The 46141-nt window shown below is 42.3% G+C and carries 40 protein-coding genes and 1 tRNA gene (1 of these 41 running past the window's edge); 19 read left to right on the top strand and 22 right to left on the bottom strand.

What is annotated here, in order from left to right; genetic code table 11:
• Positions 1-289: 289 nt before the first annotated feature.
• The 3 genes from rhlP to AN394_RS08125 all read left to right on the top strand — a co-directional run bounded on the left by rhlP (position 290) and on the right by AN394_RS08125 (position 4535).
• Positions 290-1102: a rhombotarget lipoprotein gene (rhlP, locus tag AN394_RS08135; protein ID WP_055021206.1), complete on the top strand. Its 813-nt coding sequence runs from the start codon at positions 290-292 to the stop codon at positions 1100-1102.
• An 88-nt stretch (positions 1103-1190) separates the two neighbouring features.
• Complete coding sequence (locus AN394_RS08130; RefSeq protein ID WP_055021205.1) at positions 1191-3248, top strand: TonB-dependent receptor; 2058 nt, start codon at positions 1191-1193, stop codon at positions 3246-3248.
• A gap of 96 nt (positions 3249-3344) precedes the next feature.
• Complete coding sequence (locus AN394_RS08125; protein WP_055021204.1) at positions 3345-4535, top strand: MFS transporter; 1191 nt, start codon at positions 3345-3347, stop codon at positions 4533-4535.
• Positions 4536-4543: 8 nt separating this feature from the next.
• Here AN394_RS08125 and AN394_RS08120 read toward each other — a convergent pair whose 3' ends face one another.
• From AN394_RS08120 to AN394_RS08100, 5 genes are all read right to left on the bottom strand, one after another.
• A complete protein-coding gene (locus AN394_RS08120; protein ID WP_055021203.1) occupies positions 4544-4954 on the bottom strand; it encodes a GFA family protein in 411 nt (136 codons plus the stop codon).
• A 1-nt stretch (position 4955) separates the two neighbouring features.
• Positions 4956-5969: a fatty acid desaturase gene (locus AN394_RS08115; RefSeq protein WP_055021202.1), complete on the bottom strand. Its 1014-nt coding sequence runs from the start codon at positions 5967-5969 to the stop codon at positions 4956-4958.
• A 46-nt stretch (positions 5970-6015) separates the two neighbouring features.
• Positions 6016-8187, bottom strand: coding sequence for a bifunctional diguanylate cyclase/phosphodiesterase (locus AN394_RS08110; protein WP_055021201.1), 2172 nt, complete (start codon positions 8185-8187; stop codon positions 6016-6018).
• An 836-nt stretch (positions 8188-9023) separates the two neighbouring features.
• Positions 9024-9108 (bottom strand) — tRNA-Leu (locus AN394_RS08105).
• A 176-nt stretch (positions 9109-9284) separates the two neighbouring features.
• On the bottom strand, positions 9285-10937 hold the full coding sequence (locus AN394_RS08100; protein ID WP_054562712.1) for an acyl-CoA dehydrogenase family protein: 1653 nt from the start codon (positions 10935-10937) through the stop codon (positions 9285-9287).
• Positions 10938-11078: 141 nt separating this feature from the next.
• Here AN394_RS08100 and AN394_RS08095 point away from each other — a divergent pair, with 141 nt between their 5' ends.
• Positions 11079-11579, top strand: coding sequence for an RDD family protein (locus AN394_RS08095; protein WP_054562713.1), 501 nt, complete (start codon positions 11079-11081; stop codon positions 11577-11579).
• A 73-nt stretch (positions 11580-11652) separates the two neighbouring features.
• Here AN394_RS08095 and lptG read toward each other — a convergent pair whose 3' ends face one another.
• The gene (lptG, locus tag AN394_RS08090) at positions 11653-12720 is read right to left on the bottom strand and encodes an LPS export ABC transporter permease LptG (protein ID WP_054562714.1); all 1068 of its coding nucleotides are present in this window, start codon (positions 12718-12720) and stop codon (positions 11653-11655) included.
• Positions 12717-13829 (bottom strand): LPS export ABC transporter permease LptF, encoded by a 1113-nt coding sequence (gene lptF / locus AN394_RS08085; protein WP_054562715.1) that lies wholly within the window; start codon positions 13827-13829, stop codon positions 12717-12719. The genes lptG and lptF overlap by 4 nt, the downstream gene beginning before the upstream one ends.
• Before the next feature lie 322 nt (positions 13830-14151).
• On the opposite strand from lptF, the gene pepA reads away from it, so the two are divergent.
• The 3 genes from pepA (at position 14152) to AN394_RS08070 (ending at position 19118) form a co-directional block, all read left to right on the top strand.
• Positions 14152-15666, top strand: coding sequence for a leucyl aminopeptidase (gene pepA, locus AN394_RS08080; protein WP_054552638.1), 1515 nt, complete (start codon positions 14152-14154; stop codon positions 15664-15666).
• A gap of 126 nt (positions 15667-15792) precedes the next feature.
• Positions 15793-16239, top strand: a complete 447-nt coding sequence (locus tag AN394_RS08075; RefSeq protein ID WP_054562716.1) for a DNA polymerase III subunit chi — start codon at positions 15793-15795, stop codon at positions 16237-16239.
• A gap of 23 nt (positions 16240-16262) precedes the next feature.
• Positions 16263-19118, top strand: a complete 2856-nt coding sequence (locus AN394_RS08070) for a valine--tRNA ligase (RefSeq protein ID WP_054562717.1) — start codon at positions 16263-16265, stop codon at positions 19116-19118.
• A gap of 110 nt (positions 19119-19228) precedes the next feature.
• On the opposite strand, the gene AN394_RS08065 is transcribed toward AN394_RS08070, so the two are convergent.
• Entirely contained in the window at positions 19229-20506 is a 1278-nt protein-coding gene (locus tag AN394_RS08065; protein WP_055021200.1) for an outer membrane protein transport protein, read from the bottom strand.
• Between the two features lie 336 nt (positions 20507-20842).
• On the opposite strand from AN394_RS08065, the gene AN394_RS08060 reads away from it, so the two are divergent.
• The gene (locus tag AN394_RS08060) at positions 20843-21166 is read left to right on the top strand and encodes a hypothetical protein (RefSeq protein WP_054562719.1); all 324 of its coding nucleotides are present in this window, start codon (positions 20843-20845) and stop codon (positions 21164-21166) included.
• Here the strand turns inward: AN394_RS08060 and AN394_RS08055 are convergent.
• The 10 genes from AN394_RS08055 to AN394_RS08010 all read right to left on the bottom strand — a co-directional run bounded on the left by AN394_RS08055 (position 21126) and on the right by AN394_RS08010 (position 31596).
• On the bottom strand, positions 21126-22343 hold the full coding sequence (locus AN394_RS08055; protein WP_055021199.1) for an HD-GYP domain-containing protein: 1218 nt from the start codon (positions 22341-22343) through the stop codon (positions 21126-21128). The genes AN394_RS08060 and AN394_RS08055 overlap by 41 nt on opposite strands.
• A gap of 265 nt (positions 22344-22608) precedes the next feature.
• Positions 22609-22944 (bottom strand): ribonuclease E inhibitor RraB, encoded by a 336-nt coding sequence (rraB, locus tag AN394_RS08050; RefSeq protein WP_054562721.1) that lies wholly within the window; start codon positions 22942-22944, stop codon positions 22609-22611.
• On the bottom strand, positions 22944-23630 hold the full coding sequence (locus AN394_RS08045; RefSeq protein ID WP_082422959.1) for a 1-acylglycerol-3-phosphate O-acyltransferase: 687 nt from the start codon (positions 23628-23630) through the stop codon (positions 22944-22946). Before AN394_RS08045 ends, rraB begins: the two co-directional genes overlap by 1 nt.
• 167 nt (positions 23631-23797) lie before the next feature.
• A complete protein-coding gene (parC, locus tag AN394_RS08040; RefSeq protein ID WP_055021197.1) occupies positions 23798-26095 on the bottom strand; it encodes a DNA topoisomerase IV subunit A in 2298 nt (765 codons plus the stop codon).
• Between the two features lie 10 nt (positions 26096-26105).
• Positions 26106-27206 carry a sorbosone dehydrogenase family protein gene (locus AN394_RS08035; RefSeq protein ID WP_054562724.1) on the bottom strand — a complete coding sequence of 367 codons (1101 nt, stop codon included), beginning with the start codon at positions 27204-27206 and terminating at the stop codon, positions 26106-26108.
• A 52-nt stretch (positions 27207-27258) separates the two neighbouring features.
• Entirely contained in the window at positions 27259-29148 is a 1890-nt protein-coding gene (parE, locus tag AN394_RS08030) for a DNA topoisomerase IV subunit B (RefSeq protein WP_054552648.1), read from the bottom strand.
• Positions 29149-29181: 33 nt separating this feature from the next.
• On the bottom strand, positions 29182-29742 hold the full coding sequence (locus tag AN394_RS08025) for a YqiA/YcfP family alpha/beta fold hydrolase (protein WP_055021196.1): 561 nt from the start codon (positions 29740-29742) through the stop codon (positions 29182-29184).
• Positions 29727-30509 carry a metallophosphoesterase gene (locus AN394_RS08020; RefSeq protein WP_055021195.1) on the bottom strand — a complete coding sequence of 261 codons (783 nt, stop codon included), beginning with the start codon at positions 30507-30509 and terminating at the stop codon, positions 29727-29729. Before AN394_RS08020 ends, AN394_RS08025 begins: the two co-directional genes overlap by 16 nt.
• Entirely contained in the window at positions 30496-30954 is a 459-nt protein-coding gene (locus AN394_RS08015) for a DUF1249 domain-containing protein (protein WP_055021209.1), read from the bottom strand. The genes AN394_RS08020 and AN394_RS08015 overlap by 14 nt, the downstream gene beginning before the upstream one ends.
• Before the next feature lie 9 nt (positions 30955-30963).
• A complete protein-coding gene (locus tag AN394_RS08010; protein ID WP_054562728.1) occupies positions 30964-31596 on the bottom strand; it encodes an NUDIX domain-containing protein in 633 nt (210 codons plus the stop codon).
• Positions 31597-31746: 150 nt separating this feature from the next.
• Between AN394_RS08010 and tolC the strand changes: the two genes are divergently transcribed.
• From tolC to AN394_RS07995, 3 genes are all read left to right on the top strand, one after another.
• A complete protein-coding gene (gene tolC / locus AN394_RS08005) occupies positions 31747-33087 on the top strand; it encodes an outer membrane channel protein TolC (protein WP_055021194.1) in 1341 nt (446 codons plus the stop codon).
• Between the two features lie 107 nt (positions 33088-33194).
• Positions 33195-34121, top strand: coding sequence for an LpxL/LpxP family Kdo(2)-lipid IV(A) lauroyl/palmitoleoyl acyltransferase (gene lpxL / locus AN394_RS08000; RefSeq protein WP_054562730.1), 927 nt, complete (start codon positions 33195-33197; stop codon positions 34119-34121).
• Positions 34122-34180: 59 nt separating this feature from the next.
• Positions 34181-34756, top strand: coding sequence for a TcpQ domain-containing protein (locus tag AN394_RS07995; protein ID WP_054562731.1), 576 nt, complete (start codon positions 34181-34183; stop codon positions 34754-34756).
• Here the strand turns inward: AN394_RS07995 and glnE are convergent.
• Positions 34753-37539 (bottom strand): bifunctional [glutamate--ammonia ligase]-adenylyl-L-tyrosine phosphorylase/[glutamate--ammonia-ligase] adenylyltransferase, encoded by a 2787-nt coding sequence (gene glnE / locus AN394_RS07990; protein ID WP_055021193.1) that lies wholly within the window; start codon positions 37537-37539, stop codon positions 34753-34755. The genes AN394_RS07995 and glnE overlap by 4 nt on opposite strands.
• Before the next feature lie 72 nt (positions 37540-37611).
• Between glnE and AN394_RS07985 the strand changes: the two genes are divergently transcribed.
• From AN394_RS07985 to ruvX, 6 genes are all read left to right on the top strand, one after another.
• On the top strand, positions 37612-38505 hold the full coding sequence (locus AN394_RS07985) for a hypothetical protein (RefSeq protein WP_054562733.1): 894 nt from the start codon (positions 37612-37614) through the stop codon (positions 38503-38505).
• 28 nt (positions 38506-38533) lie between these two features.
• A complete protein-coding gene (locus AN394_RS07980; protein ID WP_054562734.1) occupies positions 38534-38995 on the top strand; it encodes a hypothetical protein in 462 nt (153 codons plus the stop codon).
• 69 nt (positions 38996-39064) lie between these two features.
• Positions 39065-39799 carry a 16S rRNA (uracil(1498)-N(3))-methyltransferase gene (rsmE, locus tag AN394_RS07975; protein WP_055021192.1) on the top strand — a complete coding sequence of 245 codons (735 nt, stop codon included), beginning with the start codon at positions 39065-39067 and terminating at the stop codon, positions 39797-39799.
• Positions 39800-39867: 68 nt separating this feature from the next.
• Complete coding sequence (gene gshB / locus AN394_RS07970) at positions 39868-40821, top strand: glutathione synthase (protein ID WP_054562736.1); 954 nt, start codon at positions 39868-39870, stop codon at positions 40819-40821.
• Between the two features lie 24 nt (positions 40822-40845).
• On the top strand, positions 40846-41403 hold the full coding sequence (locus AN394_RS07965; RefSeq protein WP_054562737.1) for a YqgE/AlgH family protein: 558 nt from the start codon (positions 40846-40848) through the stop codon (positions 41401-41403).
• Between the two features lie 20 nt (positions 41404-41423).
• Entirely contained in the window at positions 41424-41873 is a 450-nt protein-coding gene (ruvX, locus tag AN394_RS07960) for a Holliday junction resolvase RuvX (RefSeq protein ID WP_054562738.1), read from the top strand.
• Here the strand turns inward: ruvX and AN394_RS07955 are convergent.
• Genes AN394_RS07955 through AN394_RS07945 form a run of 3 tightly spaced genes read right to left on the bottom strand, consistent with a single transcriptional unit; the run spans position 41870 to position 44931 of the window.
• Positions 41870-42742, bottom strand: coding sequence for a hypothetical protein (locus AN394_RS07955; RefSeq protein WP_235575490.1), 873 nt, complete (start codon positions 42740-42742; stop codon positions 41870-41872). The two genes, ruvX and AN394_RS07955, sit on opposite strands and share 4 nt — an antisense overlap.
• Positions 42743-43876: a PilT/PilU family type 4a pilus ATPase gene (locus AN394_RS07950; RefSeq protein WP_055021191.1), complete on the bottom strand. Its 1134-nt coding sequence runs from the start codon at positions 43874-43876 to the stop codon at positions 42743-42745.
• A 14-nt stretch (positions 43877-43890) separates the two neighbouring features.
• Complete coding sequence (locus tag AN394_RS07945; protein WP_054562740.1) at positions 43891-44931, bottom strand: type IV pilus twitching motility protein PilT; 1041 nt, start codon at positions 44929-44931, stop codon at positions 43891-43893.
• Positions 44932-44933: 2 nt separating this feature from the next.
• Between AN394_RS07945 and AN394_RS07940 the strand changes: the two genes are divergently transcribed.
• On the top strand, positions 44934-45647 hold the full coding sequence (locus AN394_RS07940) for a YggS family pyridoxal phosphate-dependent enzyme (protein ID WP_055021190.1): 714 nt from the start codon (positions 44934-44936) through the stop codon (positions 45645-45647).
• A 17-nt stretch (positions 45648-45664) separates the two neighbouring features.
• Positions 45665-46141 carry the 5' portion of a pyrroline-5-carboxylate reductase gene (gene proC, locus AN394_RS07935; RefSeq protein ID WP_055021189.1) on the top strand. Its footprint extends 345 nt past the window's final position, so only the first 477 of its 822 coding nucleotides appear in the window; its start codon is at positions 45665-45667; its stop codon lies beyond the right edge, outside the window.

Below are 46141 nucleotides of genomic sequence, written 5' to 3'. Positions count from 1 at the left end.
CTTTGGGCGCTTCACAGGCACTTACTCTCATCGTTGTTACTTCTTAAAAGGGGATGCCATTCTTGCAAAGTAACGCCTTGATATTAAGCACCTGTGAAACGCTGAATTCTGCATCTTGAGGTGGCTTGGGTATATATCAACACATTAGAAAGCTAACCTTTACATTTCTTTAAACTACTTTGGCACTATTTACGAAAAATCGAGTCTGAGTTACATTTCCGTTTGGGGCGTCTGTCGTTATATTTGCTACATAAACAAACGCTTCCTCACTACATAATAAGGATAATTTATGAATCTACTAAAATGGTGTTTGGTCATTAGCATTACTGCACTAACGGGCTGTAGTGCCATGATGAGCCAATATGGCAATCAAAAAACGCAATCAAGTTCATTGGTTGAGTACCTTTACCCAGACCAGCAAGACAGAGCGGCACACCAAGCAACGATCCCAACTTTAAACTTACCTGCTACTGTTGGGATTGCCTTTATTCCTAACAAGTACAATGATGGCTTACACCACGGTGACGAAGTGGCACTGCTGAACAAAGTTAAAAAGCAGTTTATGCAATATGACTATATTGACCGCATTGAAGTGATCCCAAGTACTTATTTAAAAGGCGGCGAAGGATTTACCGCATTAGAGCAAGTATCACGATTATATGATGTGGATATTATGGCCCTTGTTTCGTACGACCAAGTGTCGCAAAGCTTAGAAAATAACGCCGCTTTTTTATATCTAACGATTGTTGGTTTATATGTGATTCCGGGCAATGAAAACTCAGTACAAACCTTTGTAGATACCGCCGTATTTGATGTAAAAAGCCGAAAAATGCTGTTTCGCGCTCCAGGTATACATAAAGCAGAGCAACGCAGCACAGCGATTGGCATCGATGAAGTCGCTAAAGAGCAATCGCTGGCAAGCTTTAATGGCGCTGTTGATGACATGATCACAAATCTAGATACTGAATTGGCGCAATTTAAAACCCGCGTTAAAGAAGAAAAAGTAGCTAATGTCACGCACAGAAACGGCAGTAGCGGCAGTAGCTTGTTCTGGTTAGTTGCAGCACTGGCTGGTTTTGCCGTACATCGCCGTAGCGCATAACAGACAAAGTTATTAATCGCGAAAGCTTTTACCCATCCTCAAAAGCAGTTACCCTTTGGTTTTTGTTGTACCTAACCAAAGGGTTTTCATGAAGTTGTCGATACTCTCAGTGCTTGTGAGCACCTCATTGTTTAACCATCAAGCTTTCGCTAATAATGAGCTAGAACATATTACAACGACCGCCTCGCGCAGCGAAGTGTTGGCAGATCCTTTGCCTGTTGTGGTCAGCAGTATTTCACAAAAGCAACTGGCGCTTATCGCTCCTACCCATATTGAACAAGCCCTTAAGCAAGTGGCCGGTGCTAATCTTCAACACGGTAATGGCCAAGAGTATTTACCCGCTTTACGTTCACCTGTACTTTCTGGCGCAGGTGCATGCGGAGGCTTACTTACTGCTGAAGATGGTATTCCACTTCGCGCAGCTGGTTTTTGCAACATCAATGAGTTATTCGAAGCCCACACTGAAATGGCTGAACGTATCGAAGTACTGAAAGGCCCGGGCTCTGCCCTTTATGGTTCAAATGCAGTGCATGGTGTAGTCAACGTGATCACGCCAGATACAAACTATGACCACAACCAACTTGGTTTTGATTACGGCTCGTTTGGCTACACTCGCTACAAACTTGGTACGGGCAGTGACTTTGGCCAGCAAGGTTTAGGCATTAATGCCACGATCACCCGAGATACGGGTTATCGTGATGACGAAAGTGTTGATCAAGAAAAGCTATCACTGCGTCACCGTTTTGATGGCGAAAAACTAAGTGTAAATACAGGCCTGACTTACACCCATTTAGATCAACAAACGGCTGGTTACATCGAAGGCTTTGAAAGCTATAAGGATGAGCAAATAGCTCAGTCTAATTTTGATCCTGATGCATTTCGTAAAGCTCGCTCTTTGCGTGTTTGGTCCAAGCTAAATTGGACACAAGATGAGGCTAACAGCTTTACCCTAACGCCTTATATCCGCGATCAAAACATGACCTTCTTTAAGCATTTTTTACCGGGTACTCCCCTTGAAGAAAATGCTCAGCAAGGTGTTGGCCTTCAATCAAGCTGGCAGCATAAGTTAACAGGCTCTAGCCTCTTAACAGTTGGCTTTGATGGTGAGCTTACGGATGCTGATTTTTTACAATATCAGTATAGCCCAACTCAAGGCTCAGCGTTTTTAGTTGCCACCGTGCCTCAAGGAAAACATTACGACTATCAAGTAACTAGCACCCTATTAGCACCATTTGTGAATCTTGATTGGCAACTTGATGAGTTACTCATCAGCCTTGGTGGTCGATACGAGCGTATGCGTTATGACTACGACAACCATATGTTGGCTGGTCGCACAAAAGAAGATGGTACAGCATGCGCAATGGGCGGATGCCGCTATTCTCGACCAGAAAGCGGCGAAAATCGCTTTACTAACTTTTCACCTAAGCTTGGTTTAAGCTATCAATATGCTGATAACCAGTTTATCTACGCCAATGCTTCAGAAGGTTATCGAGCACCGCAAGCGGCAGAGCTTTATCAGTTACAACGCGAACAAAATGTCGCAGATCTGAAATCTGAAACAGCTAAAAACCTCGAGCTAGGTTTAAAAGGTCAACAAGCACAACTGCATTATGTAGTTAGCATTTATGCAATGAATAAAAAGAACACGATTTTCCGCGACAGTGATTTTTATTACGTCAATGATGGCCAAACCCAGCATCGTGGTATTGAGCTTGAGTTAGCCTATGCCATTACGCCAAGCTTATCGATGCAGTTAGCCGCGAGCCACGCCAAGCATACATACAGTTATGACCAATTACTCAGCGGGGTTAATATCAATGGTAATCTCATTGATACTGCACCGCGTAACATCGCTAACTTACAACTACTTTGGCAAGCAAACGACATCACGCGTGTTGGGCTTGAGCTACATACCACCAGCAGCTACTTTACTGATCCTGAAAACCAGCATAGCTACGAAGGTCACTCATTAGTAAACTTAAGAGCGGCGTGGCAGCTATCAGCTAACTTTACTGTGACTGCACGTATAAACAATTTAACCGACGAACGTTATGCAGAGCGCGCTGACTACACAACATTTAGTGGCGATCGCTACTTTCCGGGTAGACCGCGCAACGCCATGTTATCAGCAAGTTATCAGTTTTAAATAACCGCATTATTTGGTGAGCTATCTCATAGTTCACCCACGCTGTTTAGTGTTTTGGTATGATAAATGTACCTATTACTATAGTTCCTAAACAGCGTGTCATCTTCTCAAAATCTAATTCGTAACCTTCTTTTAGTGCTGGGCATTTTTCTTATTGCAGCCAGTTTGCGAGCCCCTATCACTGGTATTGCTCCAGTACTTGAACAGATCATTGATCAATTTAAGTTAAATGCATCACAAGCAGGCATGTTGACGACTTTACCTTTAATTGCATTTGCTATTGCTTCACCTATGGCAGCAAGCCTTGCTAAAAAATGTGGCCTTGAAGTATCACTTTTCATTGCCCTTGTATTAATAGGCATAGGGGTTGTCTCTCGTGTTATTGATTCTGCCACCGTATTATTTATTGGCACTGCAGTGATTGGTGTCGGTATCGCGATTGGTAATGTGTTATTGCCAAGCCTGATAAAACGAGACTTTCCACACAAAGTGGCAGTAATGACGTCTAGTTATGTTTTGGCAATGGGCATATTTGGTGGCAGCTATTCAGCACTCATCATTCCGCTGGCTGAGTATAAAGAACTTGGTTGGCAATTGGCGCTTGCCAGTTATGCCTTATTGGTTGTGCTAGCTATTGTGGTGTGGTTACCACAACTTAAGCAACATACCATGCCAAAACAGGCATCCGTTTCAAACAGTACACAAAGCAAAATTTGGCACTCTGCACTTGCTTGGCAAATTACGTTATTGCTCGGCTTTAACTCATTTTTCACTTATATCATGCTAGGTTGGCTACCTAGCATTTTAATAGAAGGCGGCCACAGTGCGCAGCACGCGGGTGCTTTGCAAGGCGCCTTTCAAGTAGCCTCAGCGCTACCAGGTATTGTGCTTATTCCACTACTTGCCAAATTAAAAGATCAACGCATCTTAACCCTAAGCTTGGCATTACTTGGCGCGCTTTGTTCTGTTGGATTATTAGTTGCGCCTAGCTTTGCGATGCTTTGGTCAGTCACCTTAGGTTTTTGCTCAGGTGCCTGTTTTATATTGGGCTTATCATTTGTAAGCCTGCGCACTCATGACTCAATGCAAGCTGCAGCGTTATCGGGTATGGCACAATGTATCGGGTATTTATTGGCTGCAACAGGCCCTATTATTGCGGGCGCCTTACATAGTTATTTTAATAACTGGGCAGGAGCACTTTGGCTGTGTATTGCATCTAGCCTGTTGTGTGCTTTATTTGGTTACTTAAGCGGCCGAAATATCACTATTGACCAACAAGAGAAATAAAACCGCAGCTACTTAGGTGCGGTTTCAAAGGCACTCATATTACTTAGGTTATCTAGCCAAGGTTTATATGAGCGATACCAAATATGCGCTTTTGGAATAAGCTCATCAGCTTGCTCTACGGCGCCAATACGTAAGCCATAAATACGCTCGCCAGCTCCTACAGAAGTCGCGTACAAGGCTGTACCACAGTTACCACAAAACCCTTGCGCACGCTGATTACCACTCTCGGCAATTTTTATATATTCTTTTGGCTCAGCACCTGTAAAAGTAACCCCATCAGGCACAGACACAACAACAGTACGAAATGGCGCACCCGAGATAATTTGACAGTCAGTGCAATGACAGTTAATCACTTTATTTTCATCCACTTCTGCGTGATAAGTTACCTCACCACAATGACAACGACCAGTGACCTTCATATTAAACTCCTTGTTGAGATGATTGCCCTTTTACAGGGTAATGATTAGCCTGTTTTAAGCTTTGTAAGTCATTAAAACGTACCCCGTTCTGGGCCATAATAGGACGTATTTTTTTGCTGATCAATTGTCTAATGTAAAAGGGCTGATTCGGCACAAAATGATGGATTGTATGGGTTCGGCCAAAATCAAAACAAAATAGCTGAAACGGTAAAAACCAGCGGCTGGTGATCACATGTGTTTGCTCAAGCAAATTATTTACACCGCCATAGTAATGCATTGAAGATGTCACTAAGTTAAGAGAACTAGAACGAATAATATTAGGCACGATAAGTACCACCATTAAAAACTCTGCCATCGCCAATAACTCAGCTCCCCAATCTGGCAATGTAAATGGCTGCAAAAACTGCACAGCGTAATAAGCAATTACCCCATAAAGAATCGCAAAATATGCGGTTGCAATCGGAAAGCCCGCATTAAATACCCGTAAAAACTTAAAACCGCTAATTTCTTTACTAAATCGCTTGGTATTAACTAGCAAACCTAGCAAGCCATCAGTGATGACCAAGGCTCTCAAAAATGGCGATTTAATGCCATTGCCCACCAAACGCTCTTCTAAGTCTTGCGACGTGCCAGATACTTTATGGTGATGTAAATGAATCTTTCTGCGATACCAAGGATTAACCGTATTTGGCCGCATAAGCCACACGGTTAACATCATAAAGTTATGTATAAAAGGACGATTACTAAAGTACTGCTTGTGGATAAGGTCATGCTCAAGCTCATGCGATACCGAGGTAATAAAGGCAACCAGAATGATACACAGCCACGAGGGAATAACCGCTAAGTAATAAAGTGTTGCAACACCGATTAGTGAGCACAACGACACCAGCAGAATAAACATCGCAAGTGTATTTTGCTGGTTGAGTATAGGGAAACGCGCTCTAAGCGACTGCTCTTCGGCCTTAATGGCTGTAACAATCGCCTTTATGTTTTGCTTTGCGGTTGATTCTGACATCACAAGCTTTGCTAACTGTTTGATGTCAAAATCATACAGTAATTACCTACTGCTCTCGAGAAAATTGCGTTAAAAATGGAATTACATCATTTGCTGGCAATGGTTTAGAAAAGTAATAGCCTTGTATATAGTCACAACCGGCTTCGGTTAGCACAGCCAATTGCTCGCGCTCTTCAACCCCTTCAGCAACGACTTTAATACCCAAAACACGACTCATTTGGATAATCGATTTAACCAGCGCTTCGTCGCCTAAATCAACATGTACTTCATCAATAAATGACTTATCAAGTTTAAGTACATCAACCGGAAAACGACGCAAGTAGCTAAGAGACGAATAACCCGTACCAAAATCATCTAGCGAAATTAAACACCCAGCTTGCTTCAACTGCGTAAGCACGTCTAGGTGGTTGGTATTTTCTGGCGCTAAAACACTCTCGGTTAATTCAAATGAAATTTGCGATGGCTTAACCCCTTGGCTTTTAATGGTTTCAAGCCATGCATTACGCTCTGGATTAAACTCAGTAAACTCAAATAAAGAACGGTTTACGTTAAAAACAAAATTTTCATATCCATGTGCTTCTAACGCTTTTATTTGCTGACAGGTTTTAATCAACACAAGCTCACCGAGAGGAATAATCACCCGCGAATCTTCTGCAAGCGGAATAAACTCAGCAGGTGATACCCATTGTCCTTGGTTGTTCCAACGCACTAAACTTTCGAATTTAGCGACCGTGTTATTTTCAATATCAATAATAGGTTGAAAATACACTTCAATATCGTTGTTCTTCACGGCTTGTGTAAGCTGCTCAACCAGTAAGTTGTGCTTTTTAACCTTGTTATCCATCTCTTTGCAGAAAAACAGATATTCATCGCCTGTTTGTTTTGCATTTAAGGTGGCAAGCTCAGCTTGGCGAACTAAGCGACGGGCTATTTTTTCGATTTTTTCTTGTGAAGTCGTCGTTCCAGCTTGCTCAAATTGACTAATGCCCAGCGTAACTGAAACCTGCTGACTAATGCCGCCTATAGAAACAGGCTCAACAAGTAACGCGGTAATTTGCTTGCAAACATGCTCAAGTTCACTGACATGCTGATAAGTTTGTAAGATAGCAAAACTATCACCATCGATACGCGAAAAAGCAGATTCTTTGAAGCTACCGTCGAGGCGTTCTGCAAGCTCACATAAAACCTTATCACCAAAGGTTAAGCCATAAACGGTATTGATATCTTGAAACTTATCAACATCAAAGTAGATCACGGCTAGGTTAGTATTTGCATCGTCTTGGTACGACAAAGACGATATTAGCTTGCACAAATACTCTTTAAAGTAAAAACGGTTAGTTAAGCCGGTAAGTTGGTCGTGGTTTGCGTGAAAATAAATTTTCTCCTCGGCTTCTTTTTTCTCGGTGATATCCAAAATAAACGCCACATAGCAATCTTCACCATTATTTTGCATTTTGGTTATCGATAAAAACTGCGTGTACAACTTACCTTGTTTTGTTTTATTGGTGATTTCACCAGACCACTTTCCCTCAGTATTAATTTGGTGCCACATTGCTTTATAAAAATGCGGGTCATACTTGTTTGAGCTTAAAATTTTTGGATTTTGCCCTAAGACTTCATCCAACGAATAACCCGTCATTTTAGTAAATGCGGTATTCGCGTAGGTAATATGTACATTGTGGTCGCAAATAAAAATCGCTTCGTGACTTTGCTCAATCAGTTGGTTTGAGAAATCTAATTTAGCAATAAAACGGTCTTTTTCGATTTCACGCTGGATAAGGCCAGTAAAGAGCGAAAAGAACGATTCAATCTGTAGTGCATCGCCTATTTCATGCTGAAATAGCGCGACAAGGATAGTATCGGTTTTGCCCGAAATACTTTGTAGTGGAACACCCACATAGGCTTCGATGCCCATATCGACAAGTAGCTGATCATCTGGGAATAGCTGCTGAACACCCGAGCTGTAACTTGAAATACAGCCACAACTAACATCATTACATGGCGTACTACGAATATCGTAGCTGATATTTTCAATGATTTCGTCATGCGCAGCCAAAGCGATGGTCGTCGCATGTTGAGTTAACTCATCAACTTGAGCTAAAAAAACATGAGAAGCACCAAGCACTTCTGATAAAGACAGGCATATTGCATTATAAAAGTTCTCACTTTTAAGATTTGAAATGCTTTCAACAATACGCTTTAAGTCGTATGTACCCACGCTAAGCTACCTTACCCGATAATGTGCACTAAGTGATTGACTTCACTTATTCTTAAGGCCACAAATTGTATTATAAGATGTATTCAAACACCATCGTACTCTAGTCTTAAACGATTAATTTTCAAACAAATAAGCACACATTTTTCGTGGTTATTTGTAGATTAAGCATAGTTTGAACTTGACCGCTTAGAAATAGAACAAAAGTTGCTTTAATAGAGCCTGAATTGGTACTTAGATTTGAGTTATAGGTGTTAGGCTCTGGGTGCTAGGTGCCAGGCAAAATGTACCCGTAGGAATGGCTTTAGCCATGAATTATGTTTTTCAGCATTGCTGGTTCGGCAGTAAACGACCTCCTACAATGCTTTTACGAATTGAATTGCTGAGGGTGGTTTCAAAACCCAGCAACCGCACCGCTCGGCTAAAAACTGATAGCTGATGGCTGAACTTTTAATTAACTCTGAATATAGAATTGAGTTGTAGGCTCTAGGCTCTAGGCTCTAGGCAAAATGTACCCGTAGGAATGGCTTTAGCCATGAATTATGTTTTTCAGCATTGCTGGTTCGGCAGTAAACTACCTCCTACAATGCTTTTACGAATTGAATTGCTGAGGATGGTTTCAAAAAACAATAACCGCACCGTTCGGCTAAAAGCTGATGGCTGATGGCTGGGGTTTTTCAGGCATAAAAAAAACCCAGCAAATCTGCTGGGGTCATAAAAGTGGTACCAGTAGGCGGACTTTTACTTATTCCAGTGCCACGCCCTGCGTGGCGCTCAAGTCCGCTAACTACTTTTTTCAGGCATAAAAAAACCCTAACCAATTGGCTAGGGTTAAAAAGTGGTACCAGTAGGCGGACTTGAACCGCCACGCCCGAAGGCAACGGATTTTGAATCCGTCATGTCTACCAATTCCATCATACTGGCTTCATTTTTCTTTAACCTTCTAAACACGAGAAGATAAAGAAAAACCACTTTAGAGCAAGAGCTTTTTTAATTGCTTTTGTCTCTATGCCAAGCATTATACAAAGAATGGGTAAGGCGGCAAGCGTTTTGTGCGGCGCCAGTGCTCAACCGCACAATAATTAAACAAGTTGTTAACTTTAGAGTTTTGGCATCATTCGCGAAACAATCGCCTGACAATCGATATCATGACTCAGGCAGCCGTACTGACTAAACCCTGCACCACTTAAACGACTTTTTACAAACGCATCGGCAATAAGTGACTCGCCAAATTGTAATAGTGTTGCTGCTTGCCAAAGTAGCGCGAGCTTCTCAATTATGCGCCGAGCATGCATTTCGAGGTTTGCAGTATCTGTGAGCACCTCTTTTAGTTCATCGAGTTTTATCGCAAAATCAGGGTGCAAACTGCGCGCTTTTTCAAGCTCATTAATAAGCACCTCAAGTGATTCTGGTTCACGGCTAAACACGCGTAAAAGATCAAGGCATTGCACATTACCAGAGCCTTCCCAGATAGAGTTTACCGGTGCTTCTTTATAAAGTCGGCTGGTAATGTTGTCTTGAACATAACCCACACCACCAATACATTCCATAGCCTCATAAGTGTGCTGCACTGCCCGCTTACAGATCCAATACTTACCGATTGCTGTGGCACTGCGTATTAATGCCACCTCATTACTATTATCTTGTTTATCAAGGGCATGGGCAATACGCATTGAAATGGCGAGTGCAGCTTCGGCCTCGATAGCTAAATCAGCCAATACATTGAGCATGAGCGGCTGTTGATGCAAGTTTTTACCAAATACACTGCGCCCAGATGTATGCCAAATTGCTTCTTTTATTGCTTGTAACATCAGCGAGCTTGAACCCAACATGCAGTCATAACGGGTTAAAGCAACCATTTGAATAATAGTGGCAATGCCTCGCCCCGGCTCACCGAGTAACCAACCATGTGCACCTCTAAATTCAATTTCAGAACTCGCATTTGATTGATTCCCCAATTTACTTTTTAAGCGCTGAATATACATGGCATTTTTCTCGCCAGATTCGAGCCAGCGCGGCACTAAAAAGCAAGATAACTGCTTGTCATCGGTATTAGCGAGTACCAAAAAGGCGTCGCTCATAGGCGCTGAGCAAAACCATTTGTGGCCGGTTAAAGCATATAATTGCCCTGCACCACTTTCATTGATGGCGTCTGCTTTGGTGGTGTTCGCCCGAACATCAGAGCCGCCTTGTTTTTCGGTCATCGCCATACCTATGGTGACACCTTTTTTCTCGGTCCAAGGCTTATTATCTGAATCGTAATGATTTGCCAGTATTTTAGGTAGCCACATAGCCGCTACATTTTCTTGACTCGCAATGGCAGGCACACTGGCAAAGGTCATGGTTAATGGGCAGCCGGAGCCCGGATCAGCATGATTGTGCAGCACCGCCATAACGGCTCTTACAACATGGCTACCGGCTTTTTGTTGCTGCCAAGGCAATGCGCAGTGCCCTTGCTCTATAGCGTGCTGCATTAGCTGATGGTAACTTGGGTGATAATCAACTTGGTCTATGCGTTCGCCAAATCGGCTGTGAGTGGTTAATTCGGGTAAGTGTTTGTTTGCTAAGAACCCAGCTTGCAGTAATACTCCTCCCACTTGCTCCCCAAACGCCGTTAAATGCGTAGTTCCCCATTGCCCTGCAAAACGATTTTGCCAATATTGAAGTACCGTGTCGGCCTCATAGGCATTGTAGTTTTCAAGTGGTTTGGGTTGATTAAATACCTGATGAGTTTCGCTTTGAGAAACGGCCATAACTGTGTGCTCATTTTTTATTATTTTCTCAACTATAGCAGGTCAGACCTGTTTGTCGACTTGCTAAACAGCCGTTAAGTATTTCTTGTTTGCGAAGGACTTTGCTAAACTACTGCGCAATTTAATTGGACGAGATTGTTTATGTCAGCTGAGTTTCCACGTGCCGGTTTCTGGCGCCGCTTTGCCTCTTTAATCTACGATACCTTGGTTATCATTGCCTTTGCGATGCTGACAACCGTACTGTATTTGTTAGCTGTTCAAGGGCTAATTTCTTTAGACTTACTAAGTATTGGTGACGCTGAAGATGTATCTGCTTTCATTCAAAATTCACCATTATTGTATGGCATTCGTAGTGTGTTATTGGTGATAGTGAGTGTTAGTTTCTTTAGCTATTTTTGGGCTAAGAGCGGCCAAACTATTGGTATGCGTGCATGGCGTTTAAAGGTGCAAACTCTCGATGGTCATTTAATTAGCTGGCATCAAGGCGCTCTTAGAGCCATTACTGCACTATTAGGTTTAGGTAACTTAGTGGTGTTGGTCGATTTTAAAAATAAGCGTGCCTTGCAAGATTACATCGCAAAAACTGAAGTGATCACCCTCACCAAAGAAGAAAATAAACGTATTTATCGCTCACTTGATTAAGTGATTAAGCAACACATCAAGCACAAAAAAGCGTGGCTCAACCCACGCTTTTTTTATGCTTTTTAAACGAGCATTACACTCGTTTATTCAATAGATAAGTCGCAAAACCAATAAACAGTAGGCTTGGTAATACGGCACCAACCACAGCTGGAATTTGGTAAACCATCACCACAGGACCAAATATCTCATTGGTTAAGTGGAAAGTAATACCGGTTATAACACCCATGATGATACGTGCGCCCATGGTTACTGTGCGAAGCGGGCCGAATATAAACGATAAAGCAACTAACAACATAACGGCGATAGATACAGGCTGCATGATCTTACGCCATAGCGCTAGCTCATAAGTGCTGGTGTCTTGCTCATTTTGCTGCAAATAACCTAAATATGACCAAAGCCCAGTAAATGACAGCGCTTCGGGCTTAACCGACACCACTCCTAATTTTTCGGCGGTCAGTTGCGAGTCGTAAAACTCTTCTTTATGCTGCTCAGTACTGATCTGCTCAGGCGTGATCATTACTTTATTTACATCACGAAGTAACCAACCATCTTTACGGTTTATTGCCTCTTCTGCCTTGGTAATTTGAGTAAGTTGTAACGATTTATCAAAGTGATACATGTGCACGCCACGTAAAGTGCCTTGCTGATCGACATCTTCAATATTAATAAAGTTGCTACCATCTTTCGCCCACACACCTTGCTTAGCATTAAATACATCACCACCATAAATCGCTTGATTACGTATTTCTTTTGCTTTGAGCTGTGCTTCTGGGGCACCCCATTCACCTAGCGCCATCATACAAATCGCCATAAACATCGCGGTTTTCATGACTGATGCAATAATTTGCAGGCGTGACATACCCGCCGCTTGCATAACGACCAGCTCACTGTTTGATGCCAATGCACCTAAACCTGTTAAGCCACCAATCAAGGCTGCCATTGGGAAAAAGATAACTAAATCACCCGGCATGCTATACAGGGTGTAAATCAGCGCAGTTGCAATATCATAGCTACCACGGCCAACTGATTTTAACTGCTCAATAAACTTAATGAGGGTACTAATACCTACCAGCACCATTAATGCAAAACCGGTGGTTTGAATTATGCTGCGACCTAAATACCAGTCGAGTGTTTTCATCATGCGTTTAACTCCCGCTTAGTCACAACTGCCTTTAACCATGCGCCGAGCGGACGACCTTTAATAATCAAGAAACCACCAATAAACAAGGCTGATAAATGGATCCACCATAAGCCAATTGAAGGCGGAATTTTACCATCTTCAACAGCAAACTTAGCTGCATTCAATAAAATGAAGTACCCTAAATACAAGCTGATTGCAGGCACTAATTTAGCGAATTTACCTTGGCGCGGATTCACCACACTCAGAGGTACTGCAAGTAAAGTTAATAATGGAATTGAAAGCGGAATAGCTAAACGCCACTGCCACTGCGCAATAGCTTCAGAGGTTTTCATTTTGAATAAATCAAACGTTGGTATAGCTTCTAATTTACGACGCTGGTGCTCAATTTCTTGATCTTGAATTTGTACACTGTAACCATCGAACTCTGTTAGGTTTAACGCAGCAGACTCGCCATCTGTTTCGTAGCGCTTACCATCGTTAAGAACAAGTTGCTGCTCACCGTTATCTTGCTCAATCACCACACCACGCTCTGCATACACTAAACGGGCTAAGTCACCTTTTTCACGATCTGGTAGCTGTGCAACAAATACCTTGTGTAGCTCTTTTCCGCTATTTTCAATATTGTGAATAAAAACAACCGCTTTTTCGTTACCCGTTTGCTGAAAACGCCCTGCACGTAGTGCCGATAAGCCGGCATCAGCTTTGGCTTGCTCTTTTAATTGATATTCTTGCTCACTGGCCCATGGCGCAACATAAAGAGTAAGCGCACCGGCTAAAATAGCCATCGCAGTACTTGAGATAAGCGTGACACGAACCACATACCACTCACTGACACCACAGGCTTTGAAAACTGTCATTTCGCTGTCTGCATAAATGCGACTGTAGGCCAAAATAATCCCTAAGAAAATACTCAAAGGTAAGATAAGTGAAGCAAGTTGAGGAAGTTTTAGTGCAATCATCGAAAGCACAAGTTTAGCTGGAAGACCCCCTTCTGAGGCGTCTCCTAAAATAACAACAAACTTTTGAGACACAAAAATAGTCATCAAAGTTAAAAATACGGCGACCTGCGACTTGAAGACTTCAGTGGTCAAATAACGAAAAATTAGCAATGCTCGCCCCTGTTAAACATCGAGTTTCACTGGAATAGTAAGGAATTTTGAGTAAACTAGTTATTTTACTCACTTTATTATATGCCATCAAAGTTAAATATCATACCTAGCAAGAACATATAATCTTGCATAAATGGTGCAGATGGCGTCTATTATGTGATATTGATATTCACATTAAGATAAAGTTCAAAAACACATAAATAGAGTCATAGTTTATGTACTAAGATTAGTGCTATTAAACTAAAAAATGTAAGAAAGGACTCGAAAAAGAATTTCTTACCCTTATAAACTAAGGTTATACGACTCAATATCAGGAGTAACAATGGAATTTAGCGTAAAAAGTGGTAGTCCAGAAAAGCAACGTAGCGCATGTATTGTAGTAGGCGTTTATGAGCCACGTCGTTTATCCCCCATTGGTGAACAATTAGATAAAATCAGTGACGGTTATATCTCAAACTTACTACGCCGTGGTGACCTTGAAGGTAAACCTGGCCAAGTATTGCTATTGCATCATGTACCTAATGTACTGAGCGAGCGTGTACTACTAGTAGGTTGTGGTAAAGAGCGTGAGCTTGATGACAAACAATATAAACAAATCATCTCAAAAACGATTAACACGCTAAACGAAACAGGTTCGATGGAAGCGGTATGCTTTTTAACTGAGCAACACGTTAAAAGCCGTGACACTTATTGGAAAGTACGCCAAGCAGTTGAAACAACTCAAGACTGCTTGTACACCTTCAATCAACTGAAAAGCAAAAAGAGCGACCCACGTCGCCCACTACGTAAAATTGTTTTCAACGTACCAACGCGTCGCGAGTTAACCATTGGCGAAAGTGCAATTGAGCATGGCTTAGCCATCGCTGCAGGTAGCAAGTTATGTAAAGATGTTGCCAACATGCCGCCAAATATCTGTAACCCTGCTTATTTAGGTGAGCAAGCACAAGAAATTGCTGATAACTTCGATAATGTAAGCGTTGATATTATCGGCGAAGAAAAAATGGCAGAACTGGGCATGAATTCATACCTAGCAGTTGGCCGTGGTAGTGCTAATGAATCGGTTATGTCAGTGATCAACTATCAAGGTGGCGACAAAGACCAAGCGCCAATCGTGTTAGTGGGTAAAGGCTTAACCTTTGACTCAGGTGGTATTTCAATCAAACCAGGCGAGGCCATGGATGAAATGAAATACGACATGGGTGGTGCAGCAGGTGTTATTGGTACTATGCGCGCTTTAGTGCAAATGCAATTACCAATTAACGTTGTCGGTGTTTTAGCGGGTTGTGAAAACATGCCAGGCTCAAATGCTTATCGCCCGGGTGATATCTTAACAACTATGTCGGGGCAAACAGTTGAAGTGTTAAATACCGACGCTGAAGGCCGTTTAGTACTGTGTGATGCACTCACTTATGTTGAGCGCTTTGAACCTGATACCGTTGTCGACGTAGCAACACTGACAGGTGCGTGTATTATCGCGCTGGGTTCACATGCCACAGGTTTACTATCAAACCACAACCCACTGGCCCATGACCTACTAAAAGCGTCTGAGCAAAGTGGCGACCGCGCATGGCAGTTACCTTTATGGGATGACTATCAAGAGCAACTTGAAAGCCCATTCGCTGATTTCACCAACTTAGGTGGCCGTGCCGCAGGCACCATTACAGCGGCATGCTTCTTATCTAAATTCACCAAAAAATATAACTGGGCGCATTTAGATATCGCAGGTACGGCATGGCGCAGCGGCGGTAAAAACAAAGGTGCAACCGGTCGTCCGGTACCTATGTTGACTCAGTATTTACTAAACCGCGCAGGCGTGAGTGAAGCAAGTCACGATTAAGCCTTATCGCAAGCTTAAAACTATCCCTAAATAAGGCGCCAAATGGCGCCTTATTAATTGAAGCAATTCGCGTTCTATGTCAAAATCCCTGCTTTGATCTGTGTATCTGTGGGGACGAAAGTCACTATGAATATGAACGCACAATTTTACGTTCTAAAACAAGATGATAGTGCCCACCAAACGGCTGGCGCTGTTTTCGATCTGGCAGCTAAAATTGCTGCGGATCAGTATCGTCTAGGTCATCGCGTATTTATTTACGCTGATAACACCGACACGGCCCACACAATCGACGACATCATTTGGTCATTTGAACCAGATAGTTTTGTACCTCACAACTTACAAGGTGAAGGCCCTAAAGGTGGCGCTCCGGTTGAAATTGGTATGACTCCACCTGTCGGCAACAGAAAAATATTAATCAACTTAGCTGAACACCTACCGGATTTTATTCGCCGTTTTCAGCAGGTTTATGATTTCGTACCCGTTGAGCCAAATGCTAAGCAAGCCGCCCGAGAGCGGTTTAAAAAGCTTCGCCAACTGGGCGCCCATATTGCAACGCAAGAAATTGACATTTAAGCATTTATTTAAGGTTCTGTGTAATGGATAAAACCTATAATCCGCAAGATATTGAACAGTCTTTATACCAAGGCTGGGAAGAAAATGGCTACTTTAAACCGTCTGGCCAAGGTGACGCATACTCAATTATGATCCCGCCACCAAACGTCACGGGTAGCTTACACATGGGCCACGCGTTCCAAGATACCATCATGGATACGCTAACGCGTTTAAAGCGTATGCAAGGCAACAACACTTTATGGCAAGTAGGTACTGACCACGCGGGTATCGCAACGCAAATGCTTGTTGAGCGTAAGCTTGCTGCTGAAGAAGGTAAAACACGTCACGACCTAGGCCGTGAAGCATTTATCGATAAAATCTGGGAGTGGAAAAACCACTCTGGTGGCACGATCACTAAACAATTACGTCGTTTAGGCGCTTCTGTAGATTGGGACCGTGAGCGTTTCACTATGGACGAAGGCCTTTCTGAAGCGGTTAAAGAAGTATTCGTACGTCTTCACAAAGAAGATTTAATCTACCGTGGTAAGCGCCTAGTTAACTGGGATCCTAAGCTACACACTGCGATTTCTGATCTTGAAGTTGAAAACAAAGACAAACAAGGTCACATGTGGAACCTACGTTACCCACTTGCTGATGGCGTAAAAACCAAAGATGGTAAAGACTACATCATTGTTGCGACAACACGTCCTGAAACAATGCTAGGTGATTCAGGTGTTGCTGTTAACCCTGATGATGAGCGTTACCAAGATCTGATCGGTAAAGAAATTTTACTGCCTATCGTAAACCGCCGTATTCCAATTGTTGCCGATGAGCATGCAGACATGGAAAAAGGCACAGGTTGTGTGAAAATCACGCCTGCCCACGACTTTAACGATAACGAAGTAGGTAAACGTCACCAACTACCAATGATCAACATCTTCAATAAAGATGCTGCGGTATTAAGCGAAGGTGAAAGCTACACATTCGACGGTAAAGAGCTTGAATTAGATGCGCCAATTCCTGAGCGCCTACATGGCCTTGACCGCTTTGATGCACGAAAAGCGATTGTGAGCGAATTTGAAGAACTTGGTCTATTAGAAAAAATTGAAGATCATAGCCTAACGGTACCTTACGGTGACCGTTCTGGCGTAGTGATTGAGCCACTTCTTACTGATCAGTGGTACGTGCGCGTAGCACCACTTGCTGAGCCTGCAAAAGAAGCCGTTAAAAATGGCGACATTAAGTTCGTGCCTCAACAATACGAGAACATGTACTTCTCGTGGATGAACGACGTACAAGACTGGTGTATTTCACGTCAGCTTTGGTGGGGTCACCGCATCCCAGCTTGGTACGATAACGAAGGCAACGTTTACGTTGGTCGTGACGAAGCTGAAGTACGCCGCGATAACAACCTTGCTGATGATGTTGCACTTAAGCAAGACGAAGACGTTTTAGATACCTGGTTCTCATCTGCGCTTTGGACTTTCTCAACGCAAGGTTGGCCGGCAAACACTGATGATTTAAAAACGTTCCACCCGTCTGACGTATTGGTAACAGGTTTCGATATCATCTTCTTCTGGGTTGCTCGTATGATCATGATGACCATGCACTTCATCAAAGATGAAGACGGCAAGCCACAAGTACCATTTAAAACCGTTTACGTAACTGGCCTTATCCGCGATGAAAACGGCGATAAGATGTCTAAATCGAAAGGTAACGTACTTGATCCTATCGACATGATTGACGGTATCGATCTTGAAAGCCTAGTTGAAAAGCGCACTGGTAACATGATGCAGCCACAACTAGCGAAGAAGATTGAGAAGAACACTCGTAAAACATTCGAAAACGGTATCGAAGCACACGGTACAGACGCACTGCGTTTCACCCTTGCAGCAATGGCTTCAACGGGTCGTGATATCAACTGGGATATGAACCGTCTTGAAGGTTACCGTAACTTCTGTAACAAACTATGGAACGCAAGTCGTTACGTATTAATGAATACAGAAGAGCAAGACTGTGGTTTCGCTACAGATGCTGAGAAACAGTATTCACTCGCTGATCGTTGGATTTTAGGCCAGTTTGAAGCAACTGTTAAAACCTATACTGAGCATCTAGAAAACTACCGTTTTGACCTAGCCGCAAACACTATTTATGAGTTCACTTGGAACCAATTCTGTGACTGGTACCTAGAGCTTACTAAACCAGTATTGTTTAAAGGCAACGAAGCACAGCAACGTGGCACTCGTCATACCTTAATCACGGTATTAGAAAGCCTACTTCGCTTAATGCACCCGTTAATGCCATACATCACAGAAACGATTTGGCAACGTGTTGCACCACTTGCAGGTATCGAAACTGCGGGCACTAGCATCATGGTTCAAGGTTTCCCTGTTTACAATGAAGCAAATGTTGATAGCCAAGCGATGGACGACCTAGAGTGGGTTAAACAATTCATTCTTGCTATTCGTAACATCCGTGGTGAAATGGATATCAGCCCAAGCAAACCATTATCGGTATTGCTTGCTAATGCGTCTGACGAAGACAAACGCCGCTTAACGGAAAACGAAGCTTTCTTAGCGTCTCTTGCTAAGCTTGAAGAGTTCACGCTTCTTGATAGCAAAGACGAAGCACCTGCGTGTGCAACATCGTATGTTGGTAACCTTGAGATCATGATCCCAATGGCTGGCCTAATCGATGTTGAAGCTGAACTAGCTCGTATCGCGAAGCAGCTTGAAAAAGCAGAGAAAGGCTTAGCTCAAGTTAATAACAAATTAGCTAACGAGAAGTTCGTAAATAACGCGCCAGAAGCCGTGCTTGCTAAAGAGCATGCTAAGCTGGCTGAGTTTACAGATGCGAAAGACAAACTATTAGCGCAAAAAGCGAAAATCGAAAGTCTATAACAGCATATATAAAGCGCGATTTATTCGCGCTTACAAAAAAGCCGCGCTATAACATTGTTATAGCGCGGCTTTTTAATGCTCTGTAGCAGCGACTTTACGTCGCGTCAAAATTAAAATTTGTAGTTGTACTGAGCACCAATTAGAACTGCGTGACCTTTTGATTCATATTCCCATGAAACATCTTGGCCTAAAGAAGCAGCTAGGCTGTCTTTTTCAGAGAAGTTTTGTGTTTTACCACGAAGGATACTTACACCTAAGTCAACATTTGAGTTTTCGCTGAATGCGTAGTTACCACCAAACGAGAACCAGAAACGATCTGTATCAGGGATAGAGATTGAAAGGTGTGATTGGTCTGCTGGTGACTCATCGTATGCAATACCTGCACGAAGTAAAAGTGCATCGCTGTACTGGTAGTCAGTACCGATAGAGTAACGCATTGAATCTGAGAAGTTCTCTTCTTTAGAGAATACAGGCGTTTCAAGGCTTGGTGTATAAGCTTCTAATTTTTGGAAGCTGTCCCAACCAGTCCATAAGATGCTGTAGTGTACGCCTAGCTTCTTATCAAGTTGATGTGAACCAGAGAACTCAGCAATTGCTGGTAAAGTCAGTTTTAACTCACCTGGTACTGTAGTACCCGCTAAACCGCCAACTGCAGCTGGAAGTTGGTTTGAGTACTCGCCTTCAAAGTCGATATCTGTTTCACTGCGGTAGTTAAAACCAAAACGGTTGTTTTCGTCTAACTGATACATAGCACCAATGTTCCAACCAAAGCCGTAGTCGTCACCTTCAAGGTGAGCAATTTGCGTGCTAGCTGGTAAACCAAATGGATTAGTACCTGCATTACGAACAACTTTTGCATCAGCATAAACATAGTTTAAACCAAGACCTAAGCTGAACTGTTCGTTGATTTTATATGAAGCGCTAGCATTCATGTTAACTGTTACGATTTCAGTTTCACCTGCAATAGAGCCTGCCGCGTAGTCATCTTTAAACTCAGTTGAAAGACCGAAGTTTGAAAAAGCACCAAAGCCTAAAGACACTTTATCGTTTAAAGGCATTGTGAAGTAACCTGCAGGGATAAATGCAGATGGTGCGATGCTATCTTCATCGATAGAGCTTTCATCTAAGCCGTATGCAGCACTTTCGCCTTTTAAACTTACATCTGGAATTACAGCAATACCTGCTACTGAGATTTGCTTGTCTTTGAATAAAGACATAAGTGCAGGGTTACGAGCAACAACTGATGCGTCATCTGCAACAGCTGCTTCACCAGCGTATGCGCGACCTAAACCTGAAACGTTTTGCTCTGCTAATTGGAAAGCTGCAGCGAAGCTGTCAGCAGAAACAACAGCAAGTGATGCTGCAATTAGTGTTTTAGTGAACTTCATAAATCTGTGTCCTCTTGCAAACTTGTGCGAAAGCTAATCCAACAATGAGGGCAACCTATTAGTTAAGCATAAAAGATTAGCGCTGTATGTTGGTATTAGATGTTTTATTCTAATGATTACAAACTTTCGAACATTACCTTAATTAAGATCAAAAAACTGTAATTTTTCGTTAGAAATAGGTAAAAAACCCGCATTTTAACAACAAGATAACAACTTATTAAAACTCATCAGAGCTCTGATTACAAAAACAACAAACAGTAGTAATTATCATTTGCATTGACATCTATTTCTTGTCCCTTTAGACTAAAAATAAAGGTTTTACTGTTGAGTTTGAGTATGGAAATCGCATTGATTATTGCGGCACTGATGTTATGTGGTGTGAGTGTTCATTATTTTTGTAAAGCAAACTATTGCGCGTGCACTAAAGCGGGTGATTGCGATAACCCAGTCAATCACTATTGGCTAGGCGCCATGCTGAGTGCTGTTTTATCACTACTGTTATGTTGTGTGGCCTTACATGTAGAAAAAGGCACATTGCTGTGGTTGGTATTAATGACGAGTTGTTTTAGTGGTGCATTTATATCAGCAAAACGCAGTGCCAAAAAACGCTGTGTTAAGTCTAAACAAGCAGATGCTCTTTTAACAAACGAGCCAAATTAAGCTGATAATCTAGAGGCTTAATACTCGCAATAATTTTTAGTTCTTTTTCTACGCTTAAATCGACATCTTTGGCAGTAATATGATGCTTATGCTTGGCATTATAGAAGATCTTTATTTTCGGCTTAATTGGGTTTTCGTGGTTACCTTCCATCACTAACGCCAAGCGCTCATTATTCAACTTCACAATCGTTCCAACAGGGTGCACCCCTAGGCATTTAATAAAGCGTTGCACCAACTCAGAGTCAAACAATTGCTTATTGGCAAGTAAATAACGCAGCGCTGAGATTGGCTCTTCTCCCATTTGATGCGGCCTGTCTGCTGTCATAGCATCATAAACATCGACGATTGCCATCATACGGGCTGCACGGCTCAGCTTTTCAGCTGCAATACCGCGAGGGTAACCTGTACCATCTAAACGCTCATGGTGATTCACTATCATATCGAGCATTAACGGCGTAATGCCCTTTTCACCTTTCACTAAACCTAAACTCTGCGCCACATGCTTTTTAACAACTTGCATTTCGTTGTCGTTCAAGGCACTTGGTTTAGACAATACACCTTGTGGCATTTTCGCCTGACCGATATCGTGCATCAATGCACCCATTGCCAGCTCTTTAATTGTCTTTTCTTTGTAACCTAGGTACTTAGCAAACACACTCACCAAAATAGCGGTGTTGATCATGTGCCGCCAGTTATAAATATGTTTATCTTTAAGGCGAGTTAAAATAGTTAAGGCATTGTGATTACGAAATACCGAGCTGACTATATCAACGGCGATATCATCAAGCACAGCTACATTCACCTTTAAACCCGATGTGATATCTGAGTAGAAACCTTGCAATTTTCGGCTGTGCTGCTCGTAATGCACGCTGGCTTTTAGAAACTCTTGTTGAACCGTTATCCCTTGTGGTGCTTCGTTAGCTGCAGGCTTTTGTTCAACCTTAGGTTTAGCCGGTTCAGGCTTTGGTTGGTATTTTTTAGGGAGTGCAACATCGCTTTGTGTAAAGTCGATGAGTAGCTCTTCAACCCCCTCAGAGATAAGGCGTTGAATAATCGTTTTATCACGCACTAAACCACGTGTTTTGATCTTAATACTATTTACATGCTCTTGTTGCTTACTGACACTGTCAACAAACATCCCTGGTACAAGTTCGGCAATGGGTAAGGTAATAAGCATATGTGAGCTTAGCGCATAAAAACATCGAGTTTTTTATTATCGCTAATTGATTACAAATGTCTATAGATTGGGTAGCGAATACGAAATAGGTATGAGTTAAGAAGTTAGAAAGGGGAAAGTTAGAAAGGGGAAAGTTAGAAAGGGGAAAGTTTCTAGGGGAAAGTTAGAAAGAGTAAAGCTAGAATCGCTTAGCTAACGACTCAAGAAACTCGCTAACTTTACTCTTGAAACTTGCTAACTTCCCATCCCTAGCAACTCGCTAACTTTACTCCTGAAAGTAAGTACCCCAGCCGTCGTATTCAACGTCGGTTTGCTGAGCAAGCGCTTCTAGCTTGTCTACGTCTTCCATAATCGCTTCTACTTCAAGTTCACACTCAACAACCACGTCAAAGCTCCACACTTTCTCGCCGTCTTCTAGCTCAAGTTCTGCAGGTTCTTCAACATCGTAACCTAGTTTAAAAGCGGCTAAAGCGGCTTGCTCTAGCTTTTCAAAATTTTCGCTAACAAAGTGGTGTTCCACTTCATAAAGTACTTCAGGATCTGAGCCATCTTCAAGCAATGAAGTAACGATGTCTTCAGTAATTTCGCGCCAATTTTCCATTATTTGTTTCTCACTTGAGCATCTAATTCAGTTATTTTAGCAGCCATAATCTGATGAACATGTGAAGCATGGTCACGAGCAGATACGTCTTTATCAAGATAAATTGGCGCTAACATTTCGAGGTAAATTGTACCATTATCCCAGCGATTTAGCTTAATAGTTTTGTGCGTTGTACTCATACAAACTGGCACTACTGGCACATCAGCACTCATTGCCGTGTGAAATGCCCCTGTTTTAAAAGGTAATAAACCACGGCCATAGCTTCGCGTACCCTCAGGAAACATCCAAACCGATAAGCCTTTTTGTTTTATTTTCTCAGCTGATTTAGAGATTGTGCCTGCTGCTTTTGAACGGTTAGCGCGGTCAATTAAGATGTTTCCCGATAACCAATATAGTTGACCAAAAAATGGGATCCATTTAAGGCTTTTTTTACCAAGGCTTACACAGTTTTCTGGCACCATGGCAGGTAAAGTGAATAGGTCATAGTTATTTTGATGATTTGCTACATAGACAGCAGGGCCTATATTTTTTGGAGTCTCGTGATATTTAAGCTCTAGTTTGACACCTAAAATTTTAGCTACCTTGCAAAACCAACCCGAAATAATATGCACGTTATTAGTATGAAACGGCTTGACGATGCATAAAAGCAGCCCAAAAACACAGCTCAAAACAATGAATAACGCCATGAAAATTATGCGAAAAATAGCTAACAAACGAATTCTCCTCGTACTAATCAGCGCGCATTATAACGTGAAAAATACCATTTCCATAGCTTTAAGCGCACATGTGTACGCTTAAAATTTCATAACGTTTTAACAATAAAAAAGGCCTGCAATTGCAGACCTTTTATTTTTTACTCTGTTACTTCGCTTGGCGACTCATCACTATCATCTGTTTGAGTCACTTCGACTACAGCTTCATCAACACGCTGTAAGCCACGCGGTAATTTATTACCTCGTCTACCACGTTCACCATGATAATGCTCAAGATCAGCCGGTTTAAGTGTCAGTTTTCGTTTCCCTGCATGCAGGGTTACGCTACTGCCCGCAGGCACCACAGCCAGTACTTTTACAAACTCTTCTCGGGCTTGTACTTTCGCACTTGGGATAGAAATAATCTTATTTCCTTTACCCTTACTAAGCTTAGGTAAATCACGCAGTGGGAATAACAACATGCGGCCTTCATTAGAAATTGCCATACAGTAATCTGTTGCTACATCTGTTACTCTAATTGGCGCGAGTAATTCACCGCCTTTAGGAACACTGACCAGCGCTTTACCGTTTTTATTTTTACTCACCAGATCTTTAAAGTCGCTTATAAAGCCATAACCTGCATCTGAGGCCATTAACAACACTTGGTTGTCTTCTGCCATCACCACATGCTCAAAGTTGGCTCCTGCGCTTAAGTTAAAGCGCCCTGTCATTGGCTCACCTTGGCTTCGAGCTGAAGGTAAACTGTGTGCATCAGTAGCAAAAGCACGACCACTTGAGTCTAAGAACACTGCAGGTTGATTGCTCTTACCGCGCGCTGAGGCTTTATAGCTGTCGCCTGACTTGTAACTTAGCCCTTCAACATCTAAATCATGGCCTTTGCCAACACGTGCCCAACCTTTTTCAGATAACACAACGGTCACTGACTCTGAAGGGATAAGGTCTTTTTCACTTAACGCTTTTGCTTCTAAACGTTCAACAACTGGTGAGCGACGATCATCGCCATACATTTCAGCCGCTTCTTGGATTTCTTTTTTCATCAAGGTCGACATACGACGTTCTGAACCAAGCGTTTGCTCTAGCTTGTCACGCTCAAGGGCAAGTTCATCCTGCTCACCTTTAATCTTGAACTCTTCAAGTTTTGCTAAATGACGTAGTTTTAACTCTAAAATCGCTTCCGCTTGAATATCAGTTAAACCAAAACGCTCCATTAATACAGGCTTTGGTTTATCTTCAGTACGGATAATTTCGATAACTTCATCAATATTTAAAAAGGCCGTTAATAAACCTTCTAAAATATGTAAGCGAGCTAATACTTTATCTAAACGGTGCTGTAAGCGGCGGCGAACTGTTTCACGGCGGAACGTTAACCACTCGGTTAAAATACTACGTAAATCTTTAACTTGCGGACGACCATCAAGGCCAAGCATGTTTAAGTTTACGCGGTAGTTCTTTTCTAAATCTGTGGTTGCAAATAGGTGCGCCATTAGTGGCTCAGCTTTAATGCGGTTTGAACGCGGTACAATCACGATACGAGTTGGGTTTTCGTGATCAGATTCGTCACGTAAATCAGCAACCATTGGCAACTTTTTAGCATTCATCTGGGCTGCAATTTGCTCAAGCACTTTTGCACCTGAACACTGATGAGGCAGCGCGGTGATCACTATGTCACCTTGCTCTTCAGTGTAAATTGCACGCATCTTGATAGAACCACGTCCGGTTTGATAAATCTTACGAATATCGTCTTTTGGTGTGATGATTTCAGCTTCTGTTGGGTAGTCAGGCGCATGCACTAACTCAAGCAACTCTTCGATTTCTGTCTTTGGCTTATCAAGTAATAGACAACAGGCACTGGCAACTTCACGCACATTGTGTGGTGGAATATCGGTTGCCATACCTACCGCAATCCCCGTTACACCATTAAGTAAGATGTGTGGTAAACGCGCAGGTAACACCATTGGCTCATCAAGTGTACCGTCAAAGTTTGCGGTCCAATCTACAGTGCCTTGACCCAGCTCTTTTAGCAGAACTTCTGAGAACTTAGATAAACGCGCTTCGGTGTAACGCATTGCAGCAAATGATTTAGGATCATCGGCAGCCCCCCAGTTACCTTGACCGTCCACCAGCGGGTAGCGGTAAGAAAACGGCTGCGCCATTAACACCATCGCTTCGTAACAAGCACTATCGCCATGGGGGTGGTATTTACCCAGTACATCACCCACGGTACGGGCTGATTTTTTATATTTTGCTTGCGCCGATAGCCCCAGCTCGCTCATTGCATAGATGATACGACGCTGTACAGGCTTAAGACCATCACCTACATGAGGTAAAGCACGGTCCATGATGACGTACATTGAGTAGTTTAAGTAGGCGTCTTCAGTAAAGCGCCCCATTGTTTGTTGTTCTACGCCTTGCATCAGCAAGGTATCTGTATCACTCATTAACGCTTACCTATTTTTTCTTAGCACTAACGCGATAGATCACATTAGCAAAGTCGTCTGAGATCAATAAGCTGCCATCTGCAAGCTCTGCAAATGCAACTGGGCGACCAAATGTTTCTTCGTTTTGCATAAAGCCTGTGATGAACGGGGTGTACTTAGTAATACGACCTTGTTCAACATTCGCTAGCATCACTTTATAGCCTGATTTTTTACTACGGTTCCACGAACCATGCTCAGCAACAAAAAGCTGCTCTTTGTATTTAGCAGGAAACTGCTTACCGTTATAAAAATGAATACCTAGAGGAGCAACATGAGCACCAAGTGCAAGGGCTGGCGATTTATAGTCAGCAATACTTTTACCTTTGCCAAACTCAGGATCTAAAATCGCACCAGCGTGAACATAAGGGAAACCATAATGCGCGCCCTCTTCACCTTCACCAACACGGTTAATTTCGCATGGTGGCATGTCATCGCCCATCATGTCACGGCCGTTATCACTAAACCAAAATGCATTCGTTGTAGGGTGATAATCAAAACCAACTGAGTTACGAACACCTTTGGCGATGGTTTTAATTTCTTTTGTATCCACATCTAACGAGAAGATACGGCCGTATTTGTCGTCTTCCGCACAAATGTTACATGGCACACCCACTGGCACAATTAGCTCACCGGTTGGCGCAAAACTAATAAACTTCCAACCATGGTGACGATCAGTTGGAAACTTGTCGTATACCACGTCAAATTTAGGATCTTTTAGGTTTTTGTCTACGTCTTTAAAACGAATGATACGTGACACTTCAGCCACATATAAATCACCATCTTTAATCGCTAAACCTGATGGCATTTCAAGGCCAGTAGCAATGACAATCTTTTTATCTGCAACACCATCACTGTTGTGGTCAATCAGTGCATAAACATTACCTGCTTTACGCGAACCTGCGTAAACAATGCCTCTTTTTGATACCGCAATTTGACGCGCGTTTTCAACATCATCGGCAAACAGGCTTATAGAAAAGCCATCAGCAACTGTTAATTTATCGAGAATATCTTTTGCCATTACAGGCGCTGATAACAAGCTCAGCGATAATAATGAGGTCAGTAGTTTTTTCATTTTTGTCTTGCCCTTTAATTCTTTGCTAGCAACTAAGTTGCTACACCCTTTATTAAACTTCTGCGCGGTTACCGTGATCTTCTAACCATTGGCGACGGTCTGACGAACGTTTCTTCGCAAGTAACATATCCATCATTTCCATGGTTTGTTCTTCTTCGTCTAAAGTTAGTTGCACTAAACGACGCGTATTAGGATCCATGGTGGTTTCGCGTAATTGTAACGGGTTCATTTCACCTAACCCTTTGAAGCGTTGAACATTAACCTTACCGCGTTTTTTCTCAGCTTCAATGCGCGCTAAAATACCGTTCTTTTCGTCTTCATCAAGGGCGTAGTAAACCTCTTTACCAATGTCGATACGAAATAGCGGCGGCATAGCTACATACACATGGCCTTGTTTGATAAGCGATGGAAAGTGACGAACAAAAAGCGCACAAAGCAAGGTAGCAATGTGCAATCCATCCGAGTCAGCATCGGCCAAGATACAAATTTTGTTATAACGCAGACCAGATAAATCACTTGAATCAGGGTCAATACCCAAAGCGACAGAAATATCATGCACCTCTTGCGATGCTAAAATCTGCCCAGATTCAACTTCCCAGGTATTTAAGATTTTACCGCGCAGCGGCATGATTGCTTGGAATTCACGGTCGCGCGCTTGTTTTGCTGAACCACCCGCTGAGTCACCCTCTACTAAAAACAGTTCAGTACGGTCATTATCTTGGGCGCTACAGTCAGTTAATTTACCCGGTAATGCAGGGCCTGAGGTAACACGCTTACGCACGACTTTTTTAGCAGCACGTAAACGGCGCTGCGCATTTGAGATACATAACTCAGCTAATAATTCTGCAGTTTCTGTATGCTCGTTTAACCATAAACTAAATGAGTCTTTCACTACACCAGATACAAACGCAGCACATGAGCGAGATGAAAGCTTTTCTTTTGTTTGGCCTGCAAATTGTGGGTCTTGCATTTTAACCGATAATACGTAGCTACAGCGCTCCCAAATATCATCTGGCGTTAGCTTTACACCGCGTGGTAGTAAGTTTCTGAATTCACAGAATTCACGCATTGCTTCAAGCAAGCCTTGGCGTAAACCATTAACATGCGTACCGCCTTGTGCAGTAGGAATTAAGTTTACATAACTTTCAGCGATTGATTCACCGCCTTCAGGTAGCCATACAACAGCCCAGTCAGCGCCTTCTGTTGAACTTGAAAAGTCACCAATAAACGGCTCTTTTGGTAATACTTCAAAACCTTTAACTGCTTCAACTAGGTAATCTTTTAAACCTGTTTCGTAATACCATTCTTGGCTTTCTTTGGTTTGCTTGTTAGTAAACTTAATGCGCAGGCCTGGGCACAATACCGCTTTGGCTTTTAATAAGTGATTAAGCTTAGTGATAGAAAAGTTAGCTGAGTCAAAATAGCTAGCATCAGGCCAAAAACGCACGGTTGTACCTGTATTACGCTTACCCACAGTGCCAATGACGTTTAAATCTTCAACCTTGTCACCGTTTTCAAAGGCCATACGAAATTGCTGCGCATCACGGCGCACAGTGACTTCAACACGAGTCGATAGCGCATTTACAACCGAAATACCTACACCGTGTAAACCACCCGAAAACTGATAGTTTTTATTAGAGAACTTACCACCGGCGTGCAGCTTGGTAAAAATAAGCTCCACCCCTGGAATACCTTCCTCAGGGTGAATATCAATCGGCATACCACGGCCATCATCGATAACCTCAAGGGAGTTATCTTCATGAAGGATGACATCTATTTTAGTGGCATGACCTGCCATTGCTTCATCGACACTGTTATCGATAACTTCTTGACCTAAATGATTAGGTCGAACCGTGTCGGTATACATACCTGGGCGGCGTTTTACGGGCTCTAATCCGTTTAAGACTTCAATTGCTTCGGCGTTATAATTTTGCTGACTCATAGTTTTTATATCTTTTATGCGCTTAGCTATGTTTTACGTGATTTTAAGAAAATCTACAATACTTGCAAAGGTTTGTTCGAAGCCGATAAAACTATGATCGCCTCCAAATTCAACGTGTTGCTTACACTGAGAATAATATTTAACCGCCTGCTGAAACGGCAGTACTTCATCGCCCGTTTGCTGTAGCAAATAAATCAATGAAGGGGTGTCTAATTGCGGCAAATATAAGCTACGCAATGCATCCATGTGACGGGTACCAAGTTCATAATGACTGTCTTGGTACGGGTTATAGTTTTCCCCTAAATAGTTATCAAGTAACTCAAATGGGCGAACTGCAGGGTTAATGACCACCGCAGGGATCGAATAACGTTGCGACAAATAGGTCGCATAAAAACCGCCTAATGAACTACCTAGTAATACAGTATCATCATTTAGCAGTTGTTCTAATTGTAAAATTGCATGTAATGGCTCATGAGTTAATCGCGGCACCTGATAATCGACATCAAATTGCGCCATGTGCTCACCAAAACGAACGGCTTTGTAAGATTGCTCAGAGCTATTAAAGCCATGAATATAAATTACTCGTTTAGCCATACTACATCCGTGCTTAATAGTAAGTTTTGTTGCTCATCAATGTTTAAGTCGATGAGTCGAAATGCGGGGCCCAAATCCTCTTGCAGCCACGCCATAGTGTGTTTGGTAAACTGTATTGAGCTGGCCGGTGTCGCATACACACTAAGATTACGGTAGGTTTGCGTGTACCCATGATGCACATGACCATGAAATACCCCCACACACTGCTCAGTATTAACACAGGTATTTAAAAACTGCGGGCCATTTTCTAGCATATGTTTATCTAGGTAGGCTTGAATAGGCAGCGGGTTATGATGACAAAACACCACGCTAGGTACCTGCCCTACCGCTTGGCTTAATTCATCTAAATGCGTTTGTGTTACCCAACCTGCTGGCGTTGGGCCTTTTGAGTTTGCCAACAGCAGCTGCCCACCTAAAAAGGTAATTCGCTTATTGTTTAAAATTTGCGGGCTTGTAAGCTTTTCATATTCGGCAAGTTCATCATGATTACCCGGCAACCAAAACACCGGACAACTCAGCGCTGAGTCTGCTATTAATTTAGCAAAAAGCTGGTAAGACTCAGTGCTGTGATCTTGTGTTAAATCACCACCAAATACCACACAATCCACATCGAGCTCAGAAATAACCTGTAAACAGCGCCCAAAATACGCTGCCGTATTCACGTTAAAGTATTCACCCGTCGTGTCTTTTGATAAGTGGCAATCAGTGATATGGGCAACTTTCAGTGCTGTTTTATCAAAATGGTAGGCGTTACTAAACCAAGCCATTATTTACATCCCAATTTAAAACTGCTCGGCCGTTTTCAACACAAGCCACCAGCCAGTCATATAAGAAGGCGTTAAGTTGATATTTTTCATCTTTTTGATGCATATTCGGATTCGGGTAAGCATAGGAAGGCTTGATGCGCTGATGAAAATCATGATGCACAATTTCAGCGACTTTCGCATCATGATACATACGTACCGTTAAATACAAAGGCTTAACCGAAGGCAAATTACCGGCTTCTTGTTTGATAGAAATATCTGTAGTGTATTTTGCTGTATCGTCAACTTTAACCGCAAAAGTGCTGTGCCCTAGTTGTACCTTTCGCTCCTGACCTATACGGCGCTCATTAGGTAATAGCTTGAGCGCACGCACGTAATTATGCTCACACAAAGTTAAGTACTTAGGTAAGCTTTGAATATAACGCTGCTGGGCACTGACGTACGACAAAATAATCACCTATGAGTTTTTCCAATCAGACAGTATACGTTGCTTATTCAGTGCTAACCACTGTAATGAGATAACTGTCGCTGCATTGTCTATTTCACCCTGTTCTAGACGCAGCATAGCTTCATCGTATGACATTACATGGGTTTTGATATCTTCATCTTCATTATCAAGGCCAAAAATACCGCCTTGATACCCTGCTAAGTCAGTGCGCGCTAAATATAAATACAAACGCTCCGTGGTGCCGCCGGGGCTTGATAGATACGACATCATAAATTCTAGCTCGTTAAGCTCAATTCCCGCTTCTTCGAACGCTTCGCGCTTCGCTACATCTTCATAATCAGTACTGCCATCTGCCATGCCTGCAATACACTCAAGTAACCAAGGTGACTGCTTTGATGCGAGCGCTCCGATTCTGATTTGTTCGATTAATAAAACTTGGTCAGTCTTAGGGTCATAAGGAAGTACAGCAACAGCATGGCCACGCTCTAAAATTTCGCGTTTAACTTCTACTGATTTACCACCAGCAAACAATGCATGATGAAAGCGATAAGTATTAATTTTAAAGAAACCATCATAAACACGCTCAATCGGCTTTAACTCTATGTCATCATGATTAAATTGTGAGATTGCTGATATTTTCATTCACTATTTCCTTTGCGTTTTAAGTAAATGTTACGGCCAATTATATTCTGTTACACTTGGACATGCAGATTTACGTAATTTTTTTTTGGTTATTCATTAAAAAAGAGTACCATGGTCACAGTACAAAATTGTCTAAGGACTGAACGAACAATGAAAAAAACACTACTCGCTGCGCTGATCGGGTTTTCAAGCGCACTGACTGCAACAGCTAGTTACGCTGAAGACTTACTACAAGTTTACGAAATTGCGACAGCAAACGATCCTACCGTACTTAAAGCAAAAGCCCAAGCAGATGCACAAGCCTATGAGAGCGATCGCGCGTTAAGTGCACTATTACCACAAATTGGTTTAAGCCTTGGTTACCAATCAACCAAATCAGATCTTTACGAGGGTAATGATGCTACGGGTTATGCAGGTTATGACTATGATCCTGATGAATTTAGCCGTGGTATTAGCTTAAACCAAACGCTGTTTGATTTAGGTGCATGGAATTCACTCGGTATTGCAGATAAACAAGCGTTACAAGCAAACGCTCAGTATGATTTTGCACGCCAAGACTTAATTGTTCGTGTTGCTGAAGGTTACTTCAACGTACTAAGCGCAATCGATAACCTTGAGTTTGTTCAAGCAGAAAAACGTGCCATCGAGCGCCAATTACAACAAACTAAAGAGCGCTATGCAGTAGGTTTAACAGCTATCACTGACGTACACGAAGCGCAAGCTCAGTACGATAACTCTGTTGCACAAGAAATCGTTGCTAAGAACAGTGTTGAAACAGCGCGTGAGCAACTTCGCGAAATCACTGGTAAATACCACGCGAAATTAGACATGTTGAATACTGAAACGTTTTCAACTGTTGCACCTAAAAAGCAGTCAACTGACTACATTGAAATTGCAAAAGACCAAAACTTAAATCTGCAAGTTTCAAAAGTAACGGTTGATATTGCTAAAGATCAAATCGATTTAGCAAAAGCAGGTCACTATCCGAAGCTAACATTAAGTGCTTCATACGGTGACAGCCTAACTGATCTAAACAGCAACTCACACCAGCCACGCGAAGATAGTACAAGTATTGGTGTTAACTTCAGCCTACCTATCTACTCAGGTGGTGCAACAACAGCAGCGACAGATCAAGCACGCGCTTTCTATGTTGCGGCAAGTGAAGATTTAGAAGCAAGCTTACGTGCAGTAACTCGTTCGGTTATCACATCGTACAACCAAGTAGTGTCTGACATTGCTACTTATAAAGCGCTACAACAAGCTGTTGTTTCTGCTGAAAGTGCGCTTAAAGCAACTGAAGCAGGCTTTGAAGTTGGTACACGTACTATCGTAGACGTACTGATCAGCACGCAAAACCTTTACAATGCAAAAAGTAATTTAGCAAACGTTCGTTACCGCTATGTTGTTTCAACACTTCGCTTGAAACAAGCTGCTGGTACACTAACTAGCGAAGACCTTGTTGCAATTAACCAAGGTTTAAAAGAAATCTAAGCATTTCTTCTATAAAGTCCTTATTGTAAAGCCAGCCTCGTGCTGGCTTTTTTGTGTTTTTAAGGACATACAGTTAAACTAGCTTTTTTATTTTTAGAGATTTTTTTGTGGTTAGTTCATCTCCTTTTAAAGCGTCTTTTTTAGGCCCTCGCTACTGGTTAACTTGGATTGGCGTGTTCTTTTTATATCTTATCTCTTGGTTACCACATAAATTACAACTAGCGCTTGGAAAACTGCTTGGCCGTTTAGTACACCGTTTTATGAAACGTCGTCGCCATATTGCTGAGGTAAACATTCGTTTATGTTTTCCTGATATGCCAGAGCATGAACAACGCGAACTAGTTCGAAAGAATATGGAAAATACCGGTATTGCAATGATGGAAACCGGCATGGCTTGGTGGTGGCCCCAGTGGCGAATCAATAAAGTGTTTGGTTCTGTTAAAGGCCTAGAGCACTTTGAAAAAGCTCAGCAATCAGGTAAAGGTGTGCTGTTGCTTGTGCCACACTTTTTACACCTAGAAATGGCGAGCCGTATTATGGGTGTTAAACACCAAGGTATTGGCTTTTATCGCCCGCATAACAACCCTTTAATGGAATATTTCACGACTAACGGTCGTCTTCGTTCTAACGAATACTTAATTGGCAAAAAAGATGTTAAAGGCTTACTGCAAGCGCTTAAAAATAAAAAGGTTTGCTACTATTTGCCAGATCAAGATTACGGCCGTAACCGCTGCGAATTTGCGCCTTTTTATGCGGTAAAAGAAGCAGCAACAACAACAGGAACGCTGTTATTTTCAAGTAGCCGTAACTGCGAAACAGTAAGCTTAACGAGCCGTCGTGATGAAGAGGGTCGCTACCATCTAGAGGTATTACCTGCACTTGAAAACTTCCCAAGTGGCGATGACCTTGCAGACGTTACCCACGTAAATCAGCGTATGGAACAAGCTATCGATTTAGCGCCTGAGCAGTATATGTGGCTTCACCGTCGCTTTAAAACTCGCCCTGATAAGAATGCACCTTCTTATTACAAGTAGAGTGACATTTTACCGTTTGTATGGTTTTATAAAGCTAATCAACAACAAGAGTATTAGAAATGTGGTTTTGGGTTAAGCATTTATCATTAGCTGTTATTTTGATTGCTGCTGCTATTTACTTTTTATTTGGTAGTGGTCCAGTAATGGACATTAAAGATACCAAAAATGCTGCAGCGCAAGGATTATCGCGCTTTTATGCGGCGCTACGTAACCAAGTAAATAACAAGAATAATGAGCGCGATAAATACGTTCTTAAATTACCTACGCCAGAAACCAGCTTAGATGTCGCACTTTTTGAACGCGAAAAAGTCGTAGAGCCTTCATCACCTAACTGGACTGGTGATATTCAACCGCGCCGCTTTGAAAATGGTAACACCTTAAAAGATGTACTCTCTGACTATGCTCGTCACGAAGATATCGTACTGTACTGGTATTTAAGCAAAGACTATGTTGTAAAAGATCATTTTCGCGTTGATAGTAACTTTGTCTCAACCCTTTATCAGGTTGGCCGCGCCATCAACGATGATTTCGAGAATGAGGTTTACACCTATTTTTGCTTTAAGCAAAGAGCCGCGGTTATCACTGAGCTGCCCTCTGCTTATGTGCGCGAAAACTGCCGTCGCTTAAAAAGCTAAAACACCTGCTGCCACGCCTGACTTACTAAGTCGATGTGCTGAGTTAACTCAGCACGAGGCGCACAACGCCCCTGCTGATTCAAACTCATTACATGGTAACGTGAACGATAAGCAATATACGCAGCCACTAATTCTTGCTGCATTTGCTCAGTAATACAGCCTAAGCGCGCAGCATCAGCTAAAATGCGCACATTGTCAGACCAGGTCGTTAGCTCAGAGTGCCGCATAGCATTATTTAGCACCAAGTACTGAGTGATAAACTCAATATCTGTGATACCGCCCCTATCTTGCTTTAAATCAAACAGATCATCATTACCTTTAGCAAGGTGAGCGCGCATTTTTTCACGCATCTCAACCACATCAGTCTTAAGCTTCTCATTATCGCGGGCTTGGCACAAAACGTCTTTGCGGATTTGTGCAAAACGCTCTCGCAACGAATCTTGCCCATAAATCATGCGTGAACGAACCAAAGCTTGATGTTCCCAGGTCCATGCTTGAGTTTGCTGATAGTGGTAGTAACTTTCTAAATTAATAGCTAGTAAACCCGATGCCCCTTCAGGACGTAAACGAGTATCAAGCTCATACAATATGCCTGACGCAGTTCGGGTGTTGAATAGATGCATTAAGCGCTGCGCAAGCTTTAAGTAAAACTGACGGGAATCAATCGACTTATCACCATCGGTATAGCTGCTACCATCGTGGTTATGCACAAATACCAGATCTAAATCTGAATCGTAGCCAACTTCAAAGCCGCCAGTTTTGCCGTAAGCAATAACAGCAAAGCCCTTTTCTTGATCTGAGGTATTCGCTGGCCGACCAAAGCGCTCAACACATGCATGCCATGCAATATTGACCGCTTGCTCTACAATAGCCTCAGCAAGTGCAGTAAGGTGATCGCTTACCTTCATCACACTCAGTACACCGGTTGCATCGGCTGCAGCAATGCGTAACTGATGCGTTTGTTTAAACTGACGAAGTGCTTCCATTTGCAGCTCTAAGTCGCCATGCTCTATACGCAAGAAATATTGCCTAATTTCATCTTTGTAAGCAGATAAAGGCGTCGGTTTATAAAGCACCTGGGGGTCAATCAGCTCATCAAGTAAAATTGGGTAACGAGAGATATGCTCGCCAATCCATTTACTATGACAGCAAAGTGCCACCAGTTGATTTAAGGCACCTGGGTTTTCATATAACAGCTCTAGGTAGGCAGTTCGTGAGATAATCTTGTTCAGCACTTGGCAAATCATGGTAAAAGCGTCGCTACTGGCTTTTGTAACTGTTAGCTGTTTAAGTAAAAGCGGCATTAATTTGTCGAGGATATCACGACCTCGACTGCCAATTTTCGCCTTAGTTAAGCGCGCTTTAAAATCTTCAAGTGCCGCTTGCCAGTCAAGATTTGGCTCACACATCAGGCTAACATCTGTCATTTCCCAAGCGCTAATGTACTCACTTTCACACGGATCTGCCGTTTCGCTTTCAAAGCCAATCACTTGTTCGAACTCACCATGGACTTGAGACATGGTCTGCTCAATGCTAGTTAAACACTGATCAAAATCATCTTTATTGAGCAAATAGCATAAACGCTGCTGGTTTAACTCGTCATCAGGTAGGGTTTGCGTTTGCTTATCATCGAAAATCTGTAGGTACTGCTCAATTTGACGTAAGTCTAAATAGTTTTGTGTTAATAACTCAGCTTCTTTATTCGACATCACTTGGTTGTTAACCAGCTCTTTTAAAGCAACCAATAATGACTGAGTTTGTAGGTTCGCTTCACGGCCGCCTCGGACCATTTGCAGCGCTTGTACTACAAACTCTACTTCTCGAATGCCGCCAGCACCTAATTTGATATTGTTTGTAAGGCGCTTTCGGCGTACCTCTTGAGCAATCATTTGCTTCATCTTGCGCAGCGATTCAATCACCGAAAAATCAATATAGCGGCGGTACACAAACGGCCTTAGCAATTCATAAAACTCATCCCAATACCTATTTTCTGTGCCAATTAATCGCCCTTTTAGCATGGCGTAGCGTTCCCACTCACGTCCTTGTTCTTGGTAATAATCTTCCATTGCATGAAAACTCATTACCAAAGGCCCACTTTCACCAAATGGGCGCAGGCGCATATCAACCCGAAACACTTGGCCATTTACCGTGGTTTGGTTAAGCGCCATAATTAGCTTTTGCGCCACTTTGGTATAAAAAACTTGCGCTTCAATGGAGCGGCGCCCCCCTTGCGTTGCAACATCGCGAGGGTAAGAAAAAATTAAATCTATGTCAGATGAGTAGTTAAGCTCTCCCCCACCAAGTTTGCCCATACCTAAAACTAACATTGGCATTGCATTATCGTCATCATCAAGCGGCATGCCACTGACTTTTGCGACCTGCGCAAAGGCCCACTGATTGGCACTATCGATAAGCTGGTTTGCAAGGGCCGAGATATAAGCGATGCTATCGGCAATTGGGTTTGCACAGCACAAATCAAGAAAAGCCACTTTCAACCAGTATTTTTCTCGATACAAACGTAACTTTGCCAGCGCAGCATTGTCATCCAGTTCATTGATTTCAGAATTACTTAACGGAGCTTCAACTGCACGATTAGCAAGCTCCTTATCATCAAGTAACCAGTCTTTTAAATCAGGCTGAGATTGTAAGCAGTTCCACGCAAAGTCACTTAAAGACAGCAAGTTAATAATCTTTTGTTGCTCAGTTTGCCCCTCATACAAGCTCGCGAAGCGGGTTTGGCCTAACTGATGAAGTGACTCGGGAAGCGCGTGTAAATTACTCATTAAATACTCTCTTTTAACTTGCCAATAACCGTACTAGAATGATTATCAAAGAATTATTTAGCAGGGACCTGCATGTCATATTTATCACTATCTAACACTAGTTTAGTCGCGATTGCTATTAGTTTCGCTGTAATTTGCGTCACTATAGTACTGCTACGTATTCTAACGCAAATCAAAGCAAAACAAGCGCTTAAAGAAGAGCTTGCGCAACATGATAACTTTGCCATGGGGATCAGCTTTGCCAGCGAAATTATGGTCGTTATAGCCACTATCGCTTATATATTTGATGAAATTAGCTTAAGTGCAGCCCAATCTAACCCGCTAAAAGTACTTTTACTCATTGTGCTGTTGTTTGCCTTTATAAAAATAGGCCATTTAATTCATCGTAAATGGATTTTGCATCGCTTTAATGAAGAAGCAGCCATTCTAAAGCAAAATGTCTGCGCTGCTTTAGTTGATTCAGGCATGTTAATCGCAAACTGCATTATCGCTCTTGGCCTTTATAACTGGTGCCATACCCAAGGTTACAGCAGCTTATTGATCGCCACTGTGAGCTTTTTTGTGCTGCAAGGTATGTTTGCCCTTGATAGTAAAATTCGTGAATATCGCTTTGCAAAAGCCAACCAAGGTGCATCACTACAAAGTAACTTTAACCTTGAAAATACCTCTATTGGCATTCGCTACGCGGGTAAGTCTATCGGCCTAGCACTTGCGGGCTATGCTGGTCTTGCCAGTGCATCATTTATTAGTGGTAAGATGGTAGAAAATTTATTCACTCTAGTATCTCATTGCGGTGCAATGTGGGTATTGTTATATATTTTGAGCTACATTATTAAATATATCTCTCTACCTAATATCGACACATCGTTAGAAGTAGATCACCAAGATAACATTGGCATAGCCTGTATAGAGTTTGCCGTTTTCGGTGCAATAGGCTATTTACTAATAAGTATGTTTTCAATTTGATACGGAAGTATTTGAATCGTGAGGCATTATGCCCTTTAAAGTTAATAATTATTTATTAGTTGATATAGATGATGAGTTTAGCCGCGCATTTGCTCAGCACTACTTTGCAAATGCCGAAAATTCGACTCTAGTTGTGGCTGGTGCTAATAGCCGCCATATGGTTAAACTCATGTTTGATCAACTCGTTAAGGATTATTGCTATTGCGATTTTAGTAATGAAATTAGTGTCTCAGAACTCGCCAGCTATTTACATGAACACCACGATATTCAAGGTGTACTGATTAATCAGACTGACTATCAACTGGCGAATGATGCACAAAAATTTATTTATAACTCACTTCACAAAATACGTTACTTAGTGCAACAAGATGGACATAGTTTTAGTTTTACACCTTGTCCGGATGCTGCTCACATTAACCACCTTTCTTGCCAGTCTGAGATTGCCGAAACCACTGCACATGTTTTAAGTGCCAAAGACGAATTTAAATAACAAATAAATAATTGCACCTAAGCCGCTGTATACTTACCATATTGCTAAATTTATTGATAAGTGACAGCCATGCGAGTTCCACATATTTACCAACCTTCAGCGATTTCTTTAAACACCCCAGTAGCACTTGATGATGATGCAGCAGGTCATGTTGGCCGTGTATTGCGTATGCAAGTCGGTGATAAGGTTTCGATTTTTAATGGTGAAGGAGGTGAATACCTCAGTAAAATTATTGAAGTCAGCAAAAAAAATGTCGTCGTTGAGCCTCAAGAGTTTGTTGATCATGATGTTGAATCGCCTTTAAAAATTCACTTGGGCCAAGGCATTTCTCGTGGCGATAAAATGGATTTCACTATTCAAAAATCTGTTGAACTGGGTATCACAGAAATCACCCCAATTTTTAGCCAACGTTGTGGCGTAAAACTAAGTGGTGACAGACTGCAGAAAAAACATCAACAATGGCAAAAAATTGCAATTGCTGCCGCAGAACAATCAGGCCGTAATTTTGTGCCTGTTGTACACCCTCCTATCGATATAAAAGACTGGCTTGAACAAGCAAGTGATGCGATTAAACTTACTTTGCACCCGCGTGCTGAGCACAGTATTAAAACTATTCAAGTACCAAACGAAGGAGTGCGCTTTTTAGTCGGCCCAGAAGGTGGATTTACCGATGCAGAAATTGACATTGCTAAACAGCAAAACTTTGTTGATATTCGCTTAGGCCCACGTGTTCTGCGAACAGAAACAGCCGCTCTGACGGTATTGAGCGCATTACAATTACAGTTTGGCGATTTAGCGAATTGAAAACCGTAAAAATACCCATATATCAAAGTAACAAAACATAGTATGGCATACGATTCTAAGGCAAAAATATGGCAATTAAGCTAGGCATAATCTCTGATCCAATTAGTGGCTTTAATATTAAAAAAGACACTGGCTTTGCAATGATGATGGAAGCGCAACAGCGCGGTTACGAAATTTACTACATGGAAATGGATGACCTTTCTCTACGTCAAGGTCAAGGCTTTGCAACAGCCGCCAAAGCCCGTGTGTTTGATGATGTAAATCACTGGTATGAATTAGAAGAAAAAGCCACCATTGCTTTAGCAGATTTAGACGTTATTTTAATGCGTAAAGATCCGCCTTTTGATACTGAGTACATCTACGCTACCTATATTTTAGAGCGTGCTGAGCAAGCTGGCACGCTTATAATCAATAAGCCGCAAAGCTTACGCGATGCTAACGAAAAGCTATTCACAGCTTGGTTTAGCGAACATACGCCAGATACTTTAGTAACACGTAGCCAAGCAGACATTCGTGCATTTTTAGCTGAGCATAAAGATATTATTTTAAAACCGCTAGATGGTATGGGTGGTGCATCTATCTTTAGAGTTAAAGAAGATGATGCCAATATTGGTGTGATCTGCGAAACGCTAACCGAACATGGTAGTCGTTTTGCAATGGCACAAAACTATATTCCTGAAATCAAGCAAGGCGATAAACGCGTACTTGTGGTTGATGGTGAAGTAATGCCGTATTGCCTAGCTCGTATCCCACAAAATGGCGAAACGCGCGGTAACTTGGCAGCAGGTGGTAGAGGTGAAGCACGCCCGATTAGCGATTCAGACCGTAAAATTGCAGAGGCTGTAGCACCTACGCTGAAAGAAAAAGGCCTTATTTTTGTTGGTCTAGATATCATTGGCGACCGTTTAACTGAAATCAATGTCACTGCGCCAACGTGTGTAAAGGAGATTGAAGCCGCTTATGACATTTCAATCACTGGTCACTTATTTGATGCCATTGAAAGAAAACTGAGCCATACTTAAATTAAACAACAAAAGGGGCGACCTATGCAGTCATTAGAGAATCACTTCTTAATCGCAATGCCGAGCATGCAAGACCCTTTTTTTAAGCGTGCTGTCACTTACATTTGTGAGCACAATCAAGATGGTGCGATGGGCTTGGTAATTAACCAGCCTATCAATATCACCGTGGGTGAGCTACTCGATAAAATCGAAATTGATAACGACAAAAGCAAGCAAGCTGCAGGTTTAGCTGTGTACGCAGGCGGACCTGTAAAAACCGATCGCGGATTTGTTCTGCACTCACCAAAACCAGGTTATGCAGCGAGTCAAAAACTTAGTAGTGATATTATGATCACCACTTCAAAAGATGTGTTAGCAAGCCTAACCACGAGTGAAGCACCTGAACAATTTATTATCACACTGGGTTATGCTGGTTGGGATCAAGGACAGCTAGAGCAAGAACTGCTTGAGAATTCATGGTTAATTATCAAAGCAGATCCTGAGATCATCTTTAACACACCCGTTGAAAAACGCTGGGAAAAAGCCGTTTCTATGCTGGGTTTTGATATCGGGCAATTAAGCTCTGAAGCTGGCCACGCCTAACATTTATAAATTTTAAGACTATGACAAAACGAACTTTTAAGCCACTCGGTGAACGCACCGTAATGGGTTTTGACTTTGGCACCAAAAGTATTGGTATTGCCATTGGTCAAGAGCTCACAGGAACAGCATCAAGCTTACAAGCTGTAAAAGCGAGAGATGGGATCCCTGATTGGCAACTTATTAAAAAACAGGTGGATGAGTGGCAACCAGATTTAATGGTGGTTGGTTTACCGCTTAATATGGATGGCACCAATCAAGAAGTTACTTTTAAAGCCAAGAAGTTCGCTAACCGCTTACATAACCACTTTGCTATACCGGTTGAAACGCAGGACGAACGACTAACAACAGCAGATGCCAAAGCCCGTTTATTTGAACAAGGTGGCTACCGAAACCTTGGTAAAGGTAATGTGGATAATATGTCAGCGGTGATCATCTTAGAAAGCTTTTTTGAGCAGTTTTATGGCGACTAAGGCGCTTTATTAATCACCGTATAGTTGTTTAAATCTGGAATGAAGCCTGCCTCTCGGTAGGCTTTTTCAATTGCGCCTGTTTTACGAAGCTGCGCAAGCCCTTTTTGAATTGCAACAAAGGCCGCTTTTCCATCGGGGTGACTCTTCGAAATAATAAAATGACGGCTATCATTAAGCTGGAGCACTAGGTTTGGCACAGCTACCAGTTCAATGTTCTCTAATGTGTAGCGATTATTGAGGCTAGGCATTAAGGGCATCATCATAAAATCAACCCACTGCATCGATACAGTGCGGACTTGCCCAAGCCACTCATCTTCTCTGAGCAACTCTTTTAAGGGCAGAGCAGATAACGTTTGCCAATCGGTTTGCCAGCGTGGCGTTGACACTGCGGTTAATTGTTTAAAGTCAGCAAGCTGTTTTACTTGCTGCACTTTCTTATTGTTCGGTGAAGTGAATATACCTGCAAAATACTCACCATCTCTAATCACAGGATCAGAGATATATACCGACTCAACTAGCTGCTTTGCATCAACAGACCAAACACTATCGAAGCTTAATAGTAGCTGGCCATCTTCTAACAGCTTGGTATTGCGATAATTAACATTGCCTTTGTGATAACGAAATGGCTTGGTAAAACCGCCTAAACTCAATGCTTGTTGAGCTATGATCATATCGACCACATCACGGCGAATGTAAGCACCACTGAAGTCTTTAACTTCAAGGGGTTTGCGACCATTCAAAAAGCGACTGTAATCGTCATAAACATCATCGCGAATAAAAATAACCACACTTTTATTATCATTGCCATATACCTGAAAGGTACTCAGCAATAAAAATAACCAACCGATTAAATTTACTCGCAAACACATTTATTCGTCACTCTTTCCATCAAGACCATCGATAGTCACGCCTTGTAAGAAGCCCGCACCACTTTGTTCATTGTTTTGCAGCTTAATCATTAGGCGTAAGTCATTTGGCGAGTCAGCATGGTGTAACGCATCAGCGTAGTTAATACGGCGCTGTTTATAAAGCTCAAATAAGGCTTGGTCAAAGGTCTGCATGCCCATTTCTTTCGATTTAGCCATGGTTTCTTTGATAGAGCCAATATCACCACGCTTGATGAGCTCTGCCACCATAGGTGAATTAAGCAAAATCTCGATAGCAGCAACACGCCCTTCCCCATCGGAAGTTGGCACCAACTGCTGAGCAACAATGGCGCGAAGGTTAAGTGCTAAGTCGTACTTTAACTTATCGTGCTTTTCTTTTGGTACTAAGTGCATGATACGGTCAATGGCTTGGTTGGCATTATTCGCATGCAGTGTCGCCACACACAAATGACCCGTCTCAGCAAAGCTGAGTGCGTATTCCATGGTTTCTTGTGAACGGATCTCACCAATTAAGATCACATCAGGTGCTTGACGTAACGAGCTTTTTAGAGCTGATTCAAAGCTTTCAGTATCCAAACCAACCTCACGTTGGGTAATGATACTTTTACGATGCTCGTGAACAAATTCGATAGGATCTTCAATGGTAAGAATATGACCACGCTGATTGCGGTTACGATAACCTAACAGCGCTGCAAGCGAGGTTGATTTACCCGTGCCTGTACCACCTACAAACAGCACTAAACCACGTTTTGCCATAATCACGTCGGTTAATGTTGATGGCAAACCTAGTTCGTTGACATCTGGGATTTGCGTCACGATACGGCGAATAACCATACCCGCTTTATCACGCTGCCAAAAGGCAGAAACACGGAAACGGCCTTCATCAGTCGCAATTGCAAAGTTACACTCTTTACTGTCATGAAATTCTTTGCGCTGTTTGTCGTTCATTGCTGACTCGACCAAAGCGAGTGAATCCTCATCAGAGAGCTTCTCATCGCTTAAAGGTATTAATTCACCGTTTACTTTTGCACTGACAGGCAGCTGGCTCGAAACAAACAAGTCTGAGCCTTTTTTGTCGATCATAACTTGTAAAAAATGATTTAAAGGTAAAGACATTTTAAATAGCTCCGTTAACCACCAAATTGGGTTTTATCTTGCGCTTTAGCTCGCGCATCATTGGTTGTAATAATGCCGTAGTTAACTAAGTTTGCTAAACATTGATCCATGGTCTGCATACCATGCGATGCACCGGTTTGAATTGATGAATACATTTGTGCAATTTTATCTTCACGGATCAGATTTCGAATTGCAGGAATACCTATCATGATCTCGTGAGCTGCAACTCGGCCACCGCCCACTTTTTTAAGTAAAGTTTGCGAGATTACGGCACGTAATGATTCTGACAACATTGAACGTACCATGTCTTTTTCTTCACCTGGGAATACGTCAATGATACGGTCAATGGTTTTTGGTGCTGATGTGGTATGCAAGGTACCAAACACCAAGTGACCTGTTTCTGCTGCGGTCATCGCTAAGCGAATCGTTTCAAGGTCACGCAGCTCACCCACTAAGATTACATCCGGATCTTCACGTAGTGCACTTCTAAGTGCATTAGAGAAGCTATGCGTATCACGGTGAACTTCACGCTGGTTAATAAGGCTCAGCTTATTCTCATGTACGAATTCGATTGGATCTTCAATAGTTAAAATATGGTGATGCTTATTTTGGTTAATATAATCAACCATCGCCGCTAATGTGGTTGATTTACCAGAACCCGTTGGCCCGGTGACTAGCACCAAACCACGTGGATTATCGGAAATGGTTTTAAAAATATCAGGCGCACCTAAATCATCCAGCGTTAAAACATCACTTGGGATAGTACGAAACACCGCCGCAGGGCCACGGTTTGAATTAAATGCGTTAACACGAAAACGCGCAAGGTTTGGTACTTCAAAAGAAAAATCCACTTCGAGATTTTGTTCGTAGTCCTTACGCTGATTATCGTTCATAATATCGTATACCAGACTATTTACATCTTTTTGTTCTAATGCTGGAATATTAATACGACGCACATCACCATCAACACGTATCATGGGTGATACGCCTGATGACAAGTGTAAATCCGAGGCTTTGTGTTGCACACTAAAGGCCAATAATTCGGTAATATCCATTTATGACTCCACAACCAACTGATAATTATATGGTTACAATAGCAGAACGACTTACATCCGCCTACGCAAGAATTGCTCAAGCTGCAAAAAATAATCACCGCGATGAGCAATCAATCAACCTATTGGCTGTTTCAAAAACAAAACCTGCCGACGATATTATTGCTGCCTATAAGCATGGTCAACGCCAGTTTGGCGAATCATACGTTCAAGAAGCGATAACAAAAGTCACAGCATTGGCTGATTATAAAGACATTGTTTGGCACTTTATCGGCCCTATTCAATCAAATAAAAGTGCCCAAGTAGCCACGCATTTTGATTGGGTACAAAGTGTTGACCGCACTAAAATTGCAAAACGTCTTAATGAGCAACGACCAGCCGACAAAGCCCCGCTCAATGTATTAATTCAAGTTAATATTAGTTTAGAAGAGGCTAAGTCAGGCTGCCACCCAGACGAGCTAATGGCATTGGCCGAATTCGTCAATCAATGTCCTAATTTATGCCTGCGCGGTGTGATGGCGATTCCTGCCAAAACCGATGATGCCCAGCTACAATTACAATATTTTGAGCAATTAAGCGCTTGCTTTGATAAACTAAAGGCCCAATATCCCCAAGTAGACACCTTGTCGATGGGTATGAGTAATGATGTTGAAGCGGCGATTGCAGCAGGTTCAACCATGGTACGCATTGGCACGGATATATTTGGCCAACGAAATTAAAAGGTGATAACAGACATATGTCAGACAAAAAAATCGCATTTATAGGCACGGGTAACATGAGCTACGCCATCATTGGCGGCATGGTAAAGAACGGTTTTGCAGCAAAAAACATCATTGCAACCAATCGCAACCAAGAAAAATTAGCTAAGGTTGCTGCTGATTTCGGGGTGCAAACTACCGCGGATAACAACGCGGCACTTCGCGATGCAGATGTGATTGTCTTATCTGTTAAACCACAAATGATGGGCGATCTTTGCCAATCATTCCAAGATTCAGGCGTTGATTTTAGCGACAAGCTATTTATTTCAGTGGCCGCTGGCCTTACCGTTAGCCGTTTACGTGAAATGCTAGGTCAAGATGTGAAAATGGTACGTTGTATGCCAAATACACCATCATTACTAGGCCGTGGTGTTTCAGGTCTATACGGCGCGGATGAAACCGCTGAAGAGCACGAGTTTGTACAACAAGTTTTTGAGTGTACAGGCATTGTTGTT

The organism is Pseudoalteromonas sp. P1-26 (assembly GCF_001401795.1).
Classification (GTDB): domain Bacteria; phylum Pseudomonadota; class Gammaproteobacteria; order Enterobacterales; family Alteromonadaceae; genus Pseudoalteromonas.
The sequence above is the reverse complement of the archived record's forward strand: the minus strand, read 5'-3'. Positions and strand labels throughout refer to the sequence as shown.

Coding starts and splice junctions, on each gene's coding strand:
- rhlP (WP_055021206.1), top strand. CDS start 290: ATGAATCTACTAAAATGGTGTTTGGTCATTAGCATTACTGCACTAACG.
- AN394_RS08130 (WP_055021205.1), top strand. CDS start 1,191: ATGAAGTTGTCGATACTCTCAGTGCTTGTGAGCACCTCATTGTTTAAC.
- AN394_RS08120 (WP_055021203.1), bottom strand. CDS start 4,954: ATGAAGGTCACTGGTCGTTGTCATTGTGGTGAGGTAACTTATCACGCA.
- AN394_RS08115 (WP_055021202.1), bottom strand. CDS start 5,969: ATGTCAGAATCAACCGCAAAGCAAAACATAAAGGCGATTGTTACAGCC.
- AN394_RS08100 (WP_054562712.1), bottom strand. CDS start 10,937: ATGGCCGTTTCTCAAAGCGAAACTCATCAGGTATTTAATCAACCCAAA.
- AN394_RS08095 (WP_054562713.1), top strand. CDS start 11,079: ATGTCAGCTGAGTTTCCACGTGCCGGTTTCTGGCGCCGCTTTGCCTCT.
- lptG (WP_054562714.1), bottom strand. CDS start 12,720: ATGATGAAAACACTCGACTGGTATTTAGGTCGCAGCATAATTCAAACC.
- pepA (WP_054552638.1), top strand. CDS start 14,152: ATGGAATTTAGCGTAAAAAGTGGTAGTCCAGAAAAGCAACGTAGCGCA.
- AN394_RS08075 (WP_054562716.1), top strand. CDS start 15,793: ATGAATATGAACGCACAATTTTACGTTCTAAAACAAGATGATAGTGCC.
- AN394_RS08070 (WP_054562717.1), top strand. CDS start 16,263: ATGGATAAAACCTATAATCCGCAAGATATTGAACAGTCTTTATACCAA.
- AN394_RS08065 (WP_055021200.1), bottom strand. CDS start 20,506: ATGAAGTTCACTAAAACACTAATTGCAGCATCACTTGCTGTTGTTTCT.
- AN394_RS08060 (WP_054562719.1), top strand. CDS start 20,843: ATGGAAATCGCATTGATTATTGCGGCACTGATGTTATGTGGTGTGAGT.
- AN394_RS08055 (WP_055021199.1), bottom strand. CDS start 22,343: ATGCTTATTACCTTACCCATTGCCGAACTTGTACCAGGGATGTTTGTT.
- rraB (WP_054562721.1), bottom strand. CDS start 22,944: ATGGAAAATTGGCGCGAAATTACTGAAGACATCGTTACTTCATTGCTT.
- AN394_RS08045 (WP_082422959.1), bottom strand. CDS start 23,630: ATGGCGTTATTCATTGTTTTGAGCTGTGTTTTTGGGCTGCTTTTATGC.
- parC (WP_055021197.1), bottom strand. CDS start 26,095: ATGAGTGATACAGATACCTTGCTGATGCAAGGCGTAGAACAACAAACA.
- AN394_RS08035 (WP_054562724.1), bottom strand. CDS start 27,206: ATGAAAAAACTACTGACCTCATTATTATCGCTGAGCTTGTTATCAGCG.
- parE (WP_054552648.1), bottom strand. CDS start 29,148: ATGAGTCAGCAAAATTATAACGCCGAAGCAATTGAAGTCTTAAACGGA.
- AN394_RS08025 (WP_055021196.1), bottom strand. CDS start 29,742: ATGGCTAAACGAGTAATTTATATTCATGGCTTTAATAGCTCTGAGCAA.
- AN394_RS08020 (WP_055021195.1), bottom strand. CDS start 30,509: ATGGCTTGGTTTAGTAACGCCTACCATTTTGATAAAACAGCACTGAAA.
- AN394_RS08010 (WP_054562728.1), bottom strand. CDS start 31,596: ATGAAAATATCAGCAATCTCACAATTTAATCATGATGACATAGAGTTA.
- tolC (WP_055021194.1), top strand. CDS start 31,747: ATGAAAAAAACACTACTCGCTGCGCTGATCGGGTTTTCAAGCGCACTG.
- AN394_RS07995 (WP_054562731.1), top strand. CDS start 34,181: ATGTGGTTTTGGGTTAAGCATTTATCATTAGCTGTTATTTTGATTGCT.
- glnE (WP_055021193.1), bottom strand. CDS start 37,539: ATGAGTAATTTACACGCGCTTCCCGAGTCACTTCATCAGTTAGGCCAA.
- AN394_RS07985 (WP_054562733.1), top strand. CDS start 37,612: ATGTCATATTTATCACTATCTAACACTAGTTTAGTCGCGATTGCTATT.
- AN394_RS07980 (WP_054562734.1), top strand. CDS start 38,534: ATGCCCTTTAAAGTTAATAATTATTTATTAGTTGATATAGATGATGAG.
- rsmE (WP_055021192.1), top strand. CDS start 39,065: ATGCGAGTTCCACATATTTACCAACCTTCAGCGATTTCTTTAAACACC.
- gshB (WP_054562736.1), top strand. CDS start 39,868: ATGGCAATTAAGCTAGGCATAATCTCTGATCCAATTAGTGGCTTTAAT.
- AN394_RS07965 (WP_054562737.1), top strand. CDS start 40,846: ATGCAGTCATTAGAGAATCACTTCTTAATCGCAATGCCGAGCATGCAA.
- ruvX (WP_054562738.1), top strand. CDS start 41,424: ATGACAAAACGAACTTTTAAGCCACTCGGTGAACGCACCGTAATGGGT.
- AN394_RS07955 (WP_235575490.1), bottom strand. CDS start 42,742: ATGTGTTTGCGAGTAAATTTAATCGGTTGGTTATTTTTATTGCTGAGT.
- AN394_RS07950 (WP_055021191.1), bottom strand. CDS start 43,876: ATGTCTTTACCTTTAAATCATTTTTTACAAGTTATGATCGACAAAAAA.
- AN394_RS07945 (WP_054562740.1), bottom strand. CDS start 44,931: ATGGATATTACCGAATTATTGGCCTTTAGTGTGCAACACAAAGCCTCG.
- AN394_RS07940 (WP_055021190.1), top strand. CDS start 44,934: ATGACTCCACAACCAACTGATAATTATATGGTTACAATAGCAGAACGA.